This window comes from Ensifer canadensis, assembly GCF_017488845.2.
Classification (GTDB): Bacteria; Pseudomonadota; Alphaproteobacteria; order Rhizobiales; family Rhizobiaceae; genus Ensifer; species Ensifer canadensis.
This window is the reverse complement of the sequence record NZ_CP083370.1, coordinates 1,968,083-2,024,801: the sequence shown is the minus strand read 5'-3', so window position 1 is coordinate 2,024,801 and position 56,719 is coordinate 1,968,083. Positions and strand designations below refer to the sequence as shown.

The window sequence follows — 56,719 nt, the reverse complement described above, 5'->3', positions numbered from 1 at the left end:
CTCTACGAGCTTGCCCATCGGCAAGAGACGACGGCGGCCGAGCTGATGCGGACGCTTCAAGTCGACCGTGCCCAGCTCAGCCGCACGCTAAAGCGGTTCTCCGATCGCGGGCTGGTCGAGAAGTCGGACCATCCGGAGGGTGGCCGCCGCCAGCCGATTTCGCTCACCCCTGCCGGGCGCAAGGCGTTCACCGCCCTGGAGCAGAACACCCGCGAGGCGATCGGCAAGCTGCTGGATACATTGCCATCGACCGAGCGCAAGCGGTTGATCGCGGCCACCAGCACCATCAGCGAGATCCTTGAGGACAAGGCAGGCGGGGACTTAATGCTGCGCGATCTGAAGCCGGGCGATCTCGGCTGGATCATCCATCGCCAGACCGTGCTGTATGTTCAGGAATATGGCTGGAACCAGGAGTATGAGGCGCTGGCTGCGGGCATCCTCGCGGATTTCGTAAAATCCTTCGACCCGGCCCGCGAGGCCGCCTGGATCGCCGAAATCGACGGCCGCGTCGTCGGCTCGATCTTCCTCGTGGCCGGCGACAAGCCTGATGTGGCCAAGCTGCGGCTGCTCTATGTCGAGCCGGATGCGCGCGGACGCGGCGTCGGGGCGGCGCTGGTTGCCGCCTGCATCGAGCGCGCCCGCACTGTCGGCTATCACACGCTGGTGCTGTGGACCAACAGCGTGCTGACCTCGGCCCGGCGCATCTACGAGCGCGCCGGCTTCACGCTCACCGAGGAGGCGCCGCACCATTCCTTCGGCAAGGACCTGGTGGGCCAGACCTGGTCGCTCGATCTCGGGCAGGGGGTGAAACGGAAAGTGGCCGGCGAGCGATAAGAGGCACAGGTCTTCTGTCCGCGCCGCGTGGTTCCCATCCATCGTCCCGCATAGCGGGGCAACGGCGCGGGGCTGCGCCCCGGCGGCAGATCCGTTGTGGGTTGACGGCGGCCTATCCGCGTGCGGCGAAATCCTCCGGATCGGGCCGCCGCTTGGTGTTCCGGGCCGGAACCGAAAGCACCTCCGTCTGAAACGCAAGGCCGTGCCGGATGAGGGCGCGAACCCCGGAATAAGCGATCAGAGGGTTGAGATGGCGTCTGGCAAAGGCTATCTGGTGCCATCGCAAACGCCCCTCGGGCGAACTTTCTTCAGAAAACCACAAGGCGTATCCCGGCATGAGCCCAGAATTCCTCGTCACCCATTCCGGTGGCTTCCATGCCGATGAGCTCATGTCGAGCGTCATCCTGACCCGGCTGTTCCCTGAGGCGAAGATCGTGCGCAGCCGGGCGCCGGAGTGGATCACACCCGGCACCGACCGCATCATCTACGACGTCGGCGGCGCCTATGACGCTGAAACCAGGATCTTCGACCATCACCAGCGCGGCGCACCGCTGCGCGATGATGGCCAGCCCTACAGCTCGTTCGGCCTGATCTGGAAGCATTATGGCCGCGATTATCTCGCCGCCTCCGGTGTCCCGGAAGCGCATGTCGAGGCGGTGCACGCCTCCTTCGACAAGAGCTTCGTGCTGCCAATCGATCTGGTGGACAATGGCGCGCTCAGCCCCTCCGTTGCCGGGCCGCTCGCCGGACTGACGCTGCCGGCGCTGCTCGAAACCCTGAAACCGGTTTTCGACGAGACCGATCCCGGCGCCGATGATCGCGCCTTCCATTCAGCCCTCGCCATCGCCCGCAGTTTCGTCGAGGCCAGCATCGGCCGTAGCGCCGCAAAACTGCGTGCGGAAGCCGTCGTGCACCAGGCGATCGTCGATACCGGCGAGGCCCGTGTGCTGGAGCTGCCGATGGGCATGCCGTTCCGTCCCGCCATCGTCAAGGCAGGCGCCGATCACCTGCTGTTTGTCGTCCACCCGCGCGACAAGGACTGGTGCCTGACCGGCATCCGCCGCGCCGACGAGGGCTTCGAGCTGCGCGCCGACCTGCCGGCCGCCTGGGCCGGCCTCACCAACGCCGACCTCGAGGCCGCCTGCGGCGTTGCGGGCGCCACCTTCTGCCACAACGGCCGCTTCATCGCCGCCGCCAAAACCCGCGAGGCAGCGCTGGCGATGGCGGAACTGGCGGTAACGGAGGCTGTCTCTGTCGCGCAAGGGCAAGCGACGGCTGCTCAGGTGGCGTGAGCCATCGAGTGACGATTGTGGTGCAGTCCGACCACTTGCTGCCATGGGCTTGTTGAGGAAGCGCTGCACCACTCGTCGGACTTGGCCGAAGTGACCAGAAACGGCCAAGCACTCTCTGTGTCCGGCATGCGGGATACGGCTTATGTGGGGAGAGAGTTCCCGCCCGCAGCCGGCTGATGGCACCAACCTATTCGCGAAGCGGCCGCAGTATCTGCCTGTCGTCGTCTTTGCCGGACTGGCTTTCTTTCTGGCGCTTTGCAATCATTACGTCCGCAGTCGGCCGATTTCGTTGAAAAACTCGATGGATTTCCGCCCATCCGCCCGATTTGGTCTTTTGGGCGCGGGGTCATCGGTTATCTGCCCTGCGCCTTAGCGCAAGGTATCGATGTATGCCGCGCTCATGCGGCGATGGCGCGGTATAGCGACCTTTGCGGCCTGAGTTTCGCGAGCCTCCTGAGGTTTTGGGCGGTTGCTGCCAGCAAGAATTCGTCTCGCGCACCGCACGGTCCTCTTAGCCTCAAACGCGCCATCCGCAGAATGCGCTTGAGGTGGGCAAAGAGCATTTCTACCTTCTTGCGACGATGTCGGACTGCACGTATTCAGGTGTGGTGGCAATAGCTCGGGCAACATCGCGGGCATCCTCGTTGAGATCACGCGGCACCTTGCGCATAGGCATGTTCGGGCAGCAGCGAAGCTTTAATTCGCACGGGTCGCAGTTCTTTTTGCTGGCGCGATAGAGTCGTGTTCCTTCGCTCGTGATCCCTGATCTGGGCGTTGCATAGGTTCGATGGAACTGCTTCAATTCCTTTCCCGCAGGGCAGACGTAGCGATCATTCTCGGCCTCCCAGGTGAAGTCCGAACGCGAGAAGGTCCCGTCCGTCCGGTTCGATTTGTCGAAGACAGGAATGTGCGGCGCGATCTTCTTCTCCTTGACCAGCCAGGCCAGATTGTCGGCAGAACCATAAGCGCTATCGGCTGCCAGATAGTCTGGCTTCAAGCCGAAGCGGTTCTCGGTCCTGTCGAGCATTGTGCGGGATGCTCCGACCTCTGCCTGGCGGATCGCACGTGTCGCCTCCACGTCCAGAATGACGCCATGATCGGTATCGATCAGATAGTTGGTGGCGTAGGCGAAGAAGGCATGGCCTTTGTGGGCACCCGTCCACTGCGCTGCTGGATCGGAAGGCGAGATGAACTTCGGCGTCACCGGCGATGCCGCACCGAAAGCGGCATCATCAAGAACTGCAAGGTATTCCTGGACCGAGCGGCTGGCATCGTCTTTGACTTCCCACTCCGCACCAGGCACAGAACGCTGCTTGTTGGCGTCTGCGGCGATCAGGCATCGACGGCAAACCCTTCCGCGCCCACCAGTCCCTGGGCAAGACAGCGTTCCACCACCGTCTCGAATAGGTGCCGCAGGATGTCGCTTTGCCGGAACCGGCCATGACGGTTCTTCGAGAAGCTGGAGTGATCCGGTACCTTGCCGTCCAGTCCGAGGCGGCAGAACCAACGATAGGCAAGGTTGAGGTGGACTTCCTCGCAAAGTCGCCGTTCCGAGCGGATACCCATCGAATAGCCGATGATCAGCATCCGCATCATCAGCTCAGGGGCAACCGAAGGACGACCTGTGTTGCTGTAGAACGGCTTCAACGGTGCTCGCACGCTGTCGAGGTCGAGATGGCGGTCTATCCCGCGCAGCAGATGGTCAGCAGGGACGTGATCTTTGAGGCAGAAGTCGTAGAAGAGCTGCGCCGGAGCCGCCTGACATCCCATCATTCACCTGATCCCCTGCAAATCACTCAGAGGATTGAATCACGCGTCCCAAGTACCGGCAATACCGAGTTTTTCAACAGTATCGGCCCGAAGCGGCCATTCCGGCAAGGTCCCGAGTCAGGCAATAAATCTGGCACGAGCGAGGAAACAAGCGTAGCTTCGGAAGCTAGAGTTCCCGCCCCTGACCAACGCAAGAGCGAGGCCTTCTCTACACCTTTGGGAGAGGTGGCTATGGAAGCAGTTCGCGCAGAACGGCGGCTGGTGGCAATTCTTGCCGTCGACATTGTCGGTTATTCGCGACTCATCGAAGCCGACGAGGCCCGGACCCTGGCTGCAATCAAGGCATGGCGTTCCGAAATCTTCGATCCCTTTATGGAAGATTATCACGGACGCATCGTGAAACTCATGGGCGATGGTGCGATCGTGGAATTTGGCTCCGTCGTCGACGCCGTGGCTTGCGCAGTCGCGTCACAAAGTAAGGTCGCTGCGTGCCAAGTGGATGTCCCAGTCCAGCGTCGACTTCTCCTCCGCATGGGCATCAATCTCGGAGATGTGGTTGTCGACGAGGATGATTTGCTGGGCGATGGCGTCAACGTCGCGGCTCGCCTTGAGCAGATGTGTGAGCCAGGGGGACTTTTCGTATCTGGCACTGCTTTCGATCACTTGCAGGGCAAGTTCGAATTGCCGCTGGAATTTATCGGCGAGCAGCATGTGAAGAATATCCAGCGGCCCGTCCGTGTCTACCGGGTGAGGTTCGAGGGAAATACTCGGCTGCGACGCTTCAACCTCAAAAGCTTTCGCCGTTGGAGAATCCCGGCTGCTTTGGCCTTCCTGCTCCTGATAAGCGTTCCAGCAGTTTGGCTGGCCCAAACGCGCGAAAGTGCTGACGCGGCGTCCGTTGCGCGGATGGCTTTTCCGCTACCCCAAACGCCCTCCATCGCCGTCCTGCCATTCGACAATCTCAGCTCTGATGCGGGGCAGAGCTATTTTGCCGACGGGATGACCGACGACTTGATCACCGAACTCTCAAAACTGTCTGGCATCTATCGCGCGCAACTCGACCTTCACCTACAAGGGCAAGCCCACCAAAGTTCAGCAGGTGGCCGAGGAACTGGGCGTCCATTACATCCTGGAGGGCAGCGTACGTCGAGAGGGAAACCATGTTCGTGTCAATGCCCAGTTGATTGACGCGATCGACGGACATCACCTCTGGGCCGAGCGCTATGATGGGGAAATGAGCGGCGTGTTCGGGCTGCAGGACAGGGTGATCGGACAGATCGTTTCAACTCTTTCAGTGAAGCTGACGAGTGCCGAGCGAAGCGTGGCAGCGGTGCCGGAAACGACGAATCCGCAAGCCTACGATTCGCTGTTGCGGGGTTGGGATCATCTTCGCCGGGACAGCGAGGCCGAAACGGCCACGGCCTCCGACTTCTTCCAGAAGGCGATCGTACTCGATCCAAACTATAGCCGCGCCTATGCGTCACTGGCAGCAGCAAACTGGCGGACGAGCATCTTGTCCTGGGATTTTTACCGTCGGGAGACCGCTTCAAAGAACCTCATCAGAAATCTAGCAAAGGCTATGGAGAAGCCGACGCCGCTTGCCTATGCGATATCGGCGCAGGTGCTTGCGCAGCAGGGTCGCTATGACGAAGCATTCACTGCCATCGACCGGGCGATGAAGCTTGCGCCGAATGATCCTGACAACCATGTCGGCCTGGCGCGGATTCTCAACGCGAAGGGACGCGCAACTGAGGCGGAACAGCAGGCCCGCCTGGCGATGAGGTTCGATCCCCATCCCTCGCGTGCAACGCTGCGCATGCTCGCAGTCTCGTTCTTTTCCCAGGGAAAATATGTCGAAGCCGTCGACACCTTTGAACGCGTGATCGGCAAAAAGTCCGATCTCCGGGCAGATTACGCCACCCTGATAGCAAGCTACGGACATCTCGGGCGCACTGACGGCATTCAGACGCTGATCGACCAGTATAACACGCTGGCCATGTCCTTCTTGGGCGATCCGCTCACCGTCCAGGAAAGTGCTTATGATTGGTATGGTAGCGCATTCAGCTACCATAGGCCTTACATCACGCGCCTGCAGGAGGGACTCCGCAAGGCCGGATTGCCCGAGGGGGCTGGCACAGACCTCGCCCTTGACGACTACGTGAAGTTTATGGCGCTGACCAAGGGCGAACTCAGTGTCGACAGAACCATAAAAATCGATGTCACGGAAGCAAAGGCGCTGCTCGCACGCGGCGTGCCCTTCATCGATGTGCGTGCTTCGCTTAACTATGACAATGGCCATATCCCCAAGGCCATCAACCTATCCCTCGTCACCGGCCTATCAAAGGAAAGCCTTGCCATGGTGGGGGGAAAGGAAGGTGAGGTCGCCTTCTATTGTCAGGGCAAGAGTTGCACCTATGCCGCTTATGCTTCGGCCAAGGCGATCGCCTGGGGTTACACGCACATCTACTATTTTGCCGGCGGTTTTTTGGAGTGGGACGACGAGGGCTATCCACTTGTAATCGAGGTCAAGAGATAGATTGAGCAAGAGCCACATGAAACCATGTGGCCACCAAACGCAATCCGGATCATTGTGACCACCTTTGGCGCAATCCAGTCGTTCAATGTCTTGCAGAGATGACCTTCACACGTGTTGTGACCCGAACGGTTAGCTGCGCTACTTTCGCAAACAGTCTGTATGTCTTGAATGTGCCGAGCCAGGCACGCAAAGTGCTTCCCGGCCTCTCACTCCACCAGCCCCGCCTTGCGCAACCCTTCCACTCGACGCTCAAAATCATCCGGGTTGCGGAAGGGCAGGACGCGGCGGCGGCGGGGGATGGAGAAATTGGGGTTGAGTTCCAGCGCGCGGTTCCAGGCCTGGCGGCTTTGGTCCAGATGGCCGAGATGGCCGTGGCAGGAGGCGAGCAGGGCAAAGGCGGTTTCCGAATGCGGGTTTCGCATCAGTCGGGCCTCGATCGCCAGGATCGCCGTTTCGTAAGCGCCGAGCGAAAAGTGGGCGTCGGCGAGGAACTGTAAAAGCACTTCGGGATAGAGCGGGTCGAGCCGCATGGAGATGTCGAGTTCGTCGAGCGCTGCCTTCGGTTCGCCGGAGAAGATCAGCGCATGGGCGAGCGCCATGTGGAGCTGCACCGAGTTGGGCGCCAGCGCCAGCCCCAGATGCGCCTCGTCCCGCGCCCGGTCCAGCTCTCTCATCCACATGCAGGCGACGCTGAGCGCGCAGTGGCAGTCGGGCTGGTCGTCCGCCATCGCGACTGCCCGTTCGGCAAGCGCACGGCCGGTGCTCAGCGACTGCTCGGGATCGGCGCTCCAGTCGTTGATATAGTCGAGCACATGGGTGAAGGCGATGAGCGCATGGGCGGCGGCATAGTCGGGGTCGATGGCAACAGCGGCTTCGGCGAGGCTGCGTGCGGCAGCATTGGCGAGCAGCGTGTGCGCAGACGCCTGCTCGCGGCCGCGCAAGAGCAGCTCGTAGGCCTTGACGTCGACCGGGCGGCCGCCGGCAAGTGAGCTTTTGTCGCCGCCGGTCAACTGGACTTTCAGCGCAGTGACGATCTCCCGCGTCAGTTCGTCCTGCACCGCGAAGATATCGGTGAGATCGCGGTCGAAGCGATTGGCCCAGACGTGGCCGCCATCGTTGGCGTCGATCAATTGCGCGGTGACGCGCACGCGGTTGCCGGCCTTGCGCACGCTGCCTTCGAGCACGTAGCGCACGCCGAGCGCCTTGGCGACCTCAGGCACGGACACCGCCGCGTTCTTGTAGACGAAGGACGAGTTGCGGGCGATGACATGCAGCTCCGACAGCCGGGAAAGGTCGGTGATGATGTCCTCGCTGATACCGTCGGAGAAATATTCCTGCTCGGCATCGCCGCTCATGTTGTCGAAGGCGAGCACGGCGATCGAAGGCTTTTCCGGCAGGCGGTACGGGCTCGGCGGCTGCGCCTTTGCCGGCGTCGGGGCAGGGGCGGGGCCATTGGCCGCGCGGGCAACGCCGATCTCCAGCGCGTAGATCCGGATCGGCTCGACGATGTTCTTCAGCTGCGTGGCACCAAGGTCGGTTGCCGTAAGGTCCAGCCGCGCCTTGACCTGACGGTAGGCATCCTCGGAAAGGCAGATCGCGCCGGGGCGGGCGATGCCTTCCAGCCGCGAGGCGATGTTGACGCCGTCGCCCATCAGGTCGCCGTCGCTTTCCTCGACGACATCGCCGAGGTGGATGCCAATGCGGAACTCGATGCGCCGGTCCTCGGGCACGCCGGCGTTGCGCTCCAGCATGGCGCTCTGCACCTCGATGGCGCAGCGCACGGCATCGACGACGCTGCGGAACTCGATGAGGCTGCCATCGCCGGTGCGCTTGACGATGCGGCCGTTGTAGACGGCGATGGTGGGGTCGATCAGGTCGCTGCGCAGCGTGCGCAGCCGCGCCAGGATACGCTCCTCGTCGGCGCCGGCGAGCCGGCTGTACCCGACCACGTCGGCGACAAGGATGGCCGCAATTTTTCGCGTATCGCTCATGGCAGCTCCGACCTGATACCAACCTGCACCGATATTGACCTCCTGCGCCGGAGCGATTTTGTTCTCCGGCAAGAAGACAACCGGAGCCGGACCCAAGCGGTCCGGTAAGGATTGTCGACGCCATCAGCGGGCCAAAAGTGTCCGGCCCTTCGGGTGGGCCGCCTGTCGACCACCGGCCGCGTCGCAATCCTTAACCGATGCCAAGGCATCGCTCCGAGGTCTGCTCCTCGCCGGATGACCGCACACGGTCCCACGCAATCGGTCATATCAGCACAGACTGATATGACGCAGATTACCACAGCGGCAAGGCGGCCGCCTCTCGTCTCTCTACCTCATCTTTAGAAGTTGCCTATCGCACCAAAAGTGGCACACTTCCCGCCTTGTATGGCTGAAGCCAGCATATTCAAATGATGGGGTCTATCGTGACACTTGCAATCAACGACATCGCACCGGATTTCCAGGCGGAAACCACGGAAGGCAAGATCCAGTTTCACGACTGGATCGGCGATTCCTGGGCCGTGCTGTTCTCGCATCCGAAGGATTTCACGCCAGTCTGCACCACCGAGCTTGGCTACATGGCCAAGATCAAGCCGGAATTCGACCGGCGCGGGGTAAAGATCATCGGGCTCTCCGTCGATCCGCTCGACCGCCACGCCGGCTGGGTCAGCGACATCGCGGAAACGCAGGGAGCCACGCCGAACTTTCCGATGATCGCCGACGTCGACTACAACGTGTCGAAGCTCTACGGCATGCTGCCGGCGCCGGTATCGGGCGACCCGACGCAGCGCACCGCCGCCGATAACCAGACTGTGCGCAACGTCTTCGTCGTCGGGCCGGACAAGAAGGTCAAGCTGATCCTGATCTATCCGATGACCACCGGTCGCAACTTCGACGAGGTGCTGCGGGTGATCGATTCGCTGCAGCTGACGGCCAAGCACAAGGTGGCAACGCCGGTGAACTGGAAGAACGGCGAAGACGTGATCATCGCCGGCTCGGTCAGCGACGAGGAAGCCAAGCAGAAGTATCCGGAAGGCTGGCGCGCACCAAAACCCTATATCCGGATCGTGCCGCAGCCGAAGTAATCGCGGGAGGCGGCCTGCCGCGCCCGCGCCACTGCATGACGCCCTGGGCCGGAGCCGGTCTCGGCAAGGATCATGCAGCCGCTTCTTGAAGTACGAGACATCCCGCGGATGAGATTTGTCCCGCGGGATGCAGCGGGCTTGCACTAAAGCGCGTCGCGATCTCTAGGATTCGCTTGCTGCGCTTTACGCTCTTGTTTTTGCGCATGTCGTCATCGCAAAACCGCTGAGCACTTTTGCGCGACATGCTCTAGGGAGAAACCGATGATCTTCCGCCAACTCTTCGACAGTACGTCCGGCACCTATACCTACCTCATTGCCTCCAGGCAGGGGGGAGAGGCGCTGATCATCGACCCGGTTCTGGAAAAGGTCGACCGCTATCTGCAGCTGGTGCGCGAGCTTGACCTGAAACTGGTCAAGGCGGTCGACACGCATCTGCATGCCGACCACATCACCGGGCTCGGGGCGCTGCGCGATCGCACCCATTGCATCACCGTCATGGGCGAGCAAACGGCGGCCGATGTGGTTTCGATGCGGGTGGCCGAGGGCGACCGTGTTTCGATCGAGGGCCTCAGCCTCGACGTGCTCTACACGCCTGGCCATACGGACGACAGCTATTCGTTCCTGACGGGTGGGCGGGTGTTTACCGGCGACACGCTGCTCATCCGCGGCACGGGGCGCACGGATTTCCAGAACGGCGACCCGCGCCAGCAATATGATTCGATCTTCAACAAGCTCTTGAAGCTGCCCGACGACACGCTGGTCTATCCGGCCCACGACTATAAGGGCGACACGGTCTCGACCATCGGCGAGGAAAAGCGCTTCAATCCGCGCCTCAAGGTGCAATCGGTCGACGAATATGTCGACCTGATGAACAATCTCAACCTGCCGAACCCGAAGATGATGGATGTGGCAGTGCCGGCCAATATCCATGTCGGCCTGCATCAGGACGAGATCGCCGCCAAGGGCTGGGCGGTTTCGGCGGTGGAAGCCCTGGCGCTCAGGGGCCGTTCGGATGTCGCAATCGTCGATCTGCGCGAGAAGGCGGAGCGGGAAAAGCACGGCGCCATTCCCGGTGCGCTGCACGCACCCTATCCGGAACTGCGGGAAAACATCGGCGCTGGCGGCATGCTGCATGAACTGGCGCTTGCGACGGGCAAGCGCATCGTTTTTTATTGCGCCTTCGGCGAACGCTCGGCGATGGCGGTCCAGGCGGCGCAAGCCGCCGGACTGATCAGCGCCTGCCATATCGAGGGCGGCATCGATGCCTGGAAAAAGGCAAACGGGCCGCTGGTGCGCTAAGGCGCCGCGCGTCGAACATGACGCGCGAACGACGCTGTAACGCTTTAAAGTTACTGCATGATTTCTCCTTGGATCGGATCCGATCCAAGGGCTGATCCCTAGCCAGCTCGGAATGGCGGCCGGTCCGGGAATAGGTGAGATGTTCCCTGTTTGCTTGAGGGCGCTACGCCTTGCCCATGAACTGGGAGAGGGCGGCGAAGTCGTCATGCAGATGGCCCGATGCAATCGCCCGGCTGAAGATCGCGTCATAACCGTCGACTACGGTCCGATCGATGCTGCGCGCTTCCATCAGGTCCTTGAGATGCTGGAACGCGCCGTAATGCGGCGAGATCGACGACAGCGTTTCCGCGTCGCTGGCAAACCGTCCGGCACCGGTCCGCTTGATCAGGTCGGCGACCAGCCCTTCGACGACGGGCGCGGTCGCCTTCCATTGGCGTCCCAGTTCGCCAACGTCGATGTCTTCGGCTCGGCAGACGGCGATCGCGTGCAGCCCGCCGAAGAGCGCCCCCCACATCAGCGCGAGGAGGGCGCTATCGAGCGCGTTGGCGCGCCCCGGTTCGGTGCCGATGTGCTGGACATTGCCGCCGAGCGCGCGAAACACAGTCTCGTTGGCGGTGAAGGGTTCAAGCGCGCCCGATAGCAGGATCGTGCCCGCATCGGTGCCGATGAAGTCGGGCGTCGCCAGGATGGCGCCATCGATGTATTGGGCGCCATGGGTCGCGGCCCACCCGCTGGTTTCGCGCGCGCCCTCAGGCGTCCCCGAGGTCAACTCAACGATCAGCTTGCCTGCCAGGCCGGGCGCAACGTCGTTTGCGCGCAGCAACGCTGCGGTGGCGGCATAGTCGCTGACATTGACGATGACGATCTCGGACGCGTCAATCGCCTGGCGGACGGTCGGCGCTAAGGTGGCGCCGAGTGCCGTGAGCGGCTCGGCTTTCTCCCTTGTCCTGTTCCAGACCGTGGTGCGATACCCGGCCTGGAGCAGGGCGCGCGCCAGCGCCGATCCCATGCGTCCCGTTCCCAAAACACTCATTGATGGCTTCATTGCAAAACTCCATATCCGTTGGCGCGACGCTTTTTTTGCCGTCGCTGGCCAGAGGTATGGTGGCGCCGGACGTGCGCAATACGCACCGGCCGGTAAGCGCTTACCGTGGGGTAAGTGCTTACTCCCCGGATAGTAAGGAGGATATCGTGAACCCGACCATGGAAAATTGCGGCTTTGCCACCGCACTCAAGGCGATCGAGGGCAAGTGGAAGGTCGATATCCTCTGCGAGCTTGGAAAGGCGGCGCGCCGGTTTGGCCGCCTACGCCAGTCCATCCCGGCGATCAGCGAAAAGATGCTGGCCCAGCAGCTGCGCGAGCTGGAGGCGGATGGACTGGTCGATCGTACGGTTTATTCGTCGCTGCCGGCAAAGGTTGTCTACTCCCTGACGGAGCGCGGCGCGGCGCTCAACGTTGCGGCCGCCGCCTTGTGTCGTTGGGGGGAAGAGGGCGGTCGGCATGGCAAGGGTTCAGTGGCCGTCGTCGACGATGCTGTGGTTGCCTGAGGCGGTTGGGGTGACCGGTGCGAACATTGGGCAGGGACAAGCTGAGCATGCCCCGCCGCTTCCGATGATTTTTTCGTGCCTGTTACCCTGGGAACACCTCCTGGCAGATCGCTCGGCTAATATCCAACACATGCAAGGCAAAGACCTTTGCCAAGAGCAATGCGAACCAACTGATCGCCTCCCAGTCAGCTGGTTCACGTGATCCCAACGAGCCTCCCCGTTGGTGATCCGCATCTGCCAAAGACCCGTCGCGTGCTGACCGCGGCGGGTCTTTTCTCGTTTGGCCGTGGCGTCGCGACAGATCACGCCTGAACGGCGCTGCGACGCTTGAAAGCTGCCGTGGATTGCTCCCTGAGCCAGATGCCAAACGAAGGAGCATGCCGTCGATGATGTCGCGGTGGCGGCAATGGGCCGCATGCCAACGCCTTGCTGCGGTTGCACTCTTGCTTGACACCCATTCTCATGCTGCCACGATCCGGCCGCCGGTTTCTGCCCCCGGTGCTGTCGACCACGGTTCCCAAGGAGAGTGTCATGAAGACGTGCCTGCGTGCTGCTGCCGCAATCGCTGCATTTGCTCTGGCCGGCGAGGCCGTTGCCGGCATTCCGCTGGTCAATGCTTCCTGCCCTGGCAATATCGAGGTGCACGCCGATGAGGGCGGGCCGATCTATATCAACGGCAAGGAAGGCAAGCTGAAGAAATTCAACGACAACTACTTCGAAGCCAAGGGCGGCGGGGTGACGATTTCGCTCAGCGTCAACCCGGACGGTTCGCCCGCCGTCTCCTATACTGGTAAGGGCGGAGCCAACGGCATCTGCACGATCAAGTAGGCGCATCTGCCGGCAGGCAGCGCCGCTCGCCGAGGAATGCATCGCGGGCGCGGACGCCACGCCCGGCCGACAAACCAACCCAGCCGCGTGCCCGGTCAAGGCTGCCATCGGCCGGGCGGGATGCGCGCAAGTTAGGCCATCGAAAATGGTGTACGGAGCCCTTACGTATTTCCGTAGTCGATCTTGCTCCTTGCTAAGAACACAATGTGCCTGTAAAGGGTCTGCCATCGATCTTGCTTGCTGAGCTTTGTTTTCTCGCCGACCGGCGTTCAAGCTGACCTTTCCTATCAAAATCGATCTTACTGCCTTGTCCGGCCCAAAGTCGGGAGGCGAACTTTTGATTGAAAGGAATTTCTTATGAATACTGGAACCGTAAAGTTCTTCAACACCACCAAGGGTTTTGGCTTCATCGCTCCGGACGACGGCGCAACCGACGTTTTCGTGCACGCTTCTGCTGTTGAACGCGCTGGCATGAGCTCGCTCGTTGAAGGCCAGAAGGTCCGTTTCGACATCGTTCGCGATGCACGTTCGGGCAAGAGCGCTGCCGACAACCTGTCGGCTGCGTAATCACCGATATTTCGTCTCTGGTCCTTGACCACGGATGTACTGGCACTGGCCATTGAGACGATATTGAGAAGGTCGGGATTTCCCGGCCTTTTTCTTTGGGCGCTTTTCAGCCCGCAAGACTGCGACGCGTGGCGATTGCCGTCGTCACAGACGACCGCGCCCTCGGGCTCGCCCGTCTGCCTGCGCCCTTGCCGTCGTGGCGCGTGTTCAAACAAATCCCGTTGCCACCGTTCACAAGAGGCGATGCCGCTCCAGCGTTTCGCGGCCGCGCCGCGATTTGACGGCGCTCTCGTTCGCACCCTTCTGCTCGTCGTCCGACAGGGTTTTTGGCTTGCGGAGAGACGGTTTTCGCGTCGGCGGCTTGGTGATGGGCACCATGGCCGGCGCGCCTTTCCACTGGAGCAGCTGTCTCAGTTTTCCGTAATAGGTCATGGCGGTTCCTCGGTTGGAGCATTTCCAGGAAAAGTGCGAAGCGGTTTTCCGTCCGGAAATGCGTAAAAACAAACAGATAGAGCGTTTCCGAAGCGATCTAGTGGCGGGGCATGCCCCACTCGATCGGCTCCAGGTTTTCCTCTTTGCTGACGCGGTCCTGGCCAAGTTCGTCGTTGCGAATTCTGTACTGGGGCTGGCTGTCGCGAACGGGCATGATGGCGGTGATGCGGTAGGTTTCCGCGGCAATCGGCGAGATATGGCTGCGATCCCTGAGACGGACCGATAATCCAACGGCGAAGCGATGTGCGGGCATTGGTTCTTGACCTCTTCAGGGTTGGGGTGCCGGGACGAAGGCATGCTTGGCGCGGTCGATAGCGATGATGCGATCGAGCTCATCCGGCGCGATTGCGACCATGCGCATGCGATGGTCATTGTCCGCGGTTGCCGGCACCTTGATGAAGGTGGCGACGCGATGATAGGCGAGCCACGAAATGCCTTCGATCAGTTCCTCGTCATCATCCACCTCATAGTCTCCAGCCGCGAGCACTCCTTCGACATCCGGCAATTGGAAGGGTTCACTGAAGTGGACGGTGCGGTGCTTGGTTCGGCTGAACATGACGTCTCCTTCTAAAGCGGGCCGCGATCTCCGAGGGGCGCTTATTGCGTTTCAAGCTCTTGTTTTTGCGCATGCCGTGATCGCAAAACCGCTACGCACTTTTGCGCAATGTGCTCTATCGCCGGCATTTGCGCGGCGTTGCGACTACAGCGCCGCGCGTCTTATTAGACGTGCAAAGGTCGCTGTAGCCCTTTGAGTGGCTGCATGTTTTCATCCTTAAATCGAATAGGATTTAAGGAAACAGGCAGTAGGACGATCTGTTTCGACTGCGTCAGAGCCGCAGGTTGCGGGCGGCGATGCGCCCCTTTTCGTCTTTCCAGATCTCGAAGCGGAAAGTCTGCCCGGGAAAGATCGATTTGATGCCTGACCTATAGAGCGCCCGCGCATCGACGTAGACTGCGCGACCACCGTCTTCCGGCTGAACGAAGCCGTAGCCGCGATTGAAGTCGAAACGCATGATCGTTCCTGTGATCATGTCAGCACATGGGCGTTCGAGGGATGTCGAGCGTGCTTGGCGCGCACACTTCAACGCTCGATATGGGAAAAGATGGCGGGTCGAGAGCCTCTGACGCCGCGAAAAGCCATAATGGCCAATGTCGATAAGATACTGTGAGCTTTAATTGCGTCTAACGCAAGGTCGCCACGAATTCGACCAGATGAGTTGCAATCGCGTTCCTGTTCGCGTCATGCGTCAATTGTCCGGGGGATCGTTCTTGTTCGTTGCTCATTTGCCGGCGGGCTACCTGCTCAGCCGTTTCATCGCGCGTGGTAGACCGACTCAATCCGGCGCGATCATTGCCACAGGGATTGTCTGTTCGGTGCTGCCGGATTTTGATCTCGCCTATTTCTATCTGGTCGACGGCCGGCGAACGGCGCACCATGACTATTGGACGCACACGCCGCTGTTCTGGCTGGCTGCCGCAGCAGCTCTGGCGCTGGCGTTGACGCTGAGTGGCAGGCGCAATCAGCTCATTCTCGTCAGCGTCGGGCTCGCGAACGTGCTGTTGCATCTGCTCCTGGACTCGGTCGCCGCCGATATTCGCTGGTTCCATCCGTTATCGGATCTTCGCGTGAACCTCGTGCACGTCCAGGCGCTCTACAAACCCTGGTATCTCAACTTCCTCTTCCACTGGACCTTCATGGCCGAGCTGCTGATCGTGGTTTCGGCCGCCGTCGCCGCCACGCTCGACTGGCGGCGATGGCGCGGCCGGGTGGCTGCACTGCCTGCGGTCAAATAACGGTTGGACCATAGCTCGCCAGCTCTGGGGACAACTGCCGGCTGATAGAGAAAATCACAGCCATTTCAACGTCCGGTGTAACCGGGCGTTGACGGATGTCGATCCTGTAGGCATCCTGCCGGCCAAAGAAGACAGGGCGGCGGAAAACGGCGCCGGGGCCGGTAAGCGGCCCGGATACAGGAACAGTTGCATTCGATGGGGTGCGGGTACGCCCGCTCCCGGGGTGCGGGTACGCCCGCTGCCTGTGCCGCTTTCAATACGCATTCGCAAGTCATTCAAGTCGATCGGTCAATGCTGTTCGGAGGGGACTGTGAAGAGACGTCTAGAGTTCTGCATGTCTGCTTGCCTGGTGCTTCTGCTCGGCTCCGCTGCCCCCGTGATGGCGGCGGATCTGGTGATCGCCATGCCCAACTGGCCGTCCGGCCAGGCGACGGCCAATATCCTCAAGGTCAGCATTGCCAAGAAATTCGGCCTTGATGCCGAGGTCAAGGAGCTCGGCACGCTCAACGCCTTCGTCGGCTTCGAGACCGGCGATGTCGATATCCAGCCGGAAGTCTGGCAGCCCAATTTCGGGGACATCGTCAAGAAATATGTGACAGACAAGGGTGTGGCAACGCTCAGCGCACGCAGCGTGCCCGCCTGGCAGGGGCTCTGTGCCACGCCGGAGGCGGCAGCGACGATCAAGACGATCGCCGACCTTAGCGACCCCGAGAAGACCAAGATCCTCGACACCGACGGCGACGGCAAGGGCGAGCTCTGGATCGGCGCGCCGACCTGGCTTTCGACCGGTATCGAGCGCACCCGGGCCAACAGCTATGGCTATGGCGCCAACCTGACGCTGTTCGAGGCGGAAGAAGAGGTGGCAATGGCAGGGGTTGACGCGGCGATCGCGACGGCGCGGCCGATGGTGTTTTACTGCTATGCTCCGCACCACGTCTTCGAGCTGCACAAGATTGCGCGCATCGAGGAGCCGCCGCACGATCCGGCCAAGTGGAAGATCGTCGGTGCGGATGACCCCTTGTGGATCAGCAAGTCGACGGCTGCGACCTCCTGGGACGCGGCGCATTTCCAGATCGCCTACGCCACCGGCTTCGGCAAGAAACATCCTGACATCGCCAAGTTCCTGGATCAGGTCGATTTCTCGCCGGAAGAAGTGACGAAGATGAGCTACGCGCTGGAGGTCGAGCGGCAGGCGCCGGCCGACTACGCGAAGAAATGGGTGGACGACAACACGGCACGCATCGACGGGTGGGCGAAACCATGACGACAACACCGGATCGAAACGCAGCCGATGCAGGACGCGCCAGGTTCATGACCCGGGCGCGCAAGCTCGGGCTGGTGATGCTGGCCGCAGGCGTTTGTCTCGGCCCCCTGGTGGCGCTGGCGCAGACCCAGATCTATGACGCCAGGACCAAGAAATGGGTCAACTACGACAAGAAGAAAGCGCGGCAATATTTTGCCCGCAACAATCAGCTGCCCGAGGCCTTTCGCCGGCAGGTGGTGCCGTTCCGCACGGCGGAAAAGCCGGGCACGATCATCATCGACGGCAACCAGCATTTTCTCTATCTGGTCCAGCCCGGCGGGCAGGCGATCCGCTACGGCATCGGTGTCGGCCGCGAGGGCTTCGGCTGGGCCGGCATCGTGCGCGTCGGGCGCACGGCGGAGTGGCCGACCTGGACGCCGCCGGCCGAAATGGTGGCGCGCGATCCGAACGCTGCGAAATGGGCGGCAGGCATGCCCGGCGGCCCGGACAACCCGCTCGGCGCCCGCGCGCTCTATCTCTATGAGGGCGACCAGGACACGATCTACCGCATCCACGGGACGGTGGAGCCCTGGACCATCGGGCTCGACGTGTCGTCCGGCTGCATCCGCATGAACAATGATGACGTCACCGACCTGCACTCACGCGTGGAGGTCGGGGCGAAGGTGATCGTGCTGATGCAGGGCGCGGCACTCTACAAGGGTGTTTGACGAGACAAACCGGCGGCAGCGAACCTGACGGCGTGTCGGGCAGGTGCGTCTCGCAGGCGTGATGAAACCGGACTGTTTAGGAAATTGCGTTGCGACAGGTGTCTGATCTCAGCCTGCCTTTGAGACAAGGGTAGGCCGGGCAGCAAGCCACAGGATCTGGAAGGGGAGGACTTTTTGTGATCGAGGGGACGATGCGTTCAAGGAACTTGTTTGTCGCGGCAGGCGTTGGCCTTGCCATTCTCGGCGGCTGCCAGTCGGCGCCCCCGAAGCCGGAGGAAATGGCGCGCACGAGCTTGCAGACGGCGCCGGCCGATCTGCAGCTGATCTGCGCCAATGCGGCGGCCGGCACCGCCAAGGTCGATAGCAGCAAGGTTCTGCCCACAAGCTCGCGCCAGCTGGACGCGACATCCTACAGCGTCGATCTCGACGCCGGCGGACGAAAGTTCAACTGCATCGTCGACACCAGCGGCAGCGTGAAGTCGGTCCAGCCGGCCGCCTGACGCACGGCGCGTGAGGACGGATCAATGCTTCCGGCCTTATGTTGCCTCCTATCGACGACCCGAAACCGCCCGCGCGGTTTCGGGTCGCGATCGTTCGGCGCAACGCGCCGGCGGCCCGCAATATAGGGCGCAATGGTTCTTGGTCGCGCCTCGAATTTCCGCATGACTTCTCCTGGAGGTGGCGCCAGCTCAAGGCGGTGCAGCGCGCGCAACCATCAATCCGCTTGATGTGACAAAGGGGGCGATGCCCCAACGCGCCGCCACGTCGCATTTCCGTTAGCGATTGACCGTATGCGGCAGTGGAGAACGCCCTTTCCATGCGAAAACATGCGCTTGCGGATGGAGGCCATGCGACATGACGACGATACCGACGCTGATCGGCTTTCTGGCGATCGTGACCTGGTCGTTCCTTGCGCTTCTTTCCACCGCTGCCGGGCCGATCCCGCCGTTTCAGCTGGCCGCGATGACGTTTCTGCTTGGCGGGCTTGTCGGAGCCTCGAGCTGGGTCTTTCGTCCGGCCGCAATCAAGTCGCTGCGCCAGCCATGGCAGGTCTGGGCGCTCGGCACTGCCGGGCTCTGCATCTACCACTGCGCCTATTTCTTCGCGATCCAGTCGGCGCCGCCGGTCGAGGTGAGCCTGATCGCCTATCTGTGGCCGTTGCTGATCGTGGTGTTTGCGGCATTCCTGCCGGGCGAGAGGCTGCAGTTGCACCACATTCTCGGCGTGATCCTCGGTCTCGCCGGCGCCATTCTGGTGATTACCAAGGGCGGCAGCGTCGGGCTGGCCGAGGGCGTGAAGCCTGGCCATCTGATCGCCCTGTTCTGCGCCTTCGTCTGGTCCGGCTATTCCGTACTGTCGCGCCGGTTCGGCCAGGTGCCAACCGATGTGGTGGCGGGTTATTGCCTGATCACCGCAGTCGTTGCGCTTGCGCTGCATCTGACACTGGAAACCACCGTCTGGCCGGAAACGTCGGTGCAATGGGCCGCGATCGCCATTCTGGGCGCTATACCGCTCGGAGCGGGTTTCTACGCCTGGGACTATGGCTGCAAGCACGGCGACATCATGATCCTCGGCGCTGTTTCTTATGCCGCGCCGCTGCTCTCGGTCATCGTCCTGCTGCTGGCAGGGTTTGGCATGTTCCATTGGTCGATCGCGGTCGCCTGCGTCATGATCACGGTCGGGGCGATGCTTGCCGCCAAGGATATGCTTTTCAAGCCACGGCGGACGGCACGTCAGGCAGAACCGAAATTCGAGCGCGGACGCTAACCCGGTGAGCTTTCAGCAAGACTGAGGGTCGGCCTGCGGCGATCATTGCCTGTACGGTGCGGCGGCCATCGGGCCCACCTGAGCTTTAGCCTATCGGGAGACGTTCGTGGCCGGACTGGTCGGCGCGGCCATGTAACGCAACCAGCCAGCCTGGGGACGGTTGCGAGCCATGACTGTTACCTCCGCGATACTCTTTCTGGTTGAGGTTTCCGTGGAATTTGACTGGTAATCCGTTTGTGCGTTGCAGTATTTTTCTGTTGCGTTGCAAGATTGTGTTTCTGAATTGACGTTGATCAATAAAGTATATTTTCCTGAAAAGCTTTCCATTGGAACAAAATTATGCTCTCATAGGTTTAGTGGGAAGGAGGATGTACCATGCCAAACATTCTGGAGCACTTTGCACTTTTCGATGCGCTGATCATCGGCGCGATCTGCACGCTTCTGATCCTGAGTTACTTTAGTCGCGAAGCCTGAGATAAGGTTTTGGCTTGAACTGTTCGCGTCGTTAGAGCGGGTCGCCGGCCTTTGCTTTCTGGTGCTGATCCGCCCGTGCCCTACAGCGCCGCGCGTTTTATTTAGACGCGCAAACGTCGCTGTCGCACTTTGAATGGCCGCAAGTTTTTATCCTTAAATCGAATAGGATTTAAGGAAACAGGCAGTAGCCGCGCAAAGCGGCAGTTGCTGCGGGCGGTACAGTCCTCCTGAACGCGTGGTCCTTTCATTTTTCGATCGATGGTGCTGACCGACGCGCGGAGTGTCCGTCTGCGTGCGCAGGAGGGAAGCAGCCCGCTTCGAGGCGTTGCGTGGTCAGCCGTGGCCGTCACATGCAGCCAGCGGGTCGGCTGGTTGTCGTAGCCGCCGCCGTCCGCTTCTTCGATGTGGATGTTCGACCATCCGGCCCATTCGAAACAGGTCCGGAGCCAGGCTGCCGAGGGATAGTTGAAGTAACGGCCGAAGCGGTCGTGGCCTTCCCGTTCGCCCGCCTTGAAACTCGCCTGCAGCAGGCCGCCCGGCCGCAAGGCCCTGTGCACCCGCACCAGCACGTCAGGCAATTCGGTGCGCGGCACGTGCAACAGCGAGGCTTCCGCCCAGATGGCGTCGAACCTCTGGCTCCGCTCGATGTCCTGAAAGGTGACGATCTCGACCTTGCGGCCGATCCGCCGCTCTGCCGCGCGCGCCAGTTCCGCAGATCCGTCGCAGGGCGTGACTTCGAGCCCTGCCTCGATCAGATGCAGGCTGTCGTGGCCGCCACCGCAGCCGAGATCGAGCACAGCGGCACCGGGCGAAAGCCGGGCGATGAAGGCGGCGAGACGATCCGTCGGCGGTTGACGGTCGCGTGCCGCATAAGTCTCGGCGTTGTCGCGGTAGAAGGCCATGGTATCGTCGCGTGTGCTCGTCACTTGGTATTCCTCTTACTGCATGTTTCCTTAAAACCTATTCGATTTAAGGATAAAAACATGTGGCAATTCAAAGTGCTACAGCGACCTTTGCGCATCTAATAAGACGCGCGGCGCTGTAGGCTGCCTCGACCTGTCGATCAGCGAAGACTCCGTCGATCCTTCCCGTGTTAACATGATGGAACTGTGGGAATCCGAAGCCGCCCTCAGGGCTTGGAGAAAAATAGCGAAGCCGCCCAAAACCGATGTGAAATTCGATGCAGGGAATGTGCGCAAACATGAGATCAGCCATTCGGGGCCGCCGTTTTGACAGTGCAGCGACGCTGCAGGCTGATTGAAATCGAGGAAAGCCAAGATGATGAAACTCTATGGATTGGGTCCGACACGTTCGCTTCGTGCCCTTTGGGCGCTTCAGGAGCTTGATGCGGACTTCGAGTTCGTGCCGGTCAACCTGCTGGGCGGCGAAAACCGTCACCCCGATTTTCTGCGCCTCAACCCCGCCGGAAAGGTTCCGGTACTGGTCGACGGAGACCTGGTGCTGACGGAATCCGCCGCGATCGTGTTCTATCTGGCCGAGAAATACGCCGACAAGGGGCTGATGCCCACCGACTTGAACGAGCGGGCGCAGGCCTATCGCTGGACGCTGTTTGCCGTCACCGAGCTGGAGCAGCCGCTATGGCGGATCGCCAAGCACACATTCCTATACCCCGAAGACAAGCGTCTGCCCGAGGACATTGCGCTTGCCAAGGAGGAGTTTGTGGCGATGGCTGAGGTGCTCGAGCGTCACATGGACGGGCGTACGTTCGTCATCGGCGACCGCATCAGCATCGCCGATTGCGTCACCGTCTATGTCATCGACTGGGGCAATGAGGTCGGGCTGATCGACGGGTTCCCCAATCTCAAGGCCTATCTCGAGCGAATGTATGCGCGCGCCAAGGCGCCGCCGCGGATCGCCGACGCTCTTGCAAGCCTCGAGGCTGCGGGCTGATTGCTGCATAATCCCTTAAATCGGATTCGATTTAAGGATGAAATTATGCAGCAAGTTTAAAGCGTTACAGCGTTCTTTGCGCGTCATATTTGACGGGCGGCGCTGTAGCGGTGTTCGCAGGGCAGGAGGCCCGGACCCGAAGGCCCGGACCTCATGACCCGGCGCTATTTGCTGCCGGAAGCGGACAGCTTGTTCATCACGTCGTCGAGGTTGAAGCTTGCCGGCTTCTGGCGGATCGGGAACTCCTGGAAGCTCGACAGCCAATTCGCCACGATCGCCTGCGACGGCACCACCACGAAGGCTCGGGCGAAGTACCAGGATTCGTATTCGATCGACTCGTCGCCGCGCTCGAATGGATCGGCCCTCAGGTTGAACAGCTTGGGCACGCGGAGCGTGGTGAACTCGTCGCGCCAGACGCCGATGCCGGTGCTTTCCTGTGCCTTGAACACGACCTTCCAGTCCTGGAAGCGCACGGCGACCAGTTCGCCGTCGTCGTTCCAATAGAGGAATTCGCGCCGCGGCCCGTCCTTCACCTCGCCGCGGAAGAAGGGCATGAGGTTGTTGCCGTCGAGATGCACCTTGAAGGTCTTGGTACCCGCCTCGTAGCCGGCCTTGCATTTGGCGACGATATCCGGCTCTCCCGCGGCCGCGCAGAAGGTCGGGATGAAATCGTAGTGCGAGAACATGTCGTTGTAGACGGTGTTCGGCTTGATCACACCAGGCCAGCGGATGCAGGTCGGCACGCGGTAGCCGCCTTCCCAATTGGTCGCCTTTTCGCCGCGGAACGGGGTGTTGCCGCCATCCGGCCAGGTCATCACTTCGGCGCCGTTGTCGGTGGTGTAGATGACGATGGTGTTTTCGACGAGGCCGAGATCGTCGAGCTTCTTCAGGAGTTCGCCGACCATGCCATCATGTTCGACCATGCCATCGGCATAGACGCCCTTGCCGGTCTTGCCTGCGGACTCGGGCTTCAGGTGGGTGTTAACGTGCATGCGCGTGGAGTTGAAGTAGCAGAACCACGGTTTCTGGGCATTGTTCTGCCGATCGATGAAATCGAGCGCTGCGACCAGAAACTCGCCGTCGACCGTTTCCATGCGTTTCTTCGTCAGGGGACCGGTGTCTTCGATCCGGCCATCGGCATAGGAGTGGATGACGCCGCGCGGGCCGAAGCGTTTGCGGAACTCGGGGCTCTTCGGATAGTCGGGGTTCTCAGGCTCTTCCTCGGCGTTGAGATGGTAGAGGTTGCCGAAGAATTCGTCAAAGCCATGATTGGTCGGCAGGAATTCGTCCTTGTCGCCCAGGTGGTTCTTGCCGAACTGGCCGGTCGAATATCCTTGCGCCTTAAGGAATTCGGCGACCGTCGGGTCCTCCGGCTGCAGGCCGACATCGGCGCCGGGCAGGCCGACCTTGGTGAGGCCGGTGCGGATCGGCGACTGGCCGGTGATGAAGGCGGCGCGGCCGGCGGTGCAGCTCTGCTCGCCATACCAGTCGGTGAAGACAGCGCCTTCATTGCCGATGCGGTCGATATTGGGCGTGCGGTAACCCATCATGCCGCGGTTGTAGATGCTCGGGTTGAACCAGCCGATATCGTCGCCCATGATCATGAGGATGTTCGGTTTGGCGCCTGCGGCGGCGGGTTGGGCGGATTGCTGCGCGACGGCCGGCGTCGCCCCACCTGACGTGGTCAGCGCCGCTGCCGCAAGCGCACTGCCGGCAAGCAGAAGATTGCGCCGGCTGACGCCAAGGGGATGTCCGTTCTGCTGCTGATCGTCGTCGGGATGCGTGCTCATGGCGTCTTTACTCCACGTCGTTGAAGGGTCGGAAATGCTGCCTGGGTCTGCAATCGGTGGACGAACGGAAGTCTGCGCCCCGTGCGTGAGGCGGACAAGGATGTAACAGTAACATCAGGGCTACGAAGGCCAGTCTCGTTCGGTGGAACGGTGGGTTACGCTCCGTCACTCAATTGACGTCAAGTGAGATGGCGTGAGGCAGAAATTGAAGCCGATTTAGGTCAATAACATTGACATAAATTAGCCGCCGTGATCCTGTCGAAGCACAATGAGAATGATTGCGGGACGAAGCCTGGAGGCGCTGCCCCGCTCCAATAATCCTTGAGGAAACGACCCAATGCTCGACTGGGACCATATATTCGCGACGCGCGCCAGCAGGATGCGCGCCTCGGAAATCCGCGAACTGTTGAAACTGCTCGACCGCCCCGACATCATCTCGTTTGCCGGTGGCATTCCCGATCCCGAGCTGTTTCCGGATGTGGAGTTTAAGGACGCATATGCGGAGATCTTCTCCGGCCCCGCCGTCAGCGCTGCGCTGCAGTATTCCGTCAGCGAAGGCTACAAGCCGCTGCGTGAATGGCTCGCCAAGCAGATGGAAAAGATCGGCATTCCAGCCGGTGTCGACAACATTTTCATCACCTCGGGTTCGCAGCAGGGCCTCGACTATATCGGCAAGCTGTTCCTGTCGCCCAACGACACGGCGCTCGTGACCTGGCCGACGTATCTCGGCGCGCTGCAGGCGTTCAACGCCTATGAGCCGCATTATGACCAGCTGAACCCGGGCGGCAACCGCACGCCTGCGGCCTATGCCGAGGCCGCGAAAGCCGCCGGCGGCCGCGTCAAGTTCGCCTATCTCTCGGCCGACTTCTCCAACCCGACGGGCGAGACGGTGGACCGGGCAGGGCGCGAACGGGTGCTCGACCTTGCCGAAGAGCTCGACATTGCCGTTATCGAAGACGCCGCCTACCAGTCGCTGCGCTACGACGGCGAGGCGATCCCGCCGATCCTGGCGTTGGAAATCGCCCGCAAGGGCGACATCAACCACACCCGCACCGTCTATTGCGGTTCGTTCTCCAAGACGCTGGCGCCGGGTCTGCGCGTCGGCTGGGTCTGCGCCTCGGAAACGGTGATCCGCAAGCTCGTTCTCTTGAAGCAGGCGGCCGACCTGCATTCCTCGACCATCAACCAGATGGCGATCTGCACGGTTGCCGAGCGTGGTTTCGACGCGCAGGTCGCCAAGATCCACAGGGTCTACAAGCACCGCCGCAGCGCCATGCTGGCAGCCCTTGAAAAGTACATGCCCGATGGCGTGACCTGGACCAAGCCGGAAGGCGGCATGTTCGTCTGGGTGACGCTGCCCAAGGGCATGGACGGAACGGCGCTTCTGGCGAAATCGCTGGAGACGGCCAAGGTCGCCTTCGTGCCCGGCCGCGCCTTCTTTGCCGACGGTTCGGGCGAGAACACGCTGCGCGTTTCCTTCTCCTGCGCCAACGACAAGATGATCGAAGAGGGCATCCGCCGTCTCAGCGATCTCGTGCGCGGCGAAGCCGCGGCACTGGCGGCCTGACGGTAGCCACCCGGTTTCTCCTAGAGAGGCGCGTCCGCGGAAACGGGCGCGCCTTTTTTGATTTGATGGGAAGAGCCCCTCACTCTTCCTCATCCTCGCCCTTGTGACGGGGATCCAGCGATCCGACGTCTGTCGGATCGAAAGACCTTTCCGTCCAAGGACTTGGACTGACTGGACTCCTGTGACAAGCACAGGAGTGAGGGTTCCTCGCTAGGCCGTCCCAGCGATCTGTCGAGGACAATGCATGGCTTGTCAGCAATCCCGCCTGAATTTGCTGAGCTTTGTGGTGTCTCTTCCGCTTTGAGCGGAGCGGAAACGGCCGGGCTGGTGACGGCACAGGAATGCTGTTTAGCGGGACACGCTTTGGCTGGCCGCGATTGGCCCCGCCCGCCCTGAATCTGTCGTTACGCCGCCATCGTAACTGTTACGTTCTTCTGTCATCTCCATCGATGTGATCTTGTGATCGAGCATTCCAGGAGCGGACGATGCCACGATACACTATTCTAGCTACTGGCCTGACTGCGGGCCTTCTCGCCCTTTCGACGATGACCTCAACCACTGTCGCTGCCGACGCGCGCGATCTGGCGCGCGCGCCCTACACCAAGGGATATCTGTCGCCGGACAGCGTCACCGCGCTGCAGAAAGAGTTGATCTTCCAGCGGGCGGTGCAGACCTATCTCTGGGCGCTGCCGGCGCTCAACATGTACGGCATGAAGGAAGGCTCGGAGGCCAAATTCGGCAAAGGCTACAATGTCCTGCCGATCTTCAAGAAGCGGCTTGATGCCAAGACGCTGATCACCACGCCCAATTCCGATGTGATCTATGGGCTCGGCTATCTCGACCTCAAGCAAGACGGGCCGATGGTGATCGAGGTTCCGCCCGGACTTCAGGGGATCCTCGACGATTTCTTCCAGCGGCCGATCCCGTCTGAAGGCGAGATCGGCGGACGCAAATGGGCGGGTGATGTCGGGCTGCCCGGACCGGACCAGGGCAAGGGCGGAAAGTATCTGATCCTGCCGCCGGACTATGAGGGCGGAATTCCCGACGGCTACTTCACCTATCGCTCCGGAACCTATGGCGTCTTCGTCTTCTGGCGCGGCTTCTTCAAGGACCCGAAGCAACTGGAAGAGCCGGTGAAGGTGATGGAACAGACCCGCATCTATCCGCTCGGCAAGGAGGCGACGGCGAAGAAGATGGAGTTCCCCGATGCCTCAGGCGTGGCGGTCAACATGCTCTATCCGCAGGATGGCGCGGCCTTCGACATGCTGGCGCGCTTCGTCGAGCACGAATATGTCGACCCCAAGGATTTCGAGATGCGCGGCATGGCCGCCGATCTCGGCATCATCAAGGGGCAGGCGTTTGCGCCCGACGAAGAGATGCGCAAGCTGCTCGACGATGCGGCCAAGACCGCCTCGCGCATGGCGCATGGCCTAGGCTATGGGCCGACCTCGTTGAGATATTACGAGGACCGACAGTGGCTGAACCCGTTTTCGACCAATGCCGATTTCACCGCCGACAGCTACAACCAGCTTGATGCCCGCTCCAGCTTCTTCACCTATGCCTATTCGACCAGCCCGGGCATGGCGATCAACATGGAGAATGTCGGCGCCAAATATCCCAATGCCTTCAGGGACGCCGACGGCGACTATCTCTCGGGCGACGTGAACTACAAGCTGACCCTGCCCAAGGATATCCCGGCCAAGATCTTCTGGTCGGTGACGGTCTACGATCCGGTCACCGGATCGGGCCTTGACAACGGCCAGCCGTTCCCCTCGCTCAACACCATGGACAAGCCGGTCCAGAATGCCGACGGCTCGACCGATATCTATTTCGGGCCGAAGTCGCCGGGTGAGGGGAAGAACTGGATCGCCACGATTCCCGACCAGGGCTTCTTCACGATCCTGCGCCTCTACGGCCCGACCAAGGCCTTCTTCGACAAGAGCTGGAAGCCCGGCGATCTGGAGAAGGTCAAGTAATCCACGGTCTGCCAATCGGCGCCCGTCGCTTCATTTCCCTGGGAATTTCTTATGGTCACCACCACAACCCATCGCCCGATCCTGGCCGTGACCGCGATTGCCGCGATCCTTGCTGTTCGCCAAGCAGCGGCAGAACCGGTACGGATCTCGCCCGCCTGGGCCACCTCCATGCCCGCCGGCCCGGTTTCAGGCACGCGGATCACCGCCGACTATGCAAAGCTCGTCGTCAGCGATGCCTATTTCTGGGCATGGCCGATGGTCAACATGTTCAATCGGCGGCTGGCCTTTTCCAAGATTCCGCAGCGGATCTATTCCGGTGCCGCCCCGATGGCGCCGATCAACAGCCTGACGATGCTGACGGACTATATCGAGCCGGATGAGCGGCTGGTGGCCTGCCCGAACCAGGACGTGGTCTATGGCGCAGGGCTGCTGGGGCTCGACCAATCGCCGGTTGTCATTCAGGTCCCAGACTTCAAGGATCGCTTCTGGGTCTATCAGGTCGTCGACCTCAGGACCGACAGCTTTGCCCAGCTCGGCAAGATGTATGGCACGCAGCCGGGATTCTACCTGCTCGTCGGGCCGAACTGGCAGGGGGAGGTTCCCAAGGGCATCACCAAGGTTTTCCGCGCCTCGACCAACACCGCCAACGTCATTCCGCGCGTCTTCCAGGACGATACGCCTGAGGACAAGGCAGCCATCCAGGAGGTGCTGAAGGGCATCACGCTCTATCCGTTGTCGGAATTCGACGGCACGATGAAGTCGGTCGACTGGAGCACGGTCAAGAAGGTGCCGGCCTCCGGTGACGGATCGGCGGAAACGCAATGGGTGGTGCCGGAGAAATTCATCGACGAGTTGCCGCTGGTTCTCGCCGATGCGCCGCCCTTGCCGGGCGAAGAGGCGCGCTACGCCCAGGTGCTTGCGGTCGCTGAAGCGGCCAAGGCCGACCCGGCTATTCGCAAAGCGGTGGACGAGGCGGCTGTGGAGGCAGAGGAGCGGCTGGTCAAGCCGCTGTTCCAGTTCCGCAACTACGGCCTGCCCTTGACGCACAATTGGACGACGACGTCGAACAACGCGGCGTTCGGCACGGACTATTACACCCGTACGGCCGTCGCCAAGTCGAACATCTTCGTCAACGCGCCATCCGAGACCAAGTATTTCTACCAGGATCTCGATCAGGCGAGCGCACGCCTGAACGGCAAGAACAGCTACACCGTGACCTTTGCCAAGGGCGAAGCACCTGCGGTCAATGGATTCTGGTCGTTGACGCTCTACAACGAGCACCACTTCTTCGAGCCGAACGATATCAAGCGCTATTCTCTCGGCACCAAGAACAAGTCACTGAAATACAATGCCGATGGATCATTGACGATCTACGTCCAGTCCGAGCCGCCGAAGGAGGACCTTCGCGACAACTGGCTGCCGGCGCCGGAGGACGGGGATTTCTCGCTCTACATCCGCGCCTACTGGCCAAAGCCGACGGTTGTCGACGGCACATGGACGCCGCCGGCGGTCGACAAGGCGGGATAGAGCCTTTCCAGGAAAAGTGCGAAGCGGTTTTCCGTCGGGAAATGCGCAAAAACAAACAGATAGAGCGTTTCGGCGACGCCGTTTGGTCCGAACGCTCTAGAGGCGCTGTCGCTCTTGGTAGCGCGTTCAGAACGCGTTGCAGAAGGGCGGCATGTCGGCTACAACGGGCGAAATGGTCGGGCGCTGTCCGGCCACGTAAGCGTTAACGTCACTCAACGCGTATGATCGAACGGCTCTCATGTTTCGATCTGCGCGACTGTGTCCTGCGGATCGAGATTTGCGAGCCCCCAGAGGATACAGATGGACAACAGCCAACCCTCTTTCCACAGTGCTTCCACCCCAAGGATCGAGCGTGTGCGTCACGATCTCAAGCGACGCACGCTCACTGTTACCGATGTCGAGCGGATCACGCCCGGCATGCTGCGCATCACGCTCTCTGGCGATGACCTTGCCGATTTCGTCAGCCTTGGCGCCGATGATCACGTCAAGATCCTGGTGCCTTCAGCCGAGGGCACGGAGGAGCGGCGGGACTATACGCCGCGCCGCTACGATGCCGCCGCCCGCACGCTGGTGCTTGATTTCGCGCTGCACGAGGCCGGGCCGATCACGGAGTGGGCAATGAACGCGCGCCCGGGCGATGGCTTGAGCGTCGGCGGCCCACGCGGCTCGGCGGTTATTTCCAACGTCGAGCGCTGGCTGCTGATCGGCGACGAGACAGCGCTGCCGGCGATCGGTCGGCGGATCGAGGAGGCCACTGCCGGCGCCCGTATCACCAGCATTGCCGCCGTCGCTGACGCTGCCGAGCAACAGGCGTTCGAGACGAAGGCCGACCTGACGTGCCACTGGGTCTATCGCCCCTTGCATCAGGCGACCGACGCCTCGGCGCTTCTCGCCATCCTTAGCTCTGTCGTCATCGAGCCCAACACTTTCGTCTGGGTCGCGGCCGAAGCCTCGGTGACGCGGGCGATCCGCGCGCATCTCACCGAGGAACGTGGCTATCCGCTCTCCTGGATCAAGGCATCGGGATATTGGGTCAAGGGCAAGGCGGATAGCACGGAGAAGTTTGAGTAACCGCCACGGGGCGGGCCGTTCGCTTGAAGCGCGCCGCGAGCTCCGGGGTGTGCTTGCCGCGCTTTAAGTTCCGGGTTTTTCACATGTCGTCATTGCAAAACCGCAGCGCATTTTTGCGCGACATGCATTCGGGAAAGCTGGGTCAGGCGGCGCTGGCGAGCTTGAGGCGAAGCGCATCGAAATCGTGCACAAACCAGAGCGCATTGCCCTTGTTGGTTTCGCGAACGAAGTCGCCAAGCGCCTTGCTGCTTTCAAGCGCCCCAGAGATATCGCCGACGATGGCGCATTTCATGCGGTAGTTCACGAACTTCTGGAAGACCTCGCCGGCGACGCGCGTGCTGAGGTTGAGGAAATCCGGGCCGAGGCGCGTGACCGGGATCGCGAGCATATCGGCACTATGGGCCCAGGCATCGCCAAGAAAATCATTGGCGTCGCCTGCGACCCGCAGCAGGCCGCCTTCGTCTGCGCATCTGAGAACACGCGTATTTCCGATTTCGACGAGCTGTTCCATGGCGAAGGGCATAGCGAGGAAAGACGGAGGTTGCAAGATTATGCCTTACACGTAGTCGCCGGCGACCGACCGTTGATCGGGTCGGCGCCGGCGCCGGCCTCCTCAGCGGCGGCGATGGATCAATTGCGCCAGCAGCGTCAGGATAGCAAAGGCCAGGATGACGATGACGCCGGGATAGAGCATGGCGAGTTGCGTGCCGGGCATGATCGCGGCGGTGACGACGGCAAGTCCGCAGGCGCCGCCGACCTGCAGCGAGCTGTTGAGCAGTCCGGCGGCCAGCCCCTGTTCCTCGTCTGCGACACCACTGGTCCCGACGACCATCAGCGCCGAGATGCTGAGCGCAAAGCCAATGCCCCAGAGCAGCGATGCCGGCAGCAATACGGTCCACAGGTCAGGCGTCGGGCCGATCCGCAGCATCAGGAGATAGCAGGGCACGAAGGCCACAAGTCCAACCATCAACACGCGACGGACGCCGAAACGGTTCATCAATGCCCCCAGTTTCGGCCCGAGGATGACCACCATGAGACCGGCCGGCAGGAGCATCAAAGCCATATGTATCGGTTTCCAACCCTGGAGGTTCTGCAGATAGAGAGCGATCAGGAATTGAAAGCCCATCGCGCCGCCATAGAGCAGGGCGGCGCTGACATTGGCGGCTACTAGGCCGCGGTTGCGAAAGATGCCGAGCCGGATCAGCGGCTGCTCGACATGGTGCTCGATCAGCAGGAAAGTGATGAGCAGCAGGGCGGAGAGCGCAAGGCCACCGGTCGTGCGCAGCGAGGTCCAGCCGGCATCGGCCGTCGAGGCGACGGTGAAGACGAGCAGCAGCATGCCGGCGACGAGGGTGACCGCGCCGCCGACATCCGGCCGCAGGCGCTCGGCGCGCGGCGCATCCGGCGGCAGGAAGCGCAAAGCAGCCAGCATCAACAGCACCGCGATCGGCGCCGGCAGCACGAAGATGTAGCGCCAGTCCAGCCCGGCGAGCAGCCCGCCGACGAGCAGGCCGGAGGAGTAGCCCGAAGCCTCGAAGAGGTTGAAGATGCCGAAAGCCTTGTTGCGGTGGGGGCCTTCCGGGAAGGTCGTGGTCAGCAACGACATGGCCGCCGGTCCGGTGAAACCTGCGGTCATGCCCTTGATGAAGCGCGAAACGATCAAAAGGATCGGGTCGTTGGTGACCATGCCGAACAGCGACACCACGGCAAAGACACCGAGCCCGACGACCAACACACGCCTGCGGCCGAACAGATCCGCACAGCGCCCGCCCAGAAGCAGGAAGCCGCCGAAGGCGAGGATATAGGCGCTGACCAGCCATTGTGCGGTGGCTGCACTGATACCGAACTCATGCTGGATTTCGGGGATCGCTACGGCAATCATCGAGATATCGAGCCCGTCGAGCAGGATCACCCCGCTGAAGATGAAGAGCGCTACCCAAAGGCGCGCCGGCCAATGCAGCGCGTCGTTCTGACCGGGCGCAAGGGCAGCGCTATCTGCCCGCCCATCGCTCGGGGTCAAGCCAACTGACATATGTTCACTCCATGGAAATTTGGGCGCCGCGAGACGGAAATCTGCGGTCCCGATGGCTTCGATCATCAATGCTTTCGATCATCACCGATTGATCGCTCATTGAAAAACAAGTAGTTCTCGATGCATTGTTAAATGGAGCTTGAAGATCCATGAGCCGAATGCTGCCAGGAACCCGCGCGCTCAGAACCTTCGAGGCTGCCGGTCGCCATCTCAATTTCACCCGTGCGGCCGACGAAGTCGGGCTGACGCCGGCGGCGGTCAGCTACCAGATCAAGGAAATCGAGGATCAACTCGGCCTCGTGCTGTTCACCCGCACCAGCCGCAGCATCCAGCTGACGCCGGCCGGCGCCGTGGTGTTCGAGGCAGCGGTCCAGGCGCTCGAGACGCTGCAGCGGGCGGTCGGCCGTGCGCGCCGGATGGCGCGCGGCGCCCAGCAGTTGCGCGTGTCGCTCAGCCCGCGTTTTGCCACCAACTGGCTGTTGCCGCGGCTGTCGCAATTTCGTGCCGCCAACCCGACGATCGAGCTGACATTCGACATCAGCGACGAGGTCAGGGATTTCGACGCCGACGATGTCGATATCGCCATCCGCTTCGGCTCCGGCCGTTATGCGCAGACGCGGTCTGAGCGCCTGTTCGAGGCGGTGATCGCCCCGGTCTGCAGCCCGAAGCTGATCGCTGCCAGCGGACGGCCGAAGACGCCACGCGATCTCTTCGCTCAGACGCTTTGCCATGTCGAATGCTATACCGAAGGCATGCTGTGGCCGAACTGGCGCATGTGGATGGCGGCTGCCGGCATCGATGATTTCGACGACAGCCGATGCGTGGCCTTTACCGACACCAGCCATGTGGTCGAGGCCGTTATCGATGGTGGCGCTGTCGGCCTTGTCGATCTCGCGATGATCCGCAACGAACTTGCCGAGGGACGGCTGGTGCAGCTGTTCGACATCGGCGTCAGCGTCGCCGAGGACTATGCCTATCACCTCGTCTATCCCGAAAGCTCTGGCCAGGATCCGCGGGTTCTGGCGTTTTGCGACTGGATGCTGGGCGAGGTTGGCCAGGGAGCGAAACCGGCGGCAATTGCCTCCGTAGCAGCCGGCTGACGCTGCTGCCTCGACAGGTGCTTTCGCCCGGTTCTCCTCGTTGCGCCACCCGCAAAAGAAAAACGCCGCGTCTCGTCGAGAGGCGCGGCGTCTTGCTGCCGAGGTCGTTGTAGCGGTATTTGCGCAGGAAGCAGCTTGCGCGATCGAAGGGATCACGAGAGGAGGGCGGCAAGGCGCCACCCTCCCGCGGCTTCAATATTCCTGGCTGGTCGGCCGGAACAGGATCTCGTTGATGTCGACATCCTCCGGCTGGCTCATGGCGTAGACCACGGCGCGGGCAAAGCTGTCGGCGGGGATGGCGATACGCTCGTAGAGCGCGCGGACATTCTCGGCGACATCAGTCTCGGTGACGCTGTCGGGCAGTTCGGTCGCGACCGCCCCCGGCGAGATGATGGTGGTGCGGATATTGTAGGGTTTCACCTCCTGCCGCAGCCCCTCGGAAATCACGCGTACGGCGTGTTTGGTGGCGGCATAGACGGCACCGCCGGGGCCGACCTTGTGGCCGGCGACCGAGGAGACGTTGATGATGTGGCCGCTCTTCTGCTGCTTCATGTGAGGAAGTGCAGCACCGATGCCGTAGAGCACGCCCTTGAGGTTGACGTCGATGGTGCGGTCCCAATCCTCGACCTTGCAGCGCTCCAATGGCGAGTGCGGCATCAGCCCGGCATTGTTGAGCATGACGTCGATGCGGCCATGGAGCCGGACGGCGTGATCGACCAGGCGCTTGACCTCCTCGAACGACGTTACGTCGGTCTGAACGGCAGCTTGCTTGCCGAGCGATAGCTCGTCGGCAAGCGCCCGCAGCCGGTCGATGCGGCGCGCGCCCAGCACCAGCCTGGCGCCGTCACCGGCAAGCCGCCGCACCGTCGCTTCGCCAAGGCCGCTGCTGGCGCCGGTGATGACGACCACCTTGTCCTTGATATTCTCTGTCATTGTTGCCTCTTCTTCAGCGGCCGACGCGCGCCTGCAGGTGGGCCGGATAACGATCGCCCTCGATGGTGACCTTGGCGAGCGCATCGTCGATTTCGCCGCGATCGTCCGAGGTCAGCCGTACGGCCGCGGCGCCGATGTTTTCCTCGAGCCGGGGCAGCTTGGTGGTGCCGGGGATCGGCACGATCCAAGGCTGTTGCGCCAGCAGCCAGGCGAGTGCTACCTGCGCCGGCGTTTTTCCCTTGCGGGCAGCGATCTGGCCCAGGAGATCGACCAGCGCCTGATTGGCCTTGCGCGCCTCCGGCGTGAAGCGCGGCACGACATTGCGGAAATCCTTGGCGTCGAAGGTGGTGTCGGCGTTGATGGCGCCGGTCAGGAACCCCTTGCCGAGCGGGCTGAAGGGTACGAAGCCGATGCCGAGCTCTTCGAGCAGCGGCAGGATTTCGGCCTCCGGTTCGCGCCACCACAGCGAATACTCGCTCTGGAGTGCAGCGACCTTCTGTTCCGCATGGGCCTTGCGGATGGTCTCGGCGCCGGCTTCGGAAAGGCCGAAATGCCTGACCTTGCCTTCGCTGATCAGCCGCTGCACCGTGCCGGCCACGTCCTCGATCGGCACATTGGGATCGACACGATGCTGGTAGAAGAGGTCGATGACGTCCGTCTTCAGGCGCTTCAGTGCCGCATCGGCGACCTTGCGGATCTGATCCGGCCGGCTGTTCATGCCGCTCTGGCCACCTTGGTTGTCAAAGTCGAAACCGAACTTGGTGGCGATCACCACCTTGTTGCGCATCGGCGCGAGCGCCTCGCCGAGCAGTTCTTCGTTTTGGTAGGGGCCATAGGCCTCGGCGGTGTCGAAGAAGGTGACGCCGCGCTCGAACGCGGTGCGGATGAGGGCGATTGCCGCTTGCTTCTCCGTTGCCGGGCCATAGCCGTAGCTGAGGCCCATGCAGCCGAGGCCGAGGGCGGAGACTTCAAGGCCGCTTTTGCCGAGTGTGCGCTTTTCCATGGGGCTTTTCCTTGTCTCGAATGATGATGTCTTTGGGCTAGAAATGGCGCACACGGCCGGGCTGGCGAGGGCGCTCCGGGAGATGGCGATCAGTCGGCCCTGATTTCGGCGCCATAGTCCGCATCGCTGACCTTCTCCATCCAGTCGACGACCTTGCCGTCGAGGGCTTCGGCGATCGCGACATGGGTCATGGCGGCGGAAGGCGAGGCGCCGTGCCAATGCTTCTCGCCCGGTTCGAACCAGACGATATCACCGGGGCGGATTTCCTCGACCGGACCGCCTTCGCGCTGGACGCGGCCAAGGCCGGATAGGACGATCAGTGTCTGGCCGAGCGGATGGGTGTGCCAGGCGGTGCGGGCGGCGGGCTCGAACGTGACGGTGGCGCCACCGACGCGGGCAGGGGACGAGCCGTTGAAGGGGGCATCGATGCGCACCGTGCCGGTGAAATAATCCGCCGGGCCCTTGGCCGAGGGCTGCGAGCCGCTTCGTCTGATGTTCATGGCGTCGATCCTTTGCAAATGGCGACGCGGCCGTGGTCGGGCCTGACGTCGTCGCTGTCGTCACTACAGCGCCGCGCGCCTTATTGGACGCGCAAAGGTCGCTGTAACACTTTGAATTGCTGCGTGTTTTTATCCCTAGATTGAATAGGATCTCAGGAAACATGCAGCAGCAATTTAGGGCGTGGGATTGATCAGGATTAGATGGTAAATATCGCACGAGCTTATGAGGGGAATTCATGAATGCCGCGCCAGCCGATCAATGACCTCATCGCCTTCCTTGCTGTAGCAAGGGAACGGAGCTTTACGAAGGCGGCAGCGCAGCTCGGGGTCTCACAGTCGGCGCTGAGCCACACCATCCGCGGGCTCGAGGCGCGGCTGGGCTTGAGGCTCCTGACGCGCACGACCCGCAGCGTCTCGCCGACCGAAGCTGGCGAGCGGCTGCTGGTGTCGATTGGGCCGCGCCTGGATGAGATCGACCAGGAACTGGCAGCGCTCAGCGCGTTTCGCGACAAGCCGGCGGGTACGATCCGCATCACCGCCGGCGAGCATGCGGCCGATCGCATCCTCTGGCCGGCGCTGGAGCGGCTCTTGCCTGATTATCCGGATGTTCATGTCGAGGTGATCGTCGACTACGGCCTGACCGATATCGTCTCGGAGCGCTACGACGCCGGCGTGCGCCTCGGCGAGCAGGTGGCCAAGGACATGATCGCCGTGCGCATCGGGCCCGACATGCGCATGGCGGTGGTCGGCGCACCCGCCTATTTCGCCACACGGAAAATGCCGCTAATGCCGCAGGACCTGACGGAGCACAATTGCATCAACTTGCGCCTGCCGACCCATGGCGGCATCTATGCCTGGGAATTCGAGAGGCAAGGCCGCGAGGTGAAGGTGCGGGTCGAGGGCCAACTCGTCTTCAACAACATCGCGCTCAGGCTGAACGCGGCCCTTGGCGGGCTGGGCCTGACCTACCTGCCTGAAGATGCCGTCGCGCCCTATCTCGCCTCGGGCCAGCTGGTGCAGGTTCTGGAAGATTGGTGCCCGCCCTTTGCCGGCTACCACCTCTATTACCCGAGCCGCCGGCAAACGTCGCCCGCATTTGCATTGATTGCCGACGCGCTGCGGTATCGGGGTCCGCGTCACAAGTCATTCCAGCAGGCGTGATCGTTGAAACTTTTCAAGAGCTACACGCAAAGAGCGCCCGTTGCCGGACGCCCTAAGGTTGCCTCAATGCCTTACGATTGGCAGCGGTGCCCAAAAGCAAGCAGCCACGTTCACGTTATCAATTTTTCGGCGATTCCAAGATTAATGAAGGGTTAATCCACCGAATTATTTGATTGCCGGTGCAATCCAGGCGACAGCGCCGATAGTATTTCGCCCGTTTCCATTAGAAAGCCGCAGTTGCTCGCTTTTCTCCTGCGCGCAAACTCGTGTTGAAGCCGTTGCAGCGCAGCCTGTTGGGCGCTGCTATAAACGGCGTCCTTCCGCGCTTGGCTTGGTAATTCCTGTTAAACATAAGGAGATTGCTATGAAAACGGAGATTGCAATTGGACTGACGCTGGCGTTCTCGACCCTCCTTGCAACCGGTGTGATGGCCCAGACCAAATACGGTTCAGAAGCCGGCTGGGACATTCTCGTGAAGGACAACATGGGGCCAGGATGCTTGATCACAAAATCAAACGCAGACGGTACACAAGTTCAGATGGGCATCGATGCAACGGCCGCGCTGCGTGGCTACATGGCGCTCTACACCAAAGCTGATGCTAATGTTGCTGCAAACGAAAAGCTTGCGGTCCTGTTCGATGTCGATGGCCAGCAGTTCAGCGGCGAGGCGAAGGGCCAAGCCATAGACGGCTATCGCGGCGCGTTCGTATGGGTCAACAATGCTGACTTCATCTATGACCTGGCCAAGAAGAAGGCTGTGACGATTACGCCCCAGGGCGGCAATCCCATTGTCGTAAAATTGGCCGGAACCGACGCAGCCTTCAAGGCCCTGAGGGCTTGCCAGGCCGCTCAGTAATCACGCCCTGACAAGCTCGAATGGACCGCGAGCGGGAGCGTGGTGCATCTGCGCATTGATGATGTCGCGTGCGTTGCTACAGCGCCGCGCGTCTTATTAGACGCGCAAAGGTCGCTGTAGCACTTTGAATTGCTGCATGTTTTTATCCTTAAATCGAATAGGATCTAAGGAAACATGCAGTAGCGCATTCCCGGCATTCCAAACTTACCGCCTGATGGCGTTTCGACCTATTCCCGAGCCCCGGTGCTGAGTGGTTGGTTCCGACGAACCGTTCCGCTCAGGGCGGAGCGCGCGACTTGCTCTCCCTCATTCCGGCCGTGTACCGGCATCCAGCGACTTGGCGGCTGTCAGGTCAAAAGACCTTTCAGCCCAAGGACTTGGGCTGGCTGGATTCCGGCACAAGGCCGGAATGAGGGAGTTTTTAGGCAGTCAGTGGATTTAGATCTTTCCGCATCACAGATGACTTTGCGTCCGCAGCTCCGCTGCGGCACCCTCAGCCTTCCCGCCGGATCGTCGGTTCGGGCGAACCCTTCCACTCGAAGGTGATCGTTTGGCCCTGGCGGATGTTCTGGATGACGGCGGGGCGGAAGACGGCGATGCATTCGCCTGAGAGGTGACGGGCGGAGGGGTAGATCAGGCCGTTGCCGCCTTCCGCGTAGACAGTGGCGGCGAGTGCCTGACCGGCCGGATAGGCAAGGGTCGGGTCGGAGTCGAGATAGGTAGCATCGGTTTCGCCGCGGACATCGTGGAAACGGCAGGTGAAGCCGGCGATCAGCTCGCGGTAGGCGCCGATGTCTTGGAACATACCGGCGTCGGCAAGCGCGCGGGTGCGGTGATAGACGATCTCGGCCTGGCAGGTTTCGAGCGCGGTGTCGCCGAAGGCGCAGTACCAGGCGCCGCGGTCCTCGTTGTTGAAGCGGTTGCCCGGCGGGCGGGCGTGGCAGAAGGCGGCGTTGATCAGCGACCAGCCGTAGCCGAAGGATTCGTTCAGAAGCTCCGCCGGGTTGACACCGGCGGGTAGCGCCAGCGGGCTCAGCCGCGCGGATGTCAGCGCCTCCAGCCGGTTGAGGATCTCGATGTCGTCCTCGTCGTCGCAGAGCGGCTTGACGGCCGGCTCGTCGATATAGGCGGTCGAGATCAGCCGGATGGTGGCCGGATCGGTAAAATCGATCTCGGCGATCATAGGCCGCCGCGCAGGCCATCGAGATAGCGGCGCACCTTCATCATCGCGGGTATGCCGCCCTCGATCATCAGGTCGACCGGCGACTGGCCGTCGAAGACCGGCCCGGTGTTGACCGCCTTTGGCCATTGATAGGTCAGCGGTCCGTTGAAATAGAGCCGCAGGCCCTTGAAGATGCCGACGATCAGGCTGGCACGCATGCGCTTGTCCTGGTCGAGCTTGCCCTTGAAGTCGCCGGCCTTCATCCGGTTCCAGGTGGCGATCGGCACGTCGAAGAGCTGCGACGCTTCCCGGTTGGTCAGCTTCCACAGGTCGCAGGCCTTCACCACCGCCCTGACGATGACGGCTTCCTCATGTCTTGCCGCGTCGCGGTCGGGGGCAAGAACCGGCTGTGCGCTGGGCATGAACGTCTCCTATGAAATCCCGTGCCGTATCATATGATATAAAATGGGGGTTTTGAGCTGGAAGTCAAGGGGAGGTGTGGTGTCCGACAGCGACGCGTGGCCGGGTGGGTTCTCGCCGGGCTCTCGCAGTTTTGCCACTCACTGCTGTCGCAGATTGGCCCCTCACCCTAACCCTCTCCCCGCAGGCGGGGAGAGGGGACGCGGTACAGAGTGGGTTGCAACTCGGCGATCCCTCTCATGGTGATCGGGAGGCTTTGGTATGGCGCGATGTGAATGGGTAGGGCGCCGCGGGTTTCCTTCTCCCCGCATGCGGGGAGAAGGTGGCCGGCAGGCCGGATGAGGGGCAACGCGCTTCGCCGCGTTGGCAATAGCGTGCTCTCACACATGCGGGCCCAGCAGCGAAAGATCGGCTTCGCCAAGTCGGTCCTTGGCGCTGCGCAGCTGGTGCCAGTAGGGATAGATGACCGGCGGCAGACTGACGGCGTCGAGCAGTTCGCGCTCCTCATCGGTAAGCTTGAGGCTTGCGGCGGCAAGGTTGTCGCGGAACTGCTCCTCCCGGCGACCGCCGATGATGACGGAGGTGACGCCCTTGCGGTCGATCAGCCAGGCAAGGGCGATCTGGGCTGGCGAGACGCCGCGCTCGCCTGATATCGCTACCAGCATGTCGACGATCTTCCACAGCCGTTCTTCGTCGCGGATCGGCGGCTCGTTCCAGCCGGCGAGCTGGCGGGTACCCTCCGGCGTCTGGTTGCGCCGGTGCTTGCCCGACAGCAGGCCGCCGGCAAGCGGGCTCCAGACGAGCACGCCGAGGCCCTGGTCGATGCTGATCGGCAGCAGTTCGTATTCGGCCTCGCGGGCTTCGAGCGTGTAGTGGATCTGCTGGCTGACGAAGCGGTGGCGGCGGTCGAGCGCGCTGATGCCGAGCGCCTTCATGATGTGCCAGCCGGAATAGTTGGAGCAGCCGATGTAGCGCACCTTGCCGTGGCGAACGAGCGTGTCGAGCGCCTCCATCGTTTCTTCGAGCGGCGTCTGGCCGTCCCATTCGTGCACTTGGTAGAGATCGATGACATCGGTCTTCAACCGCCTGAGGCTCGCTTCGCAGGCGGCAATCAGGTGGTGGCGGGAGAGGCCGCCGTCGTTCGGGCCCGGCCCCATGTTGAAACGCGCCTTGGTGGCAACCAGCACGCCGTTCTTGCGCTTGCCGGCGAGGATGTCGCCGATAATTTCCTCCGAGCCGCCGGTGGAATAGATATCGGCGGTGTCGATCAGGTTGACGCCGGCATCGAGGCACATGTCGACATAGCGGCGCGCCTCGTCGAGACCGACATTGCCGACCTGCGCGAACTTGCCGCCGCCACCGATCGTCATCGTTCCCATGGTGATCGTCGAGATTTTCAGGCCGGAGCGGCCAAGCAGTCGGTATTCCATCTGGCTTTCCTCTTCCCTGTGGTGTCGGCCTTTGCTGTTGGGTGACAAATTAGGGGCGGAGCGAGGCGGAACAAGGTGACGGTGCGGATGAGGCGTCGGCTCCGCGTCGAACGGGAGAACGTCCGCGCGTGCGGCGCCGCAATGCTACTTATAATAGATGCATCGCTTGATCGGGCAATGCCTTGTATCATGGCGGGCGGAGAGGCGTTGGAAGGGCGGGCAATGAGCAATCACTATTGTCTCGGCCGGATCGATTTCGGCGTGGGCAGTTCGGCCTTCTGGTGCCTCGATACGCCCGGAACGCTGGTCGTTTTCCTGCACGGTTTTACCGGCGCCGCGGAGGCGACGTGGCACAATGCCAGTGCCTATATCCGGCGGGATGCGCTTTTTTCCTCTGCGGACGTTCTCTTCCTCGGTTATGACAGCGTGCGCAGCCGGGCGCGTGTGATCAGTCGCTGGGTGCTCGATCTGTTTCGCAAGCTGCTGGCCGAGCCGGCCGAATTTTCCAATCGCTACATCTATTACGGAGCGCAGCGGCAGCCCTTCATCTACGACCGGGTCGTCGTGGTGGCGCATTCGCTGGGTGGCGCGATCATGCGGCAGGTGGCGCTGGATCTCGCCCGCGCCAACGACGCCTATGCGGATCACATCCAGCTTCTGCTCTTTGCGCCTGCTCACAAGGGATCGAACGCGCTGCACAACGCGGGCGGGATGATGGTGGGGCACGGGATACTGGCGGCGCTGCGATGCGGCCTGCTCTACAAGGCACCGATCCTGGAAGACCTTCGGCCTAAATCGGACTTCATAAGGGATATCGAAGCCGGGACGTTGACGCGGCTGGCGCGGGGCCGACTGCGATGTCTGGTCGCGACCAAGATCACGATCGGCCAGTATGAAAATATCGTCGAACCCGGCGATTTTGCGCAGGATCCGCCGTTCTATACCGTTGATCGTCGCAACCACACGGATGTCTGCAAGAGCGATGCCGGCTATCGCCGGGTACTCGACGACATCGAGGAGTGCCTGCGGTGAGCGACGTGGCAAGCCCCCAACTGTCGCTGGAGAGCTTTGCCGGTTTCGAGCACAATTGCTTCGAGCGGCACGATCTGCGCCTCTACAACTTGCCCGTTGTCGGCAGCGGCTATCTTCTGGCGCGCTGGGCCGCATCCAGACAGGTGCGGCTTGCCTGGCTCGCCTATCTCCAGACGTCGATACTGCGCTACGAATATCTGGCAAGCCGGGGCGAGATCGAACGGGGCGTGCCGGACGCCGGCATCGTGCGCCTGGCGGAGGCGGAAGCCGCGCGCGGCTCGCCGATGTCGCCTTCTACCGTCCGGCTGGCGCTCATCCTCGCCAGGCGCTCGATGCCCTATTTCAACCTTGACCATGAACTGAGTGAGCTTGGCCCGCTCGATGAAGCGGAATGGACCGAGCTGATCGACACGGCGTTCCGGATCGATATCTTCCTGTGCTCGCGGCCACGCTTTTCCGAGACGTTGCGCGCCTTGCCGCGCTATCCTGAGGCCGATCTCGGGGCCGACGGTTATCTCTTCCTCGTCAATTTTCTGTCGATCCTGGGTTTGCGCTCGGAGCTCAGCGCCGGTTCGCGGGGCTACCTGCAACGCAAGATCAACATCGTGCTGCACTCGCTCGGACTGAATGTCGATGCGCTTCGCGCCGATCTCTACCGGGTACAGGACGAGATCGGCCGCCGGGAAATACCGTCTTCGCGCGCGAGGCTTGAGCCGATCGATGTCAGCATCGCGCTGTTTGAAACCGAACTTCAGGCGGCCTGGGAGCTGGTGCGCACGCTCGAGGTTCTGCAGCCGGCGAAGGCGAGGGACAGCGGCCCGGAAGGCAGCGGGCAGGCCGAGCCGCAACCACAATTCTAGGGTGCGGCGTCCGACGGCGGGCGGCGGTTTCGAGGCCGTTTCAGGCCCCGGCAAGAAAGCGCGCGGGCATGAGATCCTTATAGGGAAACATGTGGAAATAGGGGCGCGCCTCGGCCAGCACGCGGGTCATCGAAGGGCGTTCGAGCAGCCGTTCGAAATAGGCGGAGAGATGCGGATAGGCGTCGGCAAAGGGCTCGACAATTCCGGCATAAAAGAGTGCGGGGGCCGCGGCGCAATCTGCAAGGCTGAAGGCGGCACCGCCGGCAAAGGCGTTGATTGCGAAATGCCGGTCGGCCATGCGATAGGCGACGCCGAGCGTAGCGCGGGCATCTGCGACACCGCGATGGTCGTTCTCGCCCTGGGCGCGCAGCGTGTCGGTGACGATCTTCTGCATCGGCACATGGATGTAGAGATCGAAGAAGCGATCCCAGAGCCGCGCCTGTAGCGCCGCGTCGCTATCCCTGGGGATCAGCGGCTGGCTGCCGGGGTAATGGCGATCGACATATTCGATGATGATGGACGTCTCCGGGATGGTGACATCGCGGGCGCTGTCGCGCAGCACCGGCATCTTGCCGACCGGCCAGAGCTCAGCGAAACGGGCCGCCTCCACGGGATCCAGAAGATCGACCAGGCTCGGCTCGAAGGGTGTATCGTTCTCATAGAGCGCGATCAGCACCTTGTGGCAGAATGAGGCGAGCGGATGCAGATAAAGCGTGAGCGACATGCGGACAATCTCCGATGCTGACGGTTCAGGCGGGCGTTGCGTCCGGTAACCCGGCGCAACGCTGATGGGTCGGATTTTACTGGGGAACTTATGGCAAAACTGATGCACTTATGCAATCAGTTTTTGGAGTGTTGCGAACGCCAAGTGGCGTGCTTTGAAGCACGGTTCGTGTTCCGTTTTTGCCCAAGGCCATTGAAAGCCCAAAAGATGCGCTAGACTTAATAGAAGGCAGGGCGTCGAAACGCACGGCGCTCCGCAACAGGGGAGGATCGCCGATGCGCTGCTTCACGGTAGTTGGGCCTTCGCAGACCGGAAAATCCACGCTGGTGGAAAAACTGGCTGCGCTGGGGGAAAGCTCCAGAAAGGCCACGTCACCTTATGGATTGAACATCACCGAATTCGAGATCGGCAAGGAAGCCTGGTGCGCGCTCGATGCGCCCGGCGGCACCGAGGCGCTCGCGCACGCGCAGCACGCGCTTCTGGCGAGCGACGCCTGCGTGCTCTGCGTCTCGCCGGCGCCGGAGGAGGCGGTGCTGGCAGCGCCCTATCTCAAGGTGATCGAAGCATCGGGCACGCCCTGCATCATCTTCGTCAACCGCATGGACGAGCCGCGCGGCCGGTTGCGGGATGTCATCGCCGCGCTGCAGGACTATTCCAGCCACATGCTGATCCTGCGGCAGGTGCCGATCCGCGAAGGCGACAGGATCGTCGGCAGCTGCGACCTGATCTCCGAGCGGGCCTGGCGCTATCGCGAGGGCCAGACCTCGGCGCTGATCGAGATCCCGGATACGACGCTGGAGCGCGAGAAGGAAGCGCGCACCGAATTGCTCGAACATCTCTCGGAATTCGACGACTGGCTGCTCGAAGAGCTGATCGAGGATCGCGAGCCCGGCAGCGACACGATCTATGCCATCTCCTCGCGGCTGCTCAGGGAAAACCGGATCATCCCTGTTCTCGTCGGCGCGGCGAGCCACAGCAACGGCATCCTGCGGCTGATGAAGGCGCTGAGGCACGAGGCGCCGCCGGTCGACACGCTGCGAAAAAGGCTCGGCGAGGCGAGCAAGGTTCCCGAAGCGAACCTCGCTGCCGTCAGCTTTCATGCCTATCACCGCCAGAATGTCGGCAAGACCGTGCTTGTCCGCGCGCTTTCAAACGGCATCAAACAGGGTGCGGCACTCGGCGGCGGCGGTGTCGGCTCGGTGCAGGACCCGGCGACCGGAAAACCGCTTGCCACAGGGACACCGGAGCCTGGCACGATCTTTGCCGCCGTCAAATCCGACCACCTGCCGGTGCCGGCGCTTCTGACCGGCACTGCCGCATCCGAGGCGCCTGACTGGACGGTGCCGCCGACGCCGATGCTGGAGCGCATCCTGGTGCCCGACAGCGAGCGCGACGAGACCAAGCTTTCCGGTACGCTTGCGAAGCTGGCGGAGACCGATCGCAGCCTCAAGGTGATGCAGGAGGAGGGCACAGGCGCGCAGCTGATCTGCGTGCAGGGGCCGGTGCATCTGCGCGATCTCTGCAAGACGCTGGCCGATGTCTTCCATGTCGGCGTCACCGATAGGCCGCCGAGCCCGACCTATCGCGAGACGGTGCTCAAACCCTCAGACGTGCACTACCGCCACCGCAAGCAGACGGGCGGGGCGGGGCAGTTTGCCGACGTCAAGCTCAGTGTTCACCCCAACCAGCGCGGCGGCGGCTTCAGCTTCAACGAGACGGTGAAGGGCGGCGCGGTGCCACGCAACTTCATCCCGGCGATCGAGGCGGGCGCACGCGAGGCGATGGAGAAGGGGCCGCTCGGCTTTCAGGTGATCGATGTCGGCGTGACGCTGACGGATGGCCAGCACCATCAGGTCGACAGCTCCGAATTCGCCTTCCGGGCTGCTGCCAAGATGGGCGTGCGCCAGGCGCTGTCGCAGGCCTCCGCCGTGCTGATGCAGCCGGTGGTGCGCGTCGAGATCCACATCCCGTCGATCTATTCCGGCAGCCTGGTGCCGGTTGTCTCGACCTTCAAGGGCCAGGTGCTCGGCTTCGACCGCGACGAGGCGGCCAAGGGCTGGGACGTTTTTCGCGCCCTGGTGCCGGGCTCGGCGCTCGACGAGCTGGCGCGGGCGTTGCGTTCGGCAACGCAAGGGATCGGCTACTTCTCCAAGAACTTCGACCATTTCGAGGAGCTCTACGGCAAGGAGGCCGAGGCGGTGATCCATTCTCATGGGACGGCGCAGGCTGGGTAGGTCGCGCACGGACCAGGCTTTCGCTCCGGCATAGTCCTCGGCGGCCCATGCGGCGAGGCTCCGGGCCGCGCCAGGCAAACGGTTCGGCAAACTGGCCGGCTTGTCTCATTTTTCCCATCAAATTGGGTGTCCGGGCTGGAGACAGGCGGTTTTCCTCCTACTTCAAGTCGTTCAGGCCGGATTGGGCAACGAACAGTGAGAGGACGACACAATGGCCAAGAATACGATCTGCCTATGGTACGACAAGGACGCGGAGGAGGCGGCCCGCTTTTATGCCGCGACCTTTCCCGACAGCGCAGTAGGCGCTGTGATCCGTGCGCCTGGAGATTATCCGGATGGAAAACAGGGAGATGTGCTGGTCGTTGAATTCACGGTTGCGGGTGTTGCCTGTATCGGCCTGAACGGTGGCTCCACGTTCAAACACAGCGAAGCCTTCTCCTTTCAGATCGCAACCGACAGTCAGGAAGAAACCGACCGCTACTGGAACGCCATCGTCGGCAACGGTGGCAAGGAAAGCGAATGCGGCTGGTGCAAGGACAAATGGGGCCTGTCCTGGCAGATCACGCCGCGCGTGCTGACCGATGCGCTCGCCATAGGCGGTGCTGAGGCCAAGCGTGCATTCGACGCGATGATGACCATGAGGAAGATTGACGTGGCGGCGATCGAAGCGGCGCGCCGCGGCTGAGACCATCCCTTTCGCGGGCGACGCGCCTGGCGTGAAGCGCGCCGGGCGGCGCGAGCTGGTCAGATGGTTGCTCTGTCCTTCCATCCACCTTCAGAGGACCGCGCGAGCGCAACAGGCGCCTGCGGCCTCACCAGCCGCGGCAAATGGCGGCTCTGCGTAGACGCAGCCGGCTACCTCAACACAACGGCCTACAATCTGGCTTTCAGCCACGGCAGCCGAGGATGCCGGGTCGTGGCCATGGCGCGCAAGTCCTCCCTGTCGGGCCGGAGGCGCGTTCTTTCCAAAAGAAGGCAGGACTAGGACGGACGCATTGGTGCCGCCGTTTTGGCAGGGCCAGGTCCAAACCGACGCCTGGCAAGAAGCTGCCAGCCACCACGCGCCAGCAGCAGGGGGCTTGCCGCGCGCAATCGTCTGGCGTAAATATCGCCCATCGCGAAAAGCGACTGCTTCCCTTGATCCGCTCAGTGGCGGAGTAAACAGGTGGACGAATTCACGTCCAGGCGGTCAAGCACACGCCATCCGTACGCCTGACGTATGGATCGGCCAGCGGTTCCCAGAACATCAAACGCCTGACCTCTGTCGGGCCTTATCGTGAGCTCATGGCGCCTGGCGGCGTCCGCATGCTTGCGTCCATCGGAACCTGTCATGACCAGACCCCTCATCGTCATCTTTACTGCCATTGTCCTCGATGCCATCGGCATCGGCCTCATCTTTCCAATCCTGCCCTCGCTGCTCAAGGAGGTGACCCACGCCGACAACGTCGCCCCCTATATCGGCATCATGACCGCACTTTACGCGGTGATGCAGTTCATCTTTGCGCCGGTGCTCGGCGCGCTCAGCGATCGGCTGGGCCGTCGGCCGGTGCTCTTGATTTCGCTTGGCGGTGCCGCCATCAACTACCTGTTCCTGGCTTTTGCACCCAATCTCTGGATGCTCTTCATCGGCCGCGCGATCGCCGGCCTGACGAGCGCCAACATGTCGGTGGCATCAGCCTACATCACCGACATCTCGCCGGAGGATAAGCGCGCCCGGCGCTTCGGCCTGTTCAACGCCATGTTCGGTATCGGCTTCATCATCGGCCCAGTGCTTGGCGGCGTTTTGGGCGACACTTGGCTGCGGCTGCCATTCATCGCGGCGGCCGTGCTGAACGGCTTCAATCTGCTGCTGGCGTTCTTCATCCTGCCGGAGTCGCGCGCGCCGAGCCGGGAGAAGATCGATCTTGCAGCGCTGAACCCGCTTCGGCCGCTGCGCTGGGTGTTTTCTGTGAAGAGCCTGCTTTCCCGTCATCCTCACCTTCTTCATCTTCAGCGCCACCGGCGACGCTTATGGCACCTGCTGGGCGCTCTGGGGCAGCGACACCTTTCAATGGAACGGGCTCTGGATCGGCCTTTCACTCGGCGCCTTTGGCGTCTGCCAGGCCCTTGCCCAGGCCTTCCTTCCCGGTCCGGTCGTGAAACTGCTCGGCGAGCGCGCCACCATCCTGACGGGCATCGCTGGCGTTTGTCTTGCGCTTGTTGTCATGGCGTTTGCGACAGAGGGTTGGATGATCTTCGCGATCATGGCGGTTTTCGCGCTTGGCGGCATTGGCACGCCGGCGCTGCAATCCCTGGCGACCCGGCAGGTCGACGAGGACCAGCAGGGCCAGTTCCAGGGCGTGCTGACGTCGGCCGTCAGCCTCGCCTCGATCGTGGCGCCGCTGGCGTTCTCAAGCTTCTATTTCGTCGTCCGGGAGCAATGGCCCGGTGCAATCTGGCTTACGGTCGTCGTCATCTATGCGATCGCCGTGCCCCTGGTTCTCGGTCTGCGGTATGGGCATTCGCTGCCTGACGCCGGCCCAGCGACGTCGTCATCCCGAGGGTGAGATCGCGTCGGCTGCATAGTGGTCGCGGAGCGGTACGGTTGCCCCGTCACGGCCACTCCGCGCCTTAGCCAGCGGAGCCGGCCGGGGCAATCTCGGCATAGCGGCGTTGGCGCTCGTCGATTTCCTGCAGCAGCCAGCCGAGAAAGCTCTTGGTCACCGGTTTGGTACGGAACAGCTCTTCCTGGCAGACGAACTGGTAGGTCTCTGCCGGTTCGTAATAGTGGTCGTGCACCAGGCAGATCTGTCCGGTTCTGAGCTCATATTCGACCATAGTGCGGTCGACGAGGGCGACGCCCTGTCCTTCCTTGACCGCCTCGAGGATGATGTGCTGGTCGTCGAAGATCAGGTCCTGGCGGCTGGGCGAAAGCCGGAGGCCGGAGGAGGCGATCCAGCTCTGCCATTCCTGAAGGCCGCGATAGTGCAGGCGGTTGCCCGAGAGAAGATCGTGCTTGTCGGCCTGCCCCTCCCAAGTGGCTTTGCCGCAGACCGGCACCAGGCGCTCGCGCAAGAGCCGCTGCGAAAACCGGGCGGGTGGCGGGTGCAGGCAATAGTCGATGATGACGTCGGCGGTGCCGGAGGCGGGCGTGTTGGTTTCGAGGTGGGAGAGGTGGATCTGCAGGCCGGGATTTTCGGCCAGAAACTCAGAGATGCGTGGCGCAATCAGCTTCATCGAAAAGAACGGCCCGACCTTGACCCGCAGGATCTTCTGGGTGTTGCGCGGGCGGATATGCTGGACGACGCCTTCGAGATCGTCGAAGGCGCGGTTGCAGGAGGCAAAGAGCAGGGCACCCTCGGGCGTCAGTTCGACGCCGTGCTGCTTCCGGACGAACACGCTGAGGCCGAGATTGTCTTCGAGAATTCGGATCTGGTGGCTGATGGCGCCCTGGCCGATGCAGAGCTCGTTTGCCGCCGCCGTGAGGCTGCCATTGCGCGCCGCCGCTTCGAAGGCGCGCAGGGATTTCAGGCTCGGCAGATCGCGCATGGGTTTCTCCGGAAGGCGGTTCAATCGCTCAAGTATATATGAATTTTTTGGATGGCTGGGATTATTTCTTTGACATTGCGAAGCGCTGCCGCATCCCCCATTGTCGATGAATAATAAAGCGAAAATGCAACAACGATCGGCAGCAAGTTTACGGAATAACAAGCGAAATCCGCATTGGGTGTAACCCGGTGTGCGGCTTTGCGAGCGATATTCCGGGAGGCGCCGAGAAGAACAATAAAGGGAACGAGTTGCAAAAGAAGTTCATGAGTGCGGCAGCGATGTTCTTCGCCTGTGCGATGGCTGGCACCAGCCTTGCGGCGGACAAGCTGGCGATCGGCACGGAAGGCGATTATGCGCCCTTCAACTATGTGACGGCGAGCGGCGAGATCAAAGGGTTCGACTACGATATCGGCCAGGCGGTCTGCGCCGAGATCAAGATGGAATGCGTGTGGAGCACCAACGAGTGGTCCGGCATCATTCCCGCCCTTCAGGCAAAGAAGTTCGACGTGATGATCGCCTCGATGGCGATCAACGAGGACCGCAAGAAGGAAGTCGACTTCACCAAGCCCTACTACTTCAACGCCATGCGCTTCATCACCCGCAAGGACCTGGGCTTGGCGCAAGTTTCACCGGAGGCGCTGAAGGGCAAGGTGATCGGCACGCAGTCCGGCTCGGTGGCGGTCGAGGCGCTGCAGGAGTTCTTTCCCGACAGCGAGATAAAACTCTATCCAACGCTCAGCGAAGTGTTTCTCGACATGGCCAACGGCCGCCTCGACCTGATCCTCGAAGGGCAGATGGCGCTGACCGACTGGCTGGCCAAGGACGACAGCGGCTGCTGCGATTTCGTCGGCGACAGCTTCATTCTCGACACCGCCCAGGGCAACGCCATGGCGGTGCGCAAGGGCAACGAGGCGCTGCTTTCCAAGCTCAATTCCGGGCTGGAGGCGATCATGGCGAACGGCACCTACGAGAAGATCCGCAAACAGTATTTCGACTTCGACATCATGGCGCGGCCGAAGAGCACGACCGAATATTTCCGGTGAGGCGAGGGGCTAGAGCAGGATCGTTATTGGCTCATCGAAGCCCCTCATCCGGCCTGCCGGCCACCTTCTCCCCGCATGCGGGAGGAAGGGACATTGCGGCACCCGCTCGCAACCCCAACAGCCGCCAGCCCTCTCAGCTTTCTCTTCTGTCACGACAAGGTGACGGCGTCGCTGCCGCGCCCGCAACGTTCGCAACAGTGAATGAGTGCGCAAGGTGATGCGCGCGTGGCGGCCTCGTTCCCTCTCCCCGCCTGCGGGGAGAGGGTCAGGGTGTGTTGCACGCCTCTCACAAGGAATTCGCGTGTTGTGCGTTGCGCTCAGCGCAGGGCGCGGCAAGCGGTGGGCGCGGCGCCGGGGTGTTCGCGCTTCCCCGGCGCCCGTTTCCTCGATTTTCTCCCAGTCCCAACATGAAAGTGCATGCGATGAGCTTCAAGGTCGCCGTTCTCGAGTTCAACCAGGAAACCAACACGTTCTCGAAGCTGAAGACCGGCTTTAAAGATTTTCAGATGTGCCACTACTTCAAGGGCGCGGCGATCGAGGACAATTGCCGCGGCACCAATTCGGAAATCGGCGGCTTCATCGACTGTTGCGATCGTTATGGCTGGGAGTCGGTCTATACGGTGGCGGCGCGGGCGGAGCCCGGCGGAAGGGTCGACGAGGAAACGCGGCTGCGCTTCGTCGAAGATGTGACGGCGGCGCTCAACGGCGAAAAACTCGACGGCGTCTTCATCGTCTTTCACGGCGCCATGTGCACCGAAACGGCCGACGATGCGCAGATCCAGTTGTTAGAGACGGTCAGAGGCATCGTCGGGTCCGATCTGCCCATCGCTGCCACCTTCGACCTTCATGCCAATTCCGCGCCTGACATGGCCGCGCTGCTGGACATTGCCGTGTCGTTCCGCACCTATCCGCATGTCGACATGGCCGAGTGCGGCCACAAGGCCGGCGCGCTGCTGGAGGCGGCGATGCGCAGGGAGATCACGCCCGCCATCGCCATCCGCCAGCCGCCGATGATCAATGGCTGCAACGACGGCCGCACGACCCATGCCTGCGCCATGACCGAACTCCTGGAGATCGCCGATGCCATCGCTGAGGAGAATGGGATCCTTGCGACCTCCATCAATGCCGGCTTCTACGACGCCGACATCCACAACACCGGACCTTCTGCCGTGATCTGCTACGACAAGGCGCGGGTTGCCGACGCCGATGCCATTGCGCACGCCGAGCGGCTCTGCGACGAGATCTGGCGGCGGCGCGAGCATCAGGACCAGCAATTGCCGCTTGCCGCGCTGCCGGGCGCCATCGCGAAACATTTCGCGGCCAAGCGCGAGCCCGGGCCGCTGGTGATCGCCGATTTCTCCGACAATCCCGGCTGCGGCGCCTACAGCGATTCCACCTGCCTGCTCACAGGCCTGCTGCAGGCGGGTGTCGAAAACGCAGCCTTCGGGGCGATGTGCGACCCAGCTGTGGTGGCCGAACTGATCGAAGCCGGCCTCGGCGCCGAGCGGGAGGTGACGCTCGGCTGCAAGATCGACCCTGCGGTCGGCGGCGGGCCGATCCGGGTGAGGGGCACGGTGCAGGCGATCTCCGATGGCCGGATCATCTTCGAAGGGCCGATGTTCCAGGGCCTGCCGGCGTCGCTCGGCCCAAGCGTGCGCTTCCATGTCTCAGGCATCGACATCCTGATTTCGAGCGAGCGGCAGCAGCTGCTCGACCAGAACCTGTTTCGCGCCGTCGGCATCGAGCCCGCCCGCTACGACATCGTCGTCGTCAAGTCGCAGCAACATTTCCGCGCCGCCTTCGGCCCGATCGCGTCTGATATCATCGAGGTCGACGCCGATGGTCTGAGCACCGCCAATATCGGGGCACGGGCATTCAAACGCGTGCGCCGGCCGATCTATCCGCTGGATAGGGAGGCAGAGATTGTGGCGGCGCGCTAGACCGGGGCGAGTATTGTGATGGCGAGCAGGATGAAAAAGGCGACCATGGTGCCGACAACGAAAAGCGCCATTGTTCGCAGAAGCTCCGGCATCCCGTCAGACGCACCAGCTCCGTCTGCCGACAGGGAGGCGGGTTTCTCGGTAACATCGTGCCAACCGCGCCGTTCGAGCTGACGGCTTATCCTCTCGTGCTCGGCCGCATAGCCCCGGTAACACAGCCAGCCCGGACTGGTGAAATCATAGAATGTCTCGCCGAGGCCGCGAATTTTTGCAAGCAGCCTGGCCGCGCCTTTCCGCGTATATGAGCAGCTCTCATCGTCGGGAGAACGCGCCCAATGTCGTTCAACGAGCAAGCCGTAAAGCGCGTTGCACCCTTCCATTGTCAGGGCGAGGTTTCGGATCTCGGAACTTTGGCAGAGATCGTAATCGAGGCGTTCGTTGCGGCCTTGCAACATGTACTCCGGCAACGATTGATCGTCCTCAAACACGACATCGTCGGGGCCTATCGTCAGCGTGCCCCAACGCCAGTGGACCGGGATTGCCACGGCGGCGCTGGACCAGGCGCGATTATGATCGTTGAGCGGTCGCCGCCAATGAGGGCCTTGGGGCGCAAGGCGCACCCGACCGCGCGTACCATCCGGCAGCCGGACATTGTCGGCGGCGAACAGCCCGTAGTGCCCATAATGCAGAACGGCAACCCCGTGCCGCCGCCCGAAGTCCCTCCATCGCAGTGGTGTCCCGGTCACATCCACAGGCAGCAAATACCCTTCCGGATACACGTCATCTTCGAATGGCCACATGGCTATCGGCACCTCGGCAACCGGCCACTCCTGCGGCAGAAGATCCCACCGGTAACGAGAGCGAGCGCGTTCGTCCATTTAGCAACCAGGGCGTTAGTATTTTGATAAAAGGGGGCGGACAGCGAGCGGTGGCTTGCGACAATTTCAGCCTCGCCTCCTTCCTGCATCGAGCGGAAAAGTCATTGAGTTCGGCTGGAAGGGAGGGCAGCGCCGAGGCCTCGCTCAGCAAGCGCATTGATCTCGCCGCGTGATCCCGTCACCTTCGCTGCACGACGATCGCCAGCCGCGAATCGCCATCATCCCCCAGTCGGCACCCTCGCTCGCACCGCCCACAGTGAACGGTGACGACATTGCATCTGAACCGTGTTATCGTTTCAGCCCAATATAGACGGGGAAAACATGCCGCGCCCACTGTCCATTGGCGCATTTTCCCTGACGCCAAATTGGGTGCGTCCAGAGCGATGACTGGGTCGACTGCCGACGTGTCGATACCGAGATTGGTCAACTCTGGCGACGTGGATTGGTCGAATTCGATCTGCGCAAAACCGGCTACATCAATCGATTCTCGCCTCCCAAGACGACGCGACGATGAAGGCGGAGATCATGAAGCTTCTTGAAGAGGGCTAAAGCGCGTAGCAATCTCTAGGATTCGCTTGCCGCGCTCTAAGTTCTTGCTTTTACGCATGTCGTTATCGCAAAACCGCGGCGCACTTTTGCGCGACATGCGTTAGGCGCCGCCGCCGCTAACCAGAGATGAAGGCCATGACGGGGTTCGAGCATACCGCGTTAACCCGGTTGAGCCAGTTCTTCAGCCCGGCCGCTGCCGCGCATCCTGGCCTCTCCGGCTTTAGCCTCTTGAGCGAGGCGCGACATGCCTTCATCACGCGTCTGGCGCTGGCCGACCTGGCCGAGAAACATCTCGACATGCAGTATTATGTGTGGGACGGCGATACAACCGGCCGGATCATCGTCGACCGGGTGATGCGGGCGGCCGATCGCGGGGTCAGGGTGCGGCTCCTGGTCGACGATCCCTATTACAAGGCCAGTGATCAGGTCAAAGCTGCCCTCGACGCCCACCCCAACGTCGAAATCCGTCTGTTCAACCCGACCAAGAACCGGAGGTGGTCCAGGCTAGACTTCCTTGTCGACTTCCGCCGGGTCAACCGCCGCATGCACAACAAGCTGATGGTGGCCGACAATTCGGCGGCGATCGTTGGCGGCCGCAATATCGGCGACGACTACTATGGCGTGAACACCGTCGCCAATTTTCGCGATCTGGATGTGCTGGCGGTCGGGCCCGTTGTGGACGATCTGTCGGGGGTGTTCGACCGATACTGGAACAGCGCCTCGACGAGGCCGATCGCGACCATCGTCAAGCGCACCTATGGCGCCGCCGATCTCGACGCCATTCTGACCCGCTTGCGCCAGGAGATTGCCGCCGCCGAATACCCCTATCCGATCGACCAGGATCTCGGCGAGCTGGCGACCCGGAGCGCCGAGCTGCGCGACGGTCTCGTGTGGGCGCCAGGGCGGATCATCGCCGACGACCCGGAAGCAATCGCCAGCGGCAAGGCGGCCGACGACGTTACCGCCTTCATTCGCGGGCGGGTCACCGAGTTGAAGGAGGAACTGCTCGTCGAGGCGCCCTATTTCGCCTTGCCCGCCGGGGCGCAGGCGATCGTCAAGGCGCTGCACGAGCGCCATGTTCGGGTGCGCGTGCTGACCAACTCGCTCGCTTCGAACAACCAGATCGCCGCGCATTCGGTCTATGCCAAGACCCGCAGGCGCCTTCTCGAGAACGGCCTGGAGCTCTACGAACTGCGCGCGGACACCGACGCATTCCGGTCAGGCTGGTCGCACCATTCCGGGCGGTCGCGGGCGGCCTTGCACACCAAGGCCATGGTCTTCGACAACAAGGCCGTGTTCATCGGCAGTTTCAACCTCGACCCGCGATCCGCGGTAATCAACACGGAAGCCGGCCTGTATATCGAGAGTTCGGAGCTTGCCTCGAGGCTGACGGCCTATATGGCGACCGGCGTCGCGCCCGCCAACAGCTACCACGTCTTCCTTGATCCTAATGGCGCGATCGTCTGGAAGACGGTGCGGGACGGCGAGATCGTCAGCTACGGCGACGAGCCCGAAACGGGATTCCGCCGGCGGCTCATCGCCGACCTCGTGAAACTCCTGCCGATCGACTCGCAAGTTTGACGCCGATCGCTTTGCGACCGGCGTGCAGCCTGACGTCCCGGCATTGCTGGGCCGTAAACGGCGCGACGACGTGAGCGCGCGCTGAAGCATGGAAGAATCTCCGCAGACGCGCCTCTTAGAGCAGTTGCGTGCCTGTTGGCGCGACGACGGTCCCCGTAAGTACCCATTGGTATCCGCTCACACAGTTGCCAATCGCGCCTCATGCGTCGCCGCCGCTATTTCAGCATGACGACGGCTTCGACCTCGAAGAGCATGGGGTCGATGGCAAGCTTGGGGACGGGGATCAGCGTCTGCGCCGGCAGGGACGCGCCGAACATTTCCTTGACGTTTTTGGTCAGGACCTCGAGCTTGGACATGTCGTGATCGACCACGAAGACCGTGAGTTTGGCGACCTGATCCGGTTTGGCGCCGAGCGCATCGAGGGCGGTGCGCAGATTTGCGTAGGCCTGCCTGACCTGGACGGCAAAGTCGGGCGACAGGGCGCCGGTGCTGTCCTGGCCGCCCTGTCCGGAGATGTAGGCAACCCGGCCTTCACGGGGCACGATCACCGCCGTGCTGTAGCCGTTCGGCGTCGGGTCGTAGAGGTTTTGCGGATTGACGATGGTCAGCTTGAGATCATTCTCATTCGCTGTCGTCGCAGTGGGAACTGCCATGCTCATGATGATTAGCCCTCCGATAAGCAGATGCTTGCTGTCGCGTGACATGATTTTCTCTTGGCTCCGAGAGGACCGTGAGCAACCGACGCTCACGGCCTGCAGGATTGAACTTGAACGCATTGCCGATGCGATTGACTCGTACGTTGTACGATTAAATTGCATCGTACAACGTACGCGTCAATTGGTCAGGATCGACATTCGGCGGATTGTCGGCTTAAAACGACGCTCTGATCAGCAAGGAAAAACGATGGCAGCCAAACGCAGCGGCACTCAGAGCAAACGGCCTCAGCGGAAGGCTGCGTCACTCCAGCCTGTGCAGGAGCCACGCGGTGAAGCGCCGCTCTCCCTGGAACGGATCGTGGCGACCGCGGTAGACCTGCTTGATGCCGAAGGGGTCGACGGATTGAAGATGCGTCGGCTGGCCGATCGCCTCGGCGCCGGCGCGATGAGCCTCTATTGGCATGTCGGCAACAAGGACGAGGTCTTTGATCTGGCGCTCGACGCGGTGCTCGAATATCGCGGGCCGTCGCATAGGGTCGAGGCTCAAGACTGGCGCGGGGACGTCGTTCATATGCTCGAAGACTGGCGCGCCGTCATGCTGCGCCATCCCTGGTCGGCATCGCTATTGCCGCGCCGGGCGCTCGGCCCGAACATGCTCAATCGCCTGGAACTCCTGAGCAGGACCCTGTCGGGAGCCGGTGTTTCGGACGCGGACTTGAACGTCGCGATATGGTCGCTCTGGAACTATGTGATGGGCGCTACCATCACTCGGGCGAGCTTCGACCTCTCGGACGAGGACAGGGCCGCCGGGCAGCAGCGCCTTGCAGGTCTCAGCGAACACTACCCGACGATTGAACGCTCTCGTCTGCTATTGGATAACGACTGGGACGGTGCTTTCAGGAAAGGCCTCGACTTCCTGCTCGATGGCCTCGGCCCGAGACGATGAGCGCGCGACGACACGGTTTCCCGCAACACCGCTGCACGCTTTTGCGCGACATGCATTGATACAC

At 62.1% G+C, this 56,719-nt stretch carries 51 protein-coding genes and 2 pseudogenes (1 of these 53 only partly in view); 32 read left to right on the top strand and 21 right to left on the bottom strand.

Features of this window, described 5'->3' with window-relative positions:
- Together J3R84_RS09940 and J3R84_RS09935 are read left to right on the top strand one after the other, a co-directional pair.
- On the top strand, positions 1–834 hold the 3' portion of the coding sequence (locus J3R84_RS09940) for a bifunctional helix-turn-helix transcriptional regulator/GNAT family N-acetyltransferase (RefSeq protein WP_025427583.1). Its footprint begins 129 nt before the window's first position; only the last 834 of its 963 coding nucleotides appear in the window; the start codon falls outside the window, past its left edge; the stop codon is at positions 832–834.
- Between the two features lie 335 nt (positions 835–1,169).
- Positions 1,170–2,126, top strand: coding sequence for an MYG1 family protein (locus J3R84_RS09935; RefSeq protein ID WP_025427581.1), 957 nt, complete (start codon positions 1,170–1,172; stop codon positions 2,124–2,126).
- A 398-nt stretch (positions 2,127–2,524) separates the two neighbouring features.
- Here the strand turns inward: J3R84_RS09935 and J3R84_RS09930 are convergent.
- Positions 2,525–3,899: pseudogene (locus J3R84_RS09930) on the bottom strand (transposase).
- 228 nt (positions 3,900–4,127) lie between these two features.
- On the opposite strand from J3R84_RS09930, the gene J3R84_RS38725 reads away from it, so the two are divergent.
- Positions 4,128–5,084, top strand: coding sequence for an adenylate/guanylate cyclase domain-containing protein (locus J3R84_RS38725; RefSeq protein ID WP_309239111.1), 957 nt, complete (start codon positions 4,128–4,130; stop codon positions 5,082–5,084).
- On the top strand, positions 4,996–6,432 hold the full coding sequence (locus J3R84_RS38720) for a rhodanese-like domain-containing protein (RefSeq protein WP_309239110.1): 1,437 nt from the start codon (positions 4,996–4,998) through the stop codon (positions 6,430–6,432). The genes J3R84_RS38725 and J3R84_RS38720 overlap by 89 nt, the downstream gene beginning before the upstream one ends.
- Positions 6,433–6,638: 206 nt before the next feature.
- Here the strand turns inward: J3R84_RS38720 and J3R84_RS09920 are convergent, their stop codons facing one another.
- On the bottom strand, positions 6,639–8,423 hold the full coding sequence (locus J3R84_RS09920) for an adenylate/guanylate cyclase domain-containing protein (RefSeq protein ID WP_057206253.1): 1,785 nt from the start codon (positions 8,421–8,423) through the stop codon (positions 6,639–6,641).
- 422 nt (positions 8,424–8,845) lie between these two features.
- On the opposite strand from J3R84_RS09920, the gene J3R84_RS09915 reads away from it, so the two are divergent.
- Positions 8,846–9,505 carry a peroxiredoxin gene (locus tag J3R84_RS09915; RefSeq protein ID WP_025427578.1) on the top strand — a complete coding sequence of 220 codons (660 nt, stop codon included), beginning with the start codon at positions 8,846–8,848 and terminating at the stop codon, positions 9,503–9,505.
- A 261-nt stretch (positions 9,506–9,766) separates the two neighbouring features.
- A complete protein-coding gene (locus J3R84_RS09910; RefSeq protein ID WP_025427577.1) occupies positions 9,767–10,804 on the top strand; it encodes an MBL fold metallo-hydrolase in 1,038 nt (345 codons plus the stop codon).
- A gap of 163 nt (positions 10,805–10,967) precedes the next feature.
- On the opposite strand, the gene J3R84_RS09905 is transcribed toward J3R84_RS09910, so the two are convergent.
- Complete coding sequence (locus J3R84_RS09905) at positions 10,968–11,849, bottom strand: NAD(P)-dependent oxidoreductase (RefSeq protein ID WP_057206190.1); 882 nt, start codon at positions 11,847–11,849, stop codon at positions 10,968–10,970.
- Positions 11,850–11,995: 146 nt separating this feature from the next.
- Here J3R84_RS09905 and J3R84_RS09900 point away from each other — a divergent pair, with 146 nt between their 5' ends.
- From J3R84_RS09900 to J3R84_RS09890, 3 genes are all read left to right on the top strand, one after another.
- Positions 11,996–12,352 (top strand): winged helix-turn-helix transcriptional regulator, encoded by a 357-nt coding sequence (locus tag J3R84_RS09900; protein ID WP_081788870.1) that lies wholly within the window; start codon positions 11,996–11,998, stop codon positions 12,350–12,352.
- Positions 12,353–12,883: 531 nt separating this feature from the next.
- Positions 12,884–13,180: a hypothetical protein gene (locus J3R84_RS09895; protein WP_025427574.1), complete on the top strand. Its 297-nt coding sequence runs from the start codon at positions 12,884–12,886 to the stop codon at positions 13,178–13,180.
- A gap of 357 nt (positions 13,181–13,537) precedes the next feature.
- Positions 13,538–13,747 carry a cold-shock protein gene (locus J3R84_RS09890; protein WP_025427573.1) on the top strand — a complete coding sequence of 70 codons (210 nt, stop codon included), beginning with the start codon at positions 13,538–13,540 and terminating at the stop codon, positions 13,745–13,747.
- A gap of 231 nt (positions 13,748–13,978) precedes the next feature.
- Here the strand turns inward: J3R84_RS09890 and J3R84_RS09885 are convergent, their stop codons facing one another.
- The 4 genes from J3R84_RS09885 to J3R84_RS09870 all read right to left on the bottom strand — a co-directional run bounded on the left by J3R84_RS09885 (position 13,979) and on the right by J3R84_RS09870 (position 15,252).
- Entirely contained in the window at positions 13,979–14,179 is a 201-nt protein-coding gene (locus J3R84_RS09885; protein ID WP_025427572.1) for a hypothetical protein, read from the bottom strand.
- A 97-nt stretch (positions 14,180–14,276) separates the two neighbouring features.
- Positions 14,277–14,492 (bottom strand): hypothetical protein, encoded by a 216-nt coding sequence (locus J3R84_RS09880; RefSeq protein ID WP_025427571.1) that lies wholly within the window; start codon positions 14,490–14,492, stop codon positions 14,277–14,279.
- A 15-nt stretch (positions 14,493–14,507) separates the two neighbouring features.
- Positions 14,508–14,795: a hypothetical protein gene (locus J3R84_RS09875; RefSeq protein ID WP_025427570.1), complete on the bottom strand. Its 288-nt coding sequence runs from the start codon at positions 14,793–14,795 to the stop codon at positions 14,508–14,510.
- Positions 14,796–15,066: 271 nt separating this feature from the next.
- Positions 15,067–15,252 (bottom strand): cold-shock protein, encoded by a 186-nt coding sequence (locus J3R84_RS09870; protein WP_057247483.1) that lies wholly within the window; start codon positions 15,250–15,252, stop codon positions 15,067–15,069.
- Positions 15,253–15,508: 256 nt separating this feature from the next.
- Here J3R84_RS09870 and J3R84_RS09865 point away from each other — a divergent pair, with 256 nt between their 5' ends.
- The 5 genes from J3R84_RS09865 to yddG all read left to right on the top strand — a co-directional run bounded on the left by J3R84_RS09865 (position 15,509) and on the right by yddG (position 19,771).
- Positions 15,509–16,033: a metal-dependent hydrolase gene (locus J3R84_RS09865; protein ID WP_025427568.1), complete on the top strand. Its 525-nt coding sequence runs from the start codon at positions 15,509–15,511 to the stop codon at positions 16,031–16,033.
- A 334-nt stretch (positions 16,034–16,367) separates the two neighbouring features.
- Positions 16,368–17,297, top strand: coding sequence for an ABC transporter substrate-binding protein (locus J3R84_RS09860; protein WP_207207598.1), 930 nt, complete (start codon positions 16,368–16,370; stop codon positions 17,295–17,297).
- A gap of 47 nt (positions 17,298–17,344) precedes the next feature.
- Positions 17,345–18,004, top strand: a complete 660-nt coding sequence (locus J3R84_RS09855; RefSeq protein ID WP_038577200.1) for a L,D-transpeptidase — start codon at positions 17,345–17,347, stop codon at positions 18,002–18,004.
- A gap of 191 nt (positions 18,005–18,195) precedes the next feature.
- Complete coding sequence (locus J3R84_RS09850; RefSeq protein WP_051509209.1) at positions 18,196–18,504, top strand: hypothetical protein; 309 nt, start codon at positions 18,196–18,198, stop codon at positions 18,502–18,504.
- A 355-nt stretch (positions 18,505–18,859) separates the two neighbouring features.
- A complete protein-coding gene (gene yddG / locus J3R84_RS09845) occupies positions 18,860–19,771 on the top strand; it encodes an aromatic amino acid exporter YddG (RefSeq protein ID WP_203528163.1) in 912 nt (303 codons plus the stop codon).
- Positions 19,772–20,346: 575 nt separating this feature from the next.
- Here yddG and J3R84_RS09840 read toward each other — a convergent pair.
- Positions 20,347–21,171: a class I SAM-dependent DNA methyltransferase gene (locus J3R84_RS09840; RefSeq protein ID WP_373688526.1), complete on the bottom strand. Its 825-nt coding sequence runs from the start codon at positions 21,169–21,171 to the stop codon at positions 20,347–20,349.
- Positions 21,172–21,220: 49 nt separating this feature from the next.
- Here J3R84_RS09840 and J3R84_RS38715 point away from each other — a divergent pair, with 49 nt between their 5' ends.
- A complete protein-coding gene (locus J3R84_RS38715; protein WP_081788869.1) occupies positions 21,221–21,478 on the top strand; it encodes a putative quinol monooxygenase in 258 nt (85 codons plus the stop codon).
- Between the two features lie 45 nt (positions 21,479–21,523).
- On the top strand, positions 21,524–22,156 hold the full coding sequence (locus J3R84_RS09835; RefSeq protein WP_025427562.1) for a glutathione S-transferase family protein: 633 nt from the start codon (positions 21,524–21,526) through the stop codon (positions 22,154–22,156).
- A 164-nt stretch (positions 22,157–22,320) separates the two neighbouring features.
- On the opposite strand, the gene J3R84_RS09830 is transcribed toward J3R84_RS09835, so the two are convergent.
- Positions 22,321–23,946 (bottom strand): arylsulfatase, encoded by a 1,626-nt coding sequence (locus tag J3R84_RS09830; RefSeq protein WP_025427561.1) that lies wholly within the window; start codon positions 23,944–23,946, stop codon positions 22,321–22,323.
- Positions 23,947–24,283: 337 nt separating this feature from the next.
- Here J3R84_RS09830 and J3R84_RS09825 point away from each other — a divergent pair, with 337 nt between their 5' ends.
- The 4 genes from J3R84_RS09825 to J3R84_RS09810 all read left to right on the top strand — a co-directional run bounded on the left by J3R84_RS09825 (position 24,284) and on the right by J3R84_RS09810 (position 30,087).
- Positions 24,284–25,513: an aminotransferase-like domain-containing protein gene (locus J3R84_RS09825; RefSeq protein ID WP_057206203.1), complete on the top strand. Its 1,230-nt coding sequence runs from the start codon at positions 24,284–24,286 to the stop codon at positions 25,511–25,513.
- A gap of 485 nt (positions 25,514–25,998) precedes the next feature.
- The gene (locus tag J3R84_RS09820; protein ID WP_038576223.1) at positions 25,999–27,489 is read left to right on the top strand and encodes a DUF1254 domain-containing protein; all 1,491 of its coding nucleotides are present in this window, start codon (positions 25,999–26,001) and stop codon (positions 27,487–27,489) included.
- A 51-nt stretch (positions 27,490–27,540) separates the two neighbouring features.
- Positions 27,541–29,016 carry a DUF1254 domain-containing protein gene (locus J3R84_RS09815; protein ID WP_025427558.1) on the top strand — a complete coding sequence of 492 codons (1,476 nt, stop codon included), beginning with the start codon at positions 27,541–27,543 and terminating at the stop codon, positions 29,014–29,016.
- A 300-nt stretch (positions 29,017–29,316) separates the two neighbouring features.
- A complete protein-coding gene (locus J3R84_RS09810; protein WP_025427557.1) occupies positions 29,317–30,087 on the top strand; it encodes a siderophore-interacting protein in 771 nt (256 codons plus the stop codon).
- Positions 30,088–30,229: 142 nt separating this feature from the next.
- On the opposite strand, the gene J3R84_RS09805 is transcribed toward J3R84_RS09810, so the two are convergent.
- Together J3R84_RS09805 and J3R84_RS09800 are read right to left on the bottom strand one after the other, a co-directional pair.
- A complete protein-coding gene (locus tag J3R84_RS09805) occupies positions 30,230–30,598 on the bottom strand; it encodes a DUF4180 domain-containing protein (protein WP_025427556.1) in 369 nt (122 codons plus the stop codon).
- Between the two features lie 102 nt (positions 30,599–30,700).
- Positions 30,701–32,119 (bottom strand): MFS transporter, encoded by a 1,419-nt coding sequence (locus J3R84_RS09800; RefSeq protein ID WP_081788907.1) that lies wholly within the window; start codon positions 32,117–32,119, stop codon positions 30,701–30,703.
- Positions 32,120–32,268: 149 nt separating this feature from the next.
- Here J3R84_RS09800 and gcvA point away from each other — a divergent pair, with 149 nt between their 5' ends.
- Positions 32,269–33,219 carry a transcriptional regulator GcvA gene (gene gcvA, locus J3R84_RS09795; protein WP_025427554.1) on the top strand — a complete coding sequence of 317 codons (951 nt, stop codon included), beginning with the start codon at positions 32,269–32,271 and terminating at the stop codon, positions 33,217–33,219.
- 192 nt (positions 33,220–33,411) lie between these two features.
- Here gcvA and J3R84_RS09790 read toward each other — a convergent pair whose 3' ends face one another.
- From J3R84_RS09790 to J3R84_RS09780, 3 genes are all read right to left on the bottom strand, one after another.
- Positions 33,412–34,152, bottom strand: a complete 741-nt coding sequence (locus J3R84_RS09790; RefSeq protein ID WP_025427553.1) for an SDR family oxidoreductase — start codon at positions 34,150–34,152, stop codon at positions 33,412–33,414.
- 13 nt (positions 34,153–34,165) lie between these two features.
- Positions 34,166–35,155: an aldo/keto reductase gene (locus tag J3R84_RS09785; protein WP_025427552.1), complete on the bottom strand. Its 990-nt coding sequence runs from the start codon at positions 35,153–35,155 to the stop codon at positions 34,166–34,168.
- Between the two features lie 89 nt (positions 35,156–35,244).
- Positions 35,245–35,655: a (R)-mandelonitrile lyase gene (locus J3R84_RS09780; RefSeq protein WP_203528161.1), complete on the bottom strand. Its 411-nt coding sequence runs from the start codon at positions 35,653–35,655 to the stop codon at positions 35,245–35,247.
- Between the two features lie 240 nt (positions 35,656–35,895).
- Here J3R84_RS09780 and J3R84_RS09775 point away from each other — a divergent pair, with 240 nt between their 5' ends.
- Together J3R84_RS09775 and J3R84_RS09770 are read left to right on the top strand one after the other, a co-directional pair.
- A complete protein-coding gene (locus tag J3R84_RS09775) occupies positions 35,896–36,816 on the top strand; it encodes a LysR family transcriptional regulator (RefSeq protein WP_025427550.1) in 921 nt (306 codons plus the stop codon).
- A gap of 364 nt (positions 36,817–37,180) precedes the next feature.
- Complete coding sequence (locus J3R84_RS09770; protein ID WP_025427549.1) at positions 37,181–37,672, top strand: hypothetical protein; 492 nt, start codon at positions 37,181–37,183, stop codon at positions 37,670–37,672.
- Positions 37,673–38,165: 493 nt separating this feature from the next.
- On the opposite strand, the gene J3R84_RS09765 is transcribed toward J3R84_RS09770, so the two are convergent.
- From J3R84_RS09765 to J3R84_RS09755, 3 genes are all read right to left on the bottom strand, one after another.
- Positions 38,166–38,855 carry an RES family NAD+ phosphorylase gene (locus J3R84_RS09765; RefSeq protein ID WP_025427548.1) on the bottom strand — a complete coding sequence of 230 codons (690 nt, stop codon included), beginning with the start codon at positions 38,853–38,855 and terminating at the stop codon, positions 38,166–38,168.
- A complete protein-coding gene (locus J3R84_RS09760) occupies positions 38,852–39,256 on the bottom strand; it encodes an antitoxin Xre-like helix-turn-helix domain-containing protein (protein ID WP_025427547.1) in 405 nt (134 codons plus the stop codon). The genes J3R84_RS09765 and J3R84_RS09760 overlap by 4 nt, the downstream gene beginning before the upstream one ends.
- Before the next feature lie 378 nt (positions 39,257–39,634).
- The gene (locus J3R84_RS09755; RefSeq protein ID WP_025427546.1) at positions 39,635–40,684 is read right to left on the bottom strand and encodes an aldo/keto reductase; all 1,050 of its coding nucleotides are present in this window, start codon (positions 40,682–40,684) and stop codon (positions 39,635–39,637) included.
- A 222-nt stretch (positions 40,685–40,906) separates the two neighbouring features.
- Between J3R84_RS09755 and J3R84_RS09750 the strand changes: the two genes are divergently transcribed.
- Both J3R84_RS09750 and J3R84_RS09745 read left to right on the top strand, forming a co-directional pair.
- Positions 40,907–41,716 carry an alpha/beta fold hydrolase gene (locus tag J3R84_RS09750; protein WP_025427545.1) on the top strand — a complete coding sequence of 270 codons (810 nt, stop codon included), beginning with the start codon at positions 40,907–40,909 and terminating at the stop codon, positions 41,714–41,716.
- The gene (locus J3R84_RS09745) at positions 41,713–42,576 is read left to right on the top strand and encodes a hypothetical protein (RefSeq protein ID WP_203528159.1); all 864 of its coding nucleotides are present in this window, start codon (positions 41,713–41,715) and stop codon (positions 42,574–42,576) included. Before J3R84_RS09750 ends, J3R84_RS09745 begins: the two co-directional genes overlap by 4 nt.
- A 40-nt stretch (positions 42,577–42,616) precedes the next feature.
- On the opposite strand, the gene J3R84_RS09740 is transcribed toward J3R84_RS09745, so the two are convergent.
- Positions 42,617–43,300: a glutathione S-transferase family protein gene (locus J3R84_RS09740; RefSeq protein WP_025427543.1), complete on the bottom strand. Its 684-nt coding sequence runs from the start codon at positions 43,298–43,300 to the stop codon at positions 42,617–42,619.
- Positions 43,301–43,575: 275 nt separating this feature from the next.
- Between J3R84_RS09740 and J3R84_RS09735 the strand changes: the two genes are divergently transcribed.
- The 3 genes and pseudogenes from J3R84_RS09735 to J3R84_RS09725 all read left to right on the top strand — a co-directional run bounded on the left by J3R84_RS09735 (position 43,576) and on the right by J3R84_RS09725 (position 48,080).
- The gene (locus tag J3R84_RS09735) at positions 43,576–45,534 is read left to right on the top strand and encodes an elongation factor G (RefSeq protein ID WP_025427542.1); all 1,959 of its coding nucleotides are present in this window, start codon (positions 43,576–43,578) and stop codon (positions 45,532–45,534) included.
- 211 nt (positions 45,535–45,745) lie between these two features.
- Positions 45,746–46,219 (top strand): VOC family protein, encoded by a 474-nt coding sequence (locus J3R84_RS09730; RefSeq protein WP_025427541.1) that lies wholly within the window; start codon positions 45,746–45,748, stop codon positions 46,217–46,219.
- Positions 46,220–46,864: 645 nt separating this feature from the next.
- Positions 46,865–48,080, top strand: a pseudogene (locus tag J3R84_RS09725) (TCR/Tet family MFS transporter).
- A 64-nt stretch (positions 48,081–48,144) separates the two neighbouring features.
- Here the strand turns inward: J3R84_RS09725 and J3R84_RS09720 are convergent.
- Positions 48,145–49,062, bottom strand: coding sequence for a LysR substrate-binding domain-containing protein (locus J3R84_RS09720; RefSeq protein ID WP_057206207.1), 918 nt, complete (start codon positions 49,060–49,062; stop codon positions 48,145–48,147).
- Positions 49,063–49,325: 263 nt separating this feature from the next.
- Here J3R84_RS09720 and J3R84_RS09715 point away from each other — a divergent pair, with 263 nt between their 5' ends.
- Positions 49,326–50,105, top strand: coding sequence for a transporter substrate-binding domain-containing protein (locus J3R84_RS09715; protein ID WP_225906315.1), 780 nt, complete (start codon positions 49,326–49,328; stop codon positions 50,103–50,105).
- 422 nt (positions 50,106–50,527) lie between these two features.
- A complete protein-coding gene (locus tag J3R84_RS09710; protein ID WP_025427537.1) occupies positions 50,528–52,045 on the top strand; it encodes a M81 family metallopeptidase in 1,518 nt (505 codons plus the stop codon).
- Here the strand turns inward: J3R84_RS09710 and J3R84_RS09705 are convergent.
- The gene (locus J3R84_RS09705; protein WP_203528157.1) at positions 52,042–52,923 is read right to left on the bottom strand and encodes a hypothetical protein; all 882 of its coding nucleotides are present in this window, start codon (positions 52,921–52,923) and stop codon (positions 52,042–52,044) included. The two genes, J3R84_RS09710 and J3R84_RS09705, sit on opposite strands and share 4 nt — an antisense overlap.
- Before the next feature lie 684 nt (positions 52,924–53,607).
- On the opposite strand from J3R84_RS09705, the gene J3R84_RS09700 reads away from it, so the two are divergent.
- Positions 53,608–55,053, top strand: coding sequence for a phospholipase D family protein (locus J3R84_RS09700; RefSeq protein ID WP_158268924.1), 1,446 nt, complete (start codon positions 53,608–53,610; stop codon positions 55,051–55,053).
- A gap of 215 nt (positions 55,054–55,268) precedes the next feature.
- Here J3R84_RS09700 and J3R84_RS09695 read toward each other — a convergent pair whose 3' ends face one another.
- Entirely contained in the window at positions 55,269–55,757 is a 489-nt protein-coding gene (locus J3R84_RS09695; protein WP_025427534.1) for a RidA family protein, read from the bottom strand.
- A gap of 199 nt (positions 55,758–55,956) precedes the next feature.
- On the opposite strand from J3R84_RS09695, the gene J3R84_RS09690 reads away from it, so the two are divergent.
- Positions 55,957–56,655: a TetR/AcrR family transcriptional regulator gene (locus J3R84_RS09690; protein WP_203528155.1), complete on the top strand. Its 699-nt coding sequence runs from the start codon at positions 55,957–55,959 to the stop codon at positions 56,653–56,655.
- The last annotated feature ends 64 nt before the right edge of the window (positions 56,656–56,719 follow it).

Coding starts and splice junctions, on each gene's coding strand:
- J3R84_RS09935 (WP_025427581.1), top strand. CDS start 1,170: ATGAGCCCAGAATTCCTCGTCACCCATTCCGGTGGCTTCCATGCCGAT.
- J3R84_RS38725 (WP_309239111.1), top strand. CDS start 4,128: ATGGAAGCAGTTCGCGCAGAACGGCGGCTGGTGGCAATTCTTGCCGTC.
- J3R84_RS09920 (WP_057206253.1), bottom strand. CDS start 8,423: ATGAGCGATACGCGAAAAATTGCGGCCATCCTTGTCGCCGACGTGGTC.
- J3R84_RS09910 (WP_025427577.1), top strand. CDS start 9,767: ATGATCTTCCGCCAACTCTTCGACAGTACGTCCGGCACCTATACCTAC.
- J3R84_RS09905 (WP_057206190.1), bottom strand. CDS start 11,849: ATGAAGCCATCAATGAGTGTTTTGGGAACGGGACGCATGGGATCGGCG.
- J3R84_RS09895 (WP_025427574.1), top strand. CDS start 12,884: ATGAAGACGTGCCTGCGTGCTGCTGCCGCAATCGCTGCATTTGCTCTG.
- J3R84_RS09890 (WP_025427573.1), top strand. CDS start 13,538: ATGAATACTGGAACCGTAAAGTTCTTCAACACCACCAAGGGTTTTGGC.
- J3R84_RS09885 (WP_025427572.1), bottom strand. CDS start 14,179: ATGACCTATTACGGAAAACTGAGACAGCTGCTCCAGTGGAAAGGCGCG.
- J3R84_RS09880 (WP_025427571.1), bottom strand. CDS start 14,492: ATGCCCGCACATCGCTTCGCCGTTGGATTATCGGTCCGTCTCAGGGAT.
- J3R84_RS09875 (WP_025427570.1), bottom strand. CDS start 14,795: ATGTTCAGCCGAACCAAGCACCGCACCGTCCACTTCAGTGAACCCTTC.
- J3R84_RS09870 (WP_057247483.1), bottom strand. CDS start 15,252: ATGCGTTTCGACTTCAATCGCGGCTACGGCTTCGTTCAGCCGGAAGAC.
- J3R84_RS09860 (WP_207207598.1), top strand. CDS start 16,368: ATGTCTGCTTGCCTGGTGCTTCTGCTCGGCTCCGCTGCCCCCGTGATG.
- J3R84_RS09855 (WP_038577200.1), top strand. CDS start 17,345: ATGACCCGGGCGCGCAAGCTCGGGCTGGTGATGCTGGCCGCAGGCGTT.
- J3R84_RS09850 (WP_051509209.1), top strand. CDS start 18,196: ATGCGTTCAAGGAACTTGTTTGTCGCGGCAGGCGTTGGCCTTGCCATT.
- yddG (WP_203528163.1), top strand. CDS start 18,860: ATGACGACGATACCGACGCTGATCGGCTTTCTGGCGATCGTGACCTGG.
- J3R84_RS09835 (WP_025427562.1), top strand. CDS start 21,524: ATGATGAAACTCTATGGATTGGGTCCGACACGTTCGCTTCGTGCCCTT.
- J3R84_RS09830 (WP_025427561.1), bottom strand. CDS start 23,946: ATGAGCACGCATCCCGACGACGATCAGCAGCAGAACGGACATCCCCTT.
- J3R84_RS09825 (WP_057206203.1), top strand. CDS start 24,284: ATGCTCGACTGGGACCATATATTCGCGACGCGCGCCAGCAGGATGCGC.
- J3R84_RS09820 (WP_038576223.1), top strand. CDS start 25,999: ATGCCACGATACACTATTCTAGCTACTGGCCTGACTGCGGGCCTTCTC.
- J3R84_RS09815 (WP_025427558.1), top strand. CDS start 27,541: ATGGTCACCACCACAACCCATCGCCCGATCCTGGCCGTGACCGCGATT.
- J3R84_RS09810 (WP_025427557.1), top strand. CDS start 29,317: ATGGACAACAGCCAACCCTCTTTCCACAGTGCTTCCACCCCAAGGATC.
- J3R84_RS09805 (WP_025427556.1), bottom strand. CDS start 30,598: ATGGAACAGCTCGTCGAAATCGGAAATACGCGTGTTCTCAGATGCGCA.
- J3R84_RS09800 (WP_081788907.1), bottom strand. CDS start 32,119: ATGTCAGTTGGCTTGACCCCGAGCGATGGGCGGGCAGATAGCGCTGCC.
- gcvA (WP_025427554.1), top strand. CDS start 32,269: ATGAGCCGAATGCTGCCAGGAACCCGCGCGCTCAGAACCTTCGAGGCT.
- J3R84_RS09790 (WP_025427553.1), bottom strand. CDS start 34,152: ATGACAGAGAATATCAAGGACAAGGTGGTCGTCATCACCGGCGCCAGC.
- J3R84_RS09785 (WP_025427552.1), bottom strand. CDS start 35,155: ATGGAAAAGCGCACACTCGGCAAAAGCGGCCTTGAAGTCTCCGCCCTC.
- J3R84_RS09780 (WP_203528161.1), bottom strand. CDS start 35,655: ATGAACATCAGACGAAGCGGCTCGCAGCCCTCGGCCAAGGGCCCGGCG.
- J3R84_RS09775 (WP_025427550.1), top strand. CDS start 35,896: ATGCCGCGCCAGCCGATCAATGACCTCATCGCCTTCCTTGCTGTAGCA.
- J3R84_RS09770 (WP_025427549.1), top strand. CDS start 37,181: ATGAAAACGGAGATTGCAATTGGACTGACGCTGGCGTTCTCGACCCTC.
- J3R84_RS09765 (WP_025427548.1), bottom strand. CDS start 38,855: ATGATCGCCGAGATCGATTTTACCGATCCGGCCACCATCCGGCTGATC.
- J3R84_RS09760 (WP_025427547.1), bottom strand. CDS start 39,256: ATGCCCAGCGCACAGCCGGTTCTTGCCCCCGACCGCGACGCGGCAAGA.
- J3R84_RS09755 (WP_025427546.1), bottom strand. CDS start 40,684: ATGGAATACCGACTGCTTGGCCGCTCCGGCCTGAAAATCTCGACGATC.
- J3R84_RS09750 (WP_025427545.1), top strand. CDS start 40,907: ATGAGCAATCACTATTGTCTCGGCCGGATCGATTTCGGCGTGGGCAGT.
- J3R84_RS09740 (WP_025427543.1), bottom strand. CDS start 43,300: ATGTCGCTCACGCTTTATCTGCATCCGCTCGCCTCATTCTGCCACAAG.
- J3R84_RS09735 (WP_025427542.1), top strand. CDS start 43,576: ATGCGCTGCTTCACGGTAGTTGGGCCTTCGCAGACCGGAAAATCCACG.
- J3R84_RS09730 (WP_025427541.1), top strand. CDS start 45,746: ATGGCCAAGAATACGATCTGCCTATGGTACGACAAGGACGCGGAGGAG.
- J3R84_RS09720 (WP_057206207.1), bottom strand. CDS start 49,062: ATGCGCGATCTGCCGAGCCTGAAATCCCTGCGCGCCTTCGAAGCGGCG.
- J3R84_RS09715 (WP_225906315.1), top strand. CDS start 49,326: ATGAGTGCGGCAGCGATGTTCTTCGCCTGTGCGATGGCTGGCACCAGC.
- J3R84_RS09710 (WP_025427537.1), top strand. CDS start 50,528: ATGAGCTTCAAGGTCGCCGTTCTCGAGTTCAACCAGGAAACCAACACG.
- J3R84_RS09705 (WP_203528157.1), bottom strand. CDS start 52,923: ATGGACGAACGCGCTCGCTCTCGTTACCGGTGGGATCTTCTGCCGCAG.
- J3R84_RS09700 (WP_158268924.1), top strand. CDS start 53,608: ATGACGGGGTTCGAGCATACCGCGTTAACCCGGTTGAGCCAGTTCTTC.
- J3R84_RS09695 (WP_025427534.1), bottom strand. CDS start 55,757: ATGTCACGCGACAGCAAGCATCTGCTTATCGGAGGGCTAATCATCATG.
- J3R84_RS09690 (WP_203528155.1), top strand. CDS start 55,957: ATGGCAGCCAAACGCAGCGGCACTCAGAGCAAACGGCCTCAGCGGAAG.